Origin of the sequence: Acinetobacter bereziniae LMG 1003 = CIP 70.12 (assembly GCF_000368925.1) — a bacterium.
Classification (GTDB): Bacteria; Pseudomonadota; Gammaproteobacteria; order Pseudomonadales; family Moraxellaceae; genus Acinetobacter; species Acinetobacter bereziniae.
On record NZ_KB849755.1, the window covers coordinates 1 to 57,671 of the forward strand.

Here is a 57,671-nt window from a genome sequence, read left to right on the forward strand (position 1 = left end):
TGCAATTTCCTTAGCGGACGGTTTGATATGTTGGTGTCTATGTCGGATAAAGAACTTAAACGATTGTCGGTCTTGCAGGAAATCTGCGATCAACGCATAACTCAATCCCAGGCTGCTCAGCTACTTCATATTTCAGAACGTCAGATCAGACGCTTACTGCAGAAATACAAAGCTCAAGGTCCATCTGCATTAGCCCATGCCGGTCGTGGCCAAATCAGCAATTCTAAACTTCCTGAAGAACTCAGACTCAAGTGCCTCAATATTGTTTCTGACCAACTGCATGGTTTCGGACCCACTTTAGCGCATGAAAAGCTCACCACCGTACATGGATTCGATCTTTCAGTAGAAACCCTGCGTTCTTGGATGATTGCAGCTGACTTATGGATGCCTCGATCCAAGCGCCTGAAACGCCCGTATCAGCCTCGTTACAACCGGGATTGCTTTGGTGAACTGATCCAAATTGATGGCTCACACCATGACTGGTTTGAAGGACGCGCTGCTAAATGCTGTCTGCTGGTGTTTATCGATGATGCTACAGGAAAATTGCAGCATTTACGCTTCTGTGAGTCAGAATCAACCTTTGACTATATGATTTCAACACGCTTATATGTCGAACAGCACGGTAAGCCTTTAGCGTTTTACAGCGACAAACATTCAGTCTTTAGAGTGAATCAAAGCAGCAAGAAAGACACCAAGATTACCCAGTTTGGACGTGTACTCAGCACCCTGAATATCGATATCATCTTCGCTAATTCACCGCAGGCCAAAGGCCGTGTGGAACGGGCCAACAGAACCCTTCAGGACCGTCTGATCAAGGAGATGCGCCTGAAAGGCATCTGTTCGATTGAGCAAGCGAATGTCTGGCTACCCTGCTTCATTGAGCAGTTCAATCAGAAGTTCGCCAAGATGGCTTTTAATCCTAAGAATCTACATCGGTCTATCACTGAAACAGCCGAAGAATTAGATGATATTTTTACTTGGCGTGAACCCCGCAGAGTCACGAATAGCCTGACGATTACTTATGATAAATGCGTATATCTCCTGGAAAACACCGAAGAAAATCAAAGGTTGATCGGTAAGTATCTTGAGTTCCTTGAATACCCGGATGGTACTGTAGCCATCATGCATAATAGCCGAAAGATCAATTACAGCCTCTTCGATAAATTAAGTCAGCTGAATCAGCGAGAGATTGTTGAGAATAAACGGTTGGGTGCTGTTCTGAATCATATTCAACAACAGCATGAAGAACTGGAACAGCAAAACAAACGTAATCGTTCTCAAAAGATGCCAAGCAGACGTGCACAGAAAACAGCAATTCAAGAACGAAATCTAAATCCTGTGCTTGACTTGGAAATGTCCATATAGGACATTTCTATTTGGTTATTAGGTAGGACATTTCTACTTGGGAATAACATATGTATACTTAAGATTTGATATACATGCTTCTTATTTATTTACTAAAACGCTTTAAATGCGCTTGTTCATGAGCTTCAAATTTTTCAGGCAACACCAACTCCTGACACATCCAACAAAACTTATATTTGGACTCGATCTTCTTCATCAACTTAACAGCCGAATCTTCAGGACGATTAAGTAAAAATAAATAAATTTGATTTAATTCTTTTAATGTAAATTCCATACCACACCTAAAATTTGTTTAAACCATTGAAAATCAATACGTCGTATAATCTAACGTAAAATATGCCCCATTAAAAATGAATTTTCTCCCGGTTCATTTCAACGATATTCAACCATGCCTTGGTTGCAGGACTCATCGCTACTGTAATATTCCAAGCCATACTCAGTGTCCAATGTAATTTAGGTTCATTGAGTATGGCTGAGCAAAACTTTTGCGGATCTAACTGGTCACAGTAAATTTTAGGTAAAATTGCAATCCCCATATTGAATTCTACCATCTTGGTAATAAAGTCCCATTGACTGCTTTTACAAACAACTTTGGGTTCAAAACCTACGGAGTTCGCAGCCTGAATAATCATTTTGTTTAAAGTAAATGAATCAGCATAAAGTAAAAATTTTTCTTCTTTAAGTTCATTTAGATTCACAGTATTTTTTTGATTCCAATGTGAACTTTTCTTAGCCAATAGACACATTGGCGAATCTATCACAGGAATTGCAGCAAAACTTGGTCTTAAATTTCCCAATAAAATGCCTACATCAATGCTTTTTGCTGCAATAGCTTCTTCAATTGCATTAGCTCCAACCTCAAGAAATTTCAGTTGAATATCTGGGTAATTTTTATGAAACAAGGCAATCAATGGACTGAGTAAAACTGAACCTAATGGTGGCAAGCCTATGGTTAATTTACCTTTTTTTAAATCTTGAACCTGATCAATGTTATCAAAAATCAGTTTTTGTTCACTTAAAATATTTAAAGCATGTTGATAGATTAATTCTCCAATATAGGTGAGTACGACTTCCCTTTTTCTGCCAGCCTCTCCCTTTTTAAATAATGCCGTGCCGAGTTCTTCTTCTAAATGTTTGATTGATTTACTAATTGTTGGCTGAGTCATAAACAATCGATCAGCAGCAAGCGTAAAGCTTTCACAATGAACGATTTCCACAAAAATTTTAAGGTTTTTGATATCCATTAATTATTCCAAATACGCATAATTATGGTTTAATTATTCATAATATGCTGCAATATTTGCAACTAAAATAACACATCTCTTGAAAATATCTGCCTGTAAATGTCTACACATACTCAACACCATTCATTCTCATCAATTTACAAAGTTGTCTTACAAATTGGACTTTTAATCTTGATTTGGTGGATGGGTTCAATAATTCAAAAACAATTTAATTTGCCAATCTCTGCGGCTGTTATTGGTTTGTTTATGGTCTTATTTGGATTAATGACAGGTATATTTAAATTGAATTGGATCAAATCAGGTTCAGATTTTATATTAGGTGAATTGGTCCTATTTTTTATCCCATGTTTTATCGGTTTAATGCGATACAAAGACTTGTTTATGACTGAAGGATGGCAACTTATTGTCGTCGTTGTATTAGGCACAATTTGCGTGATGATCTTCACTGCATATAGTGTTCATCTTGGCTTTAAGTTAGAGAAAAAACTCAGTCAGCGAGCCACAGTTAAAACAACACAACTGGTTCATGGAGATAAATAATGTCCATTATTTCAATTTTTTGTGTTGTACTAACATTGGTTGCTTATATATTGGTTAAAAGGCTTTATCAAAAGTTTCCATATCTTGTTTTATCACCCGCAATACTTGTTCCTACTGTTTTAATTGCAATTTTACTGACTACTCATATTTCTTATGATGCCTATATGCTGGATAGTCAATGGATTATCTGGATGCTTGGACCTGCAACGGTGGCTTTTGCGATTCCAATTTTTGAATATCGCCAGATTATCAAGGCACATCTTATTTCGATTTCGATGGGTGTTGTCATAGGAATGCTTGCAGGAATGATCAGTGCTTTTTATCTAGCCAAGTTATTTAACTTCGATCAAACGACCACCTATAGTTTAATGGCGCGGTCAATTTCCACACCGTTTGCCATGGAACTGAGTACTCATATCGGAGGTTCAGTTGAACTGGTGATTTTATTTACCATGATCACTGGGGTTACAGGTATGCTGATTGGAGATTTGGTTTTAGGTTGCTTAAAGCTTAAATCAAGTTTCGCTCAAGGCGCTTCTTTAGGAAATGCAGCGCATGGATTTGGTGCCAGTAAAGCATATATGCGTCACAAAGATGAAGGTGTTATCGCAAGTTTAACTATGGTTTTAGCAGGTATTTTTATGGTATTGGTTGGACCTTTTATGGCTCACATCATTGTGCATTTACTTGGCTAACAGTTTAAGTGAATGGTTCTCTTTATTATAAAAGAGATTCATTCACTTTGATGCCGCTTGCAAAGTTTTAGGTAAGAATTGAATCAAGAATAATCCAAACAAGGCTGACAGCCCTGCAATAATAAAAATATATGCTCCTGTTAATTGTTCCCAATAATGCCCAGCCAGAATACTTCCTGAAGCAACACCAAGTCCCCACATTGTACTATATAAAGCTTGCCCTCTGCCTTGTTGCTGTGCAGCAAAGTTTTGTAGAATGACTCGCATTGCAATGATATGAAATAGCCCAAAGCTGAAGGCATGAAAGCTCTGCGAAATGAATTGAAGCAAGAAACTTTCGGAGAATAGACCCGCTAATATAAAACGAATACTGGTCATGACCAAACATAAAGCCACTAAACTTCGCCATGAAAAGCGACTAAGAAAAAAATTGGCGTAATTAAACATCATAATTTCAGCAATAACGCCAACAGCCCACAAAAAGCCAATTTGTGTGGTATTAAATCCAGCGAGTTTTAAGTAATTACTATAAAAGCTGTAAAATGGTGCTTGTGCAAAAAGCATAATAAATTCAATTGTAAAGAATGCGAGCACAACAGGTCTTTTAATTATCGGCAATAAAGGTTCTAGTATTTTTTGGGCACTTGGAGCAGAACTCGGCTCTTTAATTGAAAATGACCAAATAAAAGCACTAAATGCGATACATAACAGCATGATAGGTAAATATTTAACATTAATAACGTCAAGTATTGCCCCTATACTAAATACGCCTACAATAAATCCAATGGACCCCCACTTTCTTATTTTCCCATATTCTGCTGTATGTTTATTTCCAAGCCAAAATAAAGTGACACCTTCGAATTGTGCTAGAATTGCATTTTGAAAAAAGCTAAAGATCAGCATAAGCAACGCAATTGATTGCATATTATTGGGAATAATAAAAATCAGAAACCAAATTGTCGCTTCCATCCATGTTGCAATGCGGACTAGAAGCATTCGCTTCCCTGTTTTATCTGCAATAAATCCCCAGATAAAAGGCGCAAATATTCGTGTTAATATTGCAATGGAAGATAGTAAGCCTATCTCTTTATAGTTAAATCCTTGATCTTGAAGGTATAAACTCCAATACGGTAAAAAAGTTCCGACGATTGAATAATACCAAAAATAAAATCCACTCAGTCTATATTGGATAGGAAAAGCGCGCATAAGCTTAGATTGCTATGTATTTTCAATATCTTAGCATAATAAGGTTTTGGCAAATTAAGTTAATTCTATTCTTTTTGTAGATCGTTATTCTCAACCGCCTATTCTCCTAAGTCAGATGTTTAATGAACATTCTCTCAGCTTTAATCAGCTAGCTTAAAGTTCAATGTATGTATGAGAACAACTATAATAGAATAAAAAACTGGAAGAAAATCAAATGCCCATGCCATTGAGAATATCAGAATAAAATATGAATCAATGCGGTCATTAAAGTTTGTCTTAAAAACAAAATGACAAACAATTTTTACACCTTATTCACTTAATTTTTTTTAAATTACTATCTTGTTTAACATGAATATATAAAAAGCCTTACATCATCGGAGTCATAATAAAAATGATGCGCATCGAATCAAGTCCAGAAAAAGGTAGTGTATGCCAAACGTGCTTAAGAAATTTCTTTGTACACTTTAGACGTCCTTATAAAATTGGGGAGCCTGTTGCAGCAGATTATAATGGTGAATTTGGTTTTGATTGGGTTCGTGATGAATATATATATCCATTAACAATTATCGACACTGATGAAAATAAAAAAGATACCGTAATTAAAGATTATGATAATGTTGTGCGACGTATGCTTAACCATCAATTTGATGGTGGTAGGGGCGTATTTATTAATAAAGGTCTTTATCTACCCGCTTGGCTATCCATTTTTGCAACAAACTGTCCTGGAACATTAGGTAGCGATCAAATCAATAGTCAAGGCGCCAATCTTGATTTAGAGATTCATCAAAGTCCAGATGATGATAAAAGTCCTTTAACCGATGATGGCACTATCCTAATTTTTAAATCTTCAAATTCATGTCTAAAAATTTCAACGTTTGGAAAAGATCAACAAGCTCAAATGGTTGAAGAACCTCTGGCAAATTTTATCAACTCTGGTCGAATTGCAGAACAGTTAGCAACACAAAGACGTTTTTCTTATAAAAAGAAAAAAGCCATTAATATTATTTGTTCAGGAGACACATTGAGCCAAAATGAATATATTCTGGTACAAGCAAAAAAGTCTGGAAAAATACAAAATGTAGGTATGCTTTTAGTCGCTAAGAATAAAGAAATTTTTGTGATTAACTTAATTATGGTTGATGTCAAAGTAAATGGAAAAATTTTAGAAAAGCCGAAAAATTATGAATGGGAATTAAAAAATAGAATATTTAACCAATGTTTAATGATCGCAGATGTGGTTAGAAAAGAAGTATTTGATTTAGATCGCCTTGCTAAAACTGATTCAGAAGTTCAGGCATTTGTACAAAAATGGTGGTCAGATAAAATCAAAATCGAAGATGAAACTAAAATTGGAGATCCAGACCAGCTCTACGTTCCAGTGAATGAATTTCATAAAAAAGATACAGCAGAGGGAGAAGTCACTTATTTAGTTGAGGATAATAGTGAAAAATTTAAAGCGGAATTATTGAAGTTATATGAGAGAAAAAACTTTAAATTATTACCCATAAATTCATCGTATGAATCCCATAGATATGTCTTTTTTGCACCGATCGCAATGAGATATGAGCCTATTTATCAGATGGTTTATGATCCTGTCCTGAAAAAAGATGTTATGACAATGATTGAGCCTGGATCAGTCCTTGAAGGATCTGCAAGTTTTGAGGCTGATACTCGACTTTTTAAACGAGAACCTGAAATAGAGCCTCTTTACAGAACAAAAGATATAGAATGGGGAAAATCTGTCGTTATATTTGCCGATGCCCCACCTTACATCGAAGTGATAGCACATGAATTAAACCATACATTAGGCTTATTACATACATTTCATGATAATGAAATGAGATTTCATCAAGGTTTTACAGACAATGTTATGGATTATTCAAATACAGATGATAAACGTCTTTCAAAATTTAATACCTATCAAACCATTTTTAGAAAAATTCAAGCAGATCAAATTAAGACACATCTATTTACACCTTCTAAACTATTTAAAAAAACGTCTTAGTAGAGTTAAAAAATCCATTTAGTACAAACTATTGAATACTCAATAGAATTGATAAGTTTATTATTTTATGACTGGTAGTTTAGTCATTTTTTTGATTATCTACCAGTATCATCCAAATGTTGAACCTTTTAAGTGAAGTTTATAAGTTCATGTGATGACATTTAAACTCGTATCTAATTGATTTAGTCATGAAGATTAAAAAATTAGCCCCCTGCTTAGCCTGTCGTTTTTAGTCGTGTATCAGTACTTTATTTTATCAATTTATTTTTTTACTCACATAAGAAGCCCATTTTAATGATTCAATTCAAATGAAGTTTAGTTTTGTCAAAACTACGATAAAAGTGTTAAAAACAACAAAAAATAGTCAATAAAAACAATTAATTATTAAGAATTAAATACTACAATGTTTTTTATTTCAAGACATTACCATGTAGCAATCTTAAAGCCTTAAGTAAATGTTTAGATGGTCTTGTAGTGTTTCCTTTTCATTCCAAGACTCTCTGAGATCTTTAGGCTATGGTGAATACTCAAATCACATTTCAATAGGAAAGAATCAAATGACTTCTATCAATGTTGAGAGTATTAAAAATCATGCTGATGTTATCGCTGCGTGCGGAACTAAAGTTGGTGAGGTAGATCATCTGGTAGGTTCAGATCAAATTAAACTGACCAAACATGGAGATGGACACCATCATCTGATCCCAACCTCATGGGTGGGACAAATCCAAGATCAAAAAGTTATTCTGACCAAAGACTCTCAAGAAGTAAAAGATACTTGGATAGAGGTTTAGTAAAAAATCTATACCCGTTTTATTTTAATTTAAACTGAATCTAATGATTATAGAACAGCCCTCTTTTGAGGGCTGTTCTATTGAAGAAACCAAATCATTTTTAAAACTTATTTTCCGATAATAATTCAATATCTTTTGATTTGGAAAATATCAATTAAATCCTATGCTATTTCGATTTTCTGACATGCCCGTCGAACAGCGTGTGTCTTTCCGATTTAAAGGTTTTTTTATTGGTCATTAAGACACCAATAAAACTCATTGCGCCGCCGACCAACATTACTACTGTTATTGGTTCATTAAGAAGTAAAAATGCCAGTAGTACTGCAAATAAAGGCACTAAATTGTTAAAAATAATTGTTCTGGATGTACCTATTTTTGCAATGCCTTGTGCATACCATACGAATGCCAACACTGTACCTAAAGCGCCTAAATAAAGGACACTCAAATAAATACTGGCATGGAACGTAAAACTTTGCCATTGTCGAAGATACGGTATAAAGCTCATAGATAAGAAAAATAGCCCCCAAAGTGTTGAATAGGTTGTAATGATCAGTGGTGATAAACCCACAATTTTTTTACAAAGCAATGTATATGCAACCCAACTGAGTACAGCACAACTCATCATTAATTCACCCATTCCAAAAGAAGTATTTAACTGAGAAAAAAGATGACCTTTGGTCACAACCAGTAAAGTTCCAAAAAATGCGAGAACCACACCCAAATAGTTAAATTTCGAGAGCTTTTCTTTGAAAAGAATTCGTGCTGCAATTATGGTCAATATCGGGGAGAGACTAACAAATAAAGCGGTTCGCCCTGCTTCCATATGCGATAACGCACCAAAGAAAAAAATATTATAGCCAAATACCCCAGTGAGTCCCATACATGCAGTGAGTAAATGCTGTTTAAGGTTTATTGTTTTAAATGACCCTTCAACTTTTATCAAAATTATCATCAGTAAAATAGAGGCAACGATAAAACGCATCAACGCTGCGATTTGGGCAGACATTTCAAAGGCAATCACACGCCCTGCAATAAAAGTTCCACCCCATAGCATCGCTACACAGGTCAGTTTTAAATAAATTGTAAAATCCGCCCAGACGATTTTTTTTGTGTGCATGTGCAATGTTCAATTCAAAATATGTATTTTTTAAATATTAAAACTAATAATACATCATGACATAATGAGCATTTACTCATGAGGCTAAGCACAATAATTCAAAAATATTGATTTATGAAGTGCTGTGGAAATTCGAAATTTTATCTGATTATTTCTCTATAAAGGTAGAAATCAATTGATTTACTTCAGCGGGTTTTTCGGCATGCAACCAATGACCAACCTGTTGAATGATTTCAACTTGGCTGTGGCTAAATTGTGATTCAATTGCATCAAAATGCTCTGGTTTTGAAATATAGGGAGAATTTCCACCTTTGATAAATAATGCTGGGACTGTATTTACCGACTGATTTTGCCAGTCCAAAATATCAGCATAATGGTTAAATAATGCGTGCACATTGAATAGCCACTTTCCTTTATTAAAAGATTTCAATAAAAATTGAATGACCATTTCTTCTTTTAAATATTGGCGCATAAGCTCAGTGGCTTCTTTTCGAGACTCCAATTGCGCATTTTCAACAGCAAATAATGCTTTAAAAATTTGATCATGGTGATTTTCTTGATATGCATAAGGTGTCATATCTAGAACCACCATCTTCAACATACGATCCTGTGCAAGATCCGCCAGTTTCATTGCAATTTTACCGCCCATGGAGTGCCCAACAACAACAAAAGTTTCAATCTTGAGATGGTCGAGTGTTTCCAAAACATCAGATGCCATGAGCGTATAATTCATTTCTACAGAGTGTTCAGAATGCCCGTGGTTACGCACATCGAGTTGCAATATATTAAATTTTTCTTGAAAGGCGCGTGCAATAATCCCTAAATTACTTAAACTACCAAACAAGCCATGGATCAAAACAAGTGTTTGTTGATTTTCCGATGTAGATTGGGCTTGATCGTATTGATAATTGAGTAACATTAAGAATCTTCCAAAATTAAAATTGCTTTCACGCTATGATGACAAGAAGCTAAATCTAGGACAATAGTTTTATCATTCAGGTCACAATAATGCGAATTAAAGGCAAGCCATATTTTAAAATATTTTGTGCCTAGCATTAACCACCATATATTACTTATTTTCTACTTAGCTTCTGCTTTAATCGCAAATTCAGTCGTAAATATAGACAAATAAGACTGAACTTCATCTAAAGTTGAATAAATAATAAAAAATAAACTTCATTCTGCTGTTGAGTCGGACTTCGAATTACCTATATTATCAAACACGAATATCTTCGTTTGATTTAGGACTTGAGACCATGTTTCAACATGTAGATCCTTATGCAGGTGATCCAATTCTTTCTTTAATGGAAGCCTTTGGTAAGGATGAACGGACACATAAAGTAAATTTAAGTATTGGTCTTTATTATAATGAGGACACGATTGTTCCTCAGTTAAATGCTGTAAAAGCAGCGTTGAAGAATATTGAACCAAGCAATGATAAGGTAAAGCTTTATTTACCAATGGACGGTTCAAAGTCTTATAACGAAGCGACCCAAAAATTAGTGTTAGGCGAAAACAGTCAAGCACGTAAAGATGGTCGTGCTGTGACTATTCAGACACTGGGTGGTTCTGGTGCGCTCAAAGTGGGGGCTGATTTTCTCAAAAAATATTTCCCTGAATCTGATGTTTGGGTCAGCCAACCGACTTGGGAAAACCATATTGCAATTTTCAATGGCGCAGGAATCAATTCGCATTTCTATCGCTACTTTGATGCTGCAAGCAATGGTGTTGATATTGAGGGCATGTTGGAAGATTTAAAACAAATTCCAGCCAAAGGTATCGTTCTACTGCATCCATGTTGCCATAACCCAACTGGGGCAGATTTAACACCTGCTGAATGGGATCGTGTTATTGAAGTCTTAAAAGCACGTGATCTAATCCCCTTCCTTGATATTGCTTATCAAGGTTTTGGGCAAGGCTTAGAAGAAGATGCTTATGCCATTCGTGCTTTAGATCAATCTGGTTTAAATTTTATTGTCAGCAATTCATTCTCTAAAATTTTCTCACTGTACGGTGAGCGTGTTGGTGGTTTGACATTCATATGTGATGATCAAGCAACAGCACAAAAAGTTTTAGGTCAGTTAAAAGCAACTGTACGTCGTATTTACTCAAGCCCACCAACAACTGGTGCGTTAGTGGTCGATAATGTATTGAACGACGCAACGCTGACTGAACAATGGCATGCAGAACTTAAAGAAATGCGTGAGCGTATTATTCAAATGCGCGAACTGTTAAAAGCAAAATTATCTACTGCTCTGCCTGATCGCAACTTTGATTATCTGACTGCCCAACAAGGTATGTTTAGTTATACAGGTTTAACTGCTGAGCAAGTGGATATTTTGAAAGATCAATATGCCATTTACTTGGTTCGTAGCGGTCGTATGTGCGCTGCTGGTTTAAACTTGAAAAATATTGACTATGTGGCAAGCTCTGTTGCAGAAGTCATTAAGGCAACCTCTTGATTTAATAGAGAGTGGTTTGAATCTAAAAAAATCCCTGGTTGTTAAAAGCTAGGGATTTTTTAAGTTATCCAATATCATCCATAAACATGGATTGACATCTGGTTTGAATTTTATAAAATAGACATTCTCAACTCATCTTTTAAAGAGTAACGCCAATGAAGTAAGTCATTTTCTCATCATTATTTTTAACTTTTGATGTGCAAAATAGATTTTACTCAAGGCAAAACTTATCTTTTGGTTCTGATACCACACTAACGATAAATAGAATAACCCTGTTATTTATAGCTTTATTTCATACTATTTTGTGCATCCTCTATATGAGGGTTCTCCCATGCAACAGGCATGTATTATTTCTAATCTGAGTTTGGCATTCCCCACTCAAGATTTGTTTAATCAATTGAATTTGGTGCTTTATTCAGGGCAAAGTTCAGCTTTGATTGGACGAAATGGTCTAGGTAAATCATTACTTTTTCAGATTTTGCATTTGCAACAATATTCAAATCTCGCGTATAGCGGTCAAATAACGTGGCATATCCAGCATGACTATTTAGCACAATTGCAACGCTTAGAAGCACAAACCATTGCTCAAGGATTGGAGGTTGAACACTTACATCGTGCATTTCAACGGATTGAGGAAAATACTGCCAGTTTTGAAGATTATGACTTGGTTGAGAATGCTTGGGATCTGCCACAAAAATGGCAACAGATTTTACATAACACACAGTTACCGATGGATTTAAATTATCCAATTCAACAACTGAGTGAAGGACAAAAAACCAAATTAGCTTTGTGTCGTTTATTCTTAAAGCAAGATCATTATTTGCTGTTAGATGAACCGAGTAATCATTTGGATATTCAATCTAGACAATGGCTTATGGAGTCTATTTTGGCTCATCCTGCTGGTGTATGTCTGATCAGTCATGACCGTCAATTGCTTGATCAGGTTCAACATATTTATGCATTAACCGAATTGGGATTGCAGCACATCCGTGGAAATTATACAGACTACATTCTACAACATCAGCAACAGATCGATGCTTTAACTCAGTCGATTCAACAAGATAAACGTGAATTAAAACAGTTAAAGCAACAACAACACGAAAGCTTAATGAAAGCTCAGAAACGGCAACGTAAAGGTGCCCAACTACGTGACTCAAACTCTCAAGCTAAAATTCTACTCGACTTTAAAAAGGAGCAAGCTGGACAAAGTTTTGGAAAATTACGCACGCAACAACTTCGTCAAATGGATGATTCACAACATGATTTACAAGATAAACAAAGTAAACTAGAGAAAATTAAGCCTCAAAGGTTTGAATTTCAACTGCATAGCGCGCGTCAAGGTGAAATATTGAGAATCAATGATTTAAGATTGCCCTATGCATCGACACAAAAAATCAAATTTTCATTGCGTGCTGGTGAAAAAATTCAGCTTAAAGGTGCCAACGGTATTGGAAAATCAACCTTGTTAAAAATGATTGCTCATCATCAGACTCAGGAAATCTTTTTTAATGGTGCTTGTCTATATCTGGATCAAAACTTTAGTCTGTTAAATAATGATCTCACGGTGATTGAAAATTTAGCCATGTTTAACCCTCAAATTGCTGAAGTTGAGTGGCGAAAACTTTTGGGACAATTACGTATCCGTCGCGAGAAAGCCTTGTTCAAGTTGGGGCAATTAAGTGGTGGGGAAAAGCTTAAAGTCGCATTATTAGCCATCAGTCAAGCAGCCAATGGTGTTGATTTACTTTTGTTGGATGAACCTGAAAATCACTTAGACATTGAATCTAGAATGCTACTTGCACAAGCCATTGAGCAATTTAAAGGTGCCGTCATTTTAGTTTCGCATGATGCATTCTTTGTTGAAGAATGCGGAATAAATGAGGCATATCTACTTCAATAGGGTCTGTGGACAATTCGTCTATGTTTGCGACTAGGTGTGTTTTTTAGGCGATTCTAGGCGCGAAATACGAAATTTAGTCATTCTAAATGAGTAGTTCGTAACGACGAAGCGCCAAAAAACACGCTAGTCCCGAAGGGTTGTGGCTAAAATTATCTCAGGCTACGTTATGAAATTTAAAAATAGTCTCGCTATTCTCTTCATTTCATGCCTTGCCTGCTCAATTTTAACCTACAACGCAAGCCATTTATGAAATGTCCACAGACCCTAGTGCTGCAAATGAATATTTCAAAGCAACATTAAAGTGTTTATCGCTCTATAGCAGGATATGACAGATTCTCTAGCAATGAATTGAAATGTATTCGTTTCGACTTAGAGAGGTGGTCCCACTTGTTTGAACAACTAAAAGCTTATTTATAAGTGATACTCTGCTCTAGTTAAGCTACCTTATTTTGTTGTGGTAGCTGGTCATAGTAAAACTCATCTGGAGTCATTTTGTCCAGACTCGAATGAGGTCGTTTCAAATTATAAAATTCAAAATATGCGTTTAATTGCTTCTTCGCATCCAAAACATTGCTGTAGGCTTTGAGATACACCTCTTCATATTTAACGCTCCGCCATAATCGTTCAACCATCACATTATCAACCCATCGACCTTTACCATCCATACTGATTTGAATGCCATTTGATTTCAATACATCAATAAATGCATCACTGGTAAACTGACTGCCTTGGTCTGTATTAAAGACTTCAGGTCGGCCATATTTTTCAATAGCTTCATTTAATGTTTCTATGCAAAATGTAACCTCCATACTAATCGATACTCTATGCGCAAGTACCTTGCGGCTATGCCAATCAATCACAGCACATAAATAAACAAAGCCTTTTGCCATAGGGATATACGTTATATCCGTAGACCACACTTGATTACTGCGCTGAATAGCCAATCCTTTGAGCAGATATGGATATTTACGGTGAGCTTGATTGGCCTGACTTAGATTTGGTTTACGATATAACGCATTAATGCCCATTTTCTTCATTAAAGTACGTGTATGACGTCGTCCTATATGATGTCCTTGACGATTCAATAAATCACGCATCATACGGCTACCTGCAAAAGGGTATTGCATATGTAACTCATCCATACAGCGCATCAGCTTCAGATCTGATTCACTCACAGGTTTTGGGCGATAGTAATAACAACCACGGGAGACTTTCAGCAGCTTAGCTTGCTTAGATACTGAAATCTGAAGTGAGTCATCGATTAACTTTTGTGGTTGAAGCGACCCAGTTTCTTCAACACACCTTCTAAAAAATCAATTTCTAATGCCTGCTCACCGATTTTTGCATGTAGTTTTTTTAGATCGATGGGTGGTTCTGTTGGAGCTTTTGATTGATCGAAAGCTTGCGAGGAAGCTGAAATCAGTTGATTTTTCCAGTCAATAATTTGGTTTTGATGAACATCAAATTCAGCACTCAATTCAGCAAGTGTTTTTTCTGCTTTAATCGCAGCAAGTGCTACCTTAGCTTTAAAGTCATTTGAATGATTTCTTCTTGGTCTACGTGTCATAAAATACTCCATATATTGATGTTTATAACATCATTTGGGGAGCAAAATATCACTTATAAGTGTTGTTCAAATTTCCTGATCCACCTCTTAGTGAGAATTTGTCATCATGCCCATGTTGCACATTTATTGTTTTTGAGCTGCTTCAGCGAACCCGAGAATATAACCATTTGGATCTTTCAAATAAAATTCTTGCATTCCATACCACGCTGTTTTTAATTCAGTAAGTTCTAGATTTTTGCTTTTAAGTGCTAAATAAAATGCTTCTATACCTTCAATTTCCATATAAAATGATACAGATGCACCTATATTTAACCCTTTGGAAAATATAACATCATTTTTAAAAGTGTCTGTACGCTGAAACATAAATTCGATTTGATTTCTTTGTACCAAAGCATAAACATAAGCTTTGTTGTCCATAAAACGAGTATCTATTCCATCTTGAGATTCTGCAACTGCCATGATTAATTTAAAACCCAAGTGATCGACATAAAAAGCCACAGTTTTTTGAATATCAGACACTTCAAAGTTTGGAGAGATTTTATGAATATTCATATTGATTTCACCTGCAAATTAAGATGATCAATTATGATTGTGATGTCACCTTAAATAATTGTATAAATCGGTCATTTTTGTTTTTACTTAATTCTTTCGGTGTAGTCCCTGTGTATTTTTTTATTTGTTTAATAAAATGTGCTTGATCATAATATTCACAATTCGGATTGAGATGATCACTGGTTATTTTCCTATATGCTGTATGGCAGCGTACAATGTTCAAAAATTCTTTTAGTGTGATCCCAAATGTTGTCTGAAAATATCTGTTGATTTGTCGACTGCTCCAGAAAACATGGTTAGAAATTTCAGCTACAGTTTTCACTTCTTGATCATAGACCATGCGAAATAATTTCAATTTTCTATGGTCTATTTGATTTAAATCATTAAATAAGATTTCTAAATCTTTTGATATTTGAACAACAAAATGTTCAAATTCATCTGAATGATATTGATCAAGCTGCCAAAAGTTTAAAGCTAAGTTAACGGATGTGTCTAAAATCGACTTTAATTGATCTTTGAAAACATATTCGATTGCCGGGAGTTTAAATCTAACCGCAAAAATCTGAGTGTTTTTTGAAATTCTTATCTCTTTTGGTGTGGTCCATATTCCTGTAAGTTTAACAAGCGTTAATTTCCTGTGACTAAACTCAGCAATTAAGTCGAAATAACCATCAGGCAAAATAGTATGCTGAATGTCTATTTCTTCCGTATCATAATACCAAAAGCACTTTATAAAATGATTTAAAAAACCTTTTGCTTCAATTTCCCGATATTTCAATTCAATACTCCGCTAAAGTTTGATAATCATAGAGAATGAACAAACTAAGTTTTACACTTCAGAGGAAAGGCGACTGTATAAATTATGGTTTTCATTAGATCTCTTGCGTTAGTCAAAATTTGAGCAGCTGTGAGCTTTGTTATATAGTCAATCTGTTGAAAAATTCATACAGTAGAATATCATTTCTCTTGATCAATAAAATTAAAGCGATCAATATATTGTTTGATAATCTAAAGCTTGCATTGCCACGCTTTAGCTCTAAAGTTTAAATTGTTTTGAGTAGGCGATACTTTACTTTTCAGAGATGAAAAGTAACAAAAATCTTCCGTTGAGCGAGGGGTACATCCTAATACCCCCGCTCAACATGGCGACATCCATGTCGCCTCGTGATAGCAAGACTGTTTATGATTCAAAAGTAAAAAATAAATGAATCATCCAAATCACTTGTTTGAATAATCAGGCGGTTTGACTATATAAGGTATTGCATATAGCTAAATGACCCATAAACTTACTTTCGCAAGAGGTCTATTGTTAGGTACATTGAACTAAATAGCCGCTTACTTGTGATTGATCACACCAAAATACATAACATATTCCACCACTTCCAAAATAAACTTCACCGTTTTCCATATCTGGAAGATCAGTATCAAGTTGCATCAGAAAATCCATTTTCTCATTGCACACTGGGCAAGTTAAAACTTGGGGACTTTGAATCCATGTAGGTTCACCGCCTAATCTAAACAAGTTTTCTCTACCATTTGAACTGCCCCAACTTTGATATAGCCATCTAGATGGAGTTTCTGAAAAGCAAATTTGAGTATGTTTAATCGCTAAATCAGGATAACTCTCGACAACTGTTGTATCACCAATTTTAGTCGGCTCTCCAAACTGGTCATGTTGATAGAATATTTCACTATATTCATTTAATTCTCTAATATGCATGCCGAGTTTAAGCCGTTCTAAACTTTTAATATTTAAACCTTTTGGGATCTCCTCAAATGTGATGAGATGGATAAATGGATTATGACTATCCTCTTGAATCAATCCACCAAATGCAAAGTATTTATCGTCGGATGCCAAACGCCAAGTCGGATGTTGTTTTTTATTGATATGGATAGGACGATCATCATGAAAATAATGTTCAGGAAATTTGAAATGAAATGTTAGGTTTGGACAATAGCTTTCAATTTTTCCATGCCTAAATGTAAATCCAACAGATTCTAGATCATCAATTAAATAGTCCTCTATATCCTCTCTTGCAAAAATATTATTTTTAACTGCAAATTGATAAGCAAAATTGAGCGTGTCTAAGTTCCGTGTTTCCATCAAACACCGATAGAGTTTTTGCTGATCCAATAGTGCTGTGGAATGACTTTTTATTTTCTCAATAAAAGGTTTTATATCGTCTGCAGCTAGATTTCTCCAAGGATATTCAGCATAAAAAGCAGATTCATTCGGTTTTAACTCAAAAATGAGGTCTAAATATGGATGCAGTAATTCTGGAAACTGTAAACTGGCATATTCAATGACTGCATCCGCATTTTCATTGTGCTGCTGTTTTAATCGATCAAGTGATAAAACGATCAATTTAGAAAAATCTGCTTTTTCAATATAACTAAGCGAATCATTAAATATTGTTGCTCCTTTCTCAAAATTTGTCATAAATAAAAGACAAAAAGTAGAAGCTGCTTGGTGATCATCAAGCAGCTCAAAAAGCCTTTCATAAAGATTTGGGGTCTTCCAACCCTGTTGTTTAAAATCATCTATTAAATTTTCAGCTTTTTCTTTCATTATTTCTGTTCATCTAAATCCAATAAAAAATTACTGCGTCATAATGGCGTCTTTTCTTTACACATTGCAAGACTTTGAGCTTCGCGTAAATATACCCAAAAAATATCACCTGAATGCTGGATAATTTGCGGATATTTGCCCAAACCACGAGGAAAAGTGATGTCTAAAATTTCGTTTGTGGCGAGTGAAAAAATCTTTTGTTTACCTTTCCATTCGTCATTTTGGAAAACAGGTGTAAGCATTAAATACTTTTGTGAACTACTCAATAAGCCATTTACACCACGCTTTTTCTGATCAATTGAATGCAGATCTCCACTATCAATCAAAGTTTCAACAACCTTTCCCATTAAGTCAGTTTTGATAAAAGCATAATAATCCATTCCCCACTTGTTTATGGATACCAATTGCCCACCCGCGCTAAATATATATAATTCATTATCTTGTAACATGACTGTATCAATTTTAGGTGGGTACTGCTTATCTTTGTGAGATGAGAATGTCTGTGCCTCTAATGTAATCCAACTTTTCCAGTAAGCTTGATGATTTATAACATCTAAATCCAGTAGTGCTAAATATCTTGTATCGTGCCCCATGCCATCACTGTTAAAGCAAATGGGGAAAACAGAACAATCACTTATTGAGTTTTTCCAATACAAGTTAAATCGTTGAGGGAGCGTTTCAGTTTTATCTATCTTAATTGGCGCGAATCTGTTTTTTTCATGTGAATATAATAACAGCTCATTTTTGTCTTTAATGATGCCGAGTTGATGATTTACACAAAACAAAACGGGTGAGTTTTCAAGTTGATAATATTTCTCACTGTAGCCTAGATCTATTGTTTTATATTTATCTTTAGACACATAGACGATTTGATATTTGTGATCTTCACTATACGACAAGAATGCAGATGTATATTCATCTATACAAATTGCAGAAAGTATAGGACCGACAAAGATATCTTTTTGAATAAGCTCTAGTTTCATAAGTTCAATTCAGTTCGCTAAAATACAACTTGGATAACAACTTATATTAAATACTAAACTGCCTTACAGATGATGCGCATCAAGTACAGGATGATCTAAATGTTTGATTGTTTCTAAACATTTATTTTCACAGTCCAGTACAAACATCATCTGATGTTATCATTTGTCCTTTTCATTGATGAGCTCAAAAGATAATTGATCAATATTTTTGTTTTTTGCATGAAACGCTGAAAGGTTGGATAAAACAATCACAGCAGTCTGATCTTTCACATTGATAACCATAGATGATGAATATCCACCTGTTCCGCCATTATGCCAAATTACATCCTTGCCATTAGGTGTTTTTAATAAGTGCCAAGCTAAACCAATTTTTAAATCTTTATTGATCTCAAAAGTCGGTGTACGTGTTAAAGCTAACGCCGTATTCTTGGCGTCAAAATGTGCACGAGCAAACTTTGCTAAATCTTCTGTGGTTGAGAGCATTCCACCTGCACCAAACAAAACGTCAAAGTCCCAATTCGGTATTATTTGACCCTCGGCATTCTGTCCTTTGACCAACTGATCAGCGAGATTATTTGAATTTACGAATGAATTTTTCATTTGATATTGATCAAAAATTTTCTGCTGTAAAAGTGTTTGAAAACTAACTCCTTGTGATTGTCCAAGAGTATAACCGAGTAATCCTGCACCTAAGTTAGAATAAGCATATTTTTTTTGCGCTATATTTTCGATTGATAATGAATCTTGAAGATATTGTTCAATCTGACTTTTACCATAATCTTTATAAGGATTGCTTTGATTAGATAAATCTAGATTATCAGGTAAGCGTGGTAAGCCAGAAGTATGGTTGGCTAAGTCTTTAAAGTTCAGTTGAATATTATTTCTAAATTTTAAAGCTGGATAAAACGAATTGATTTGATCCGTTAATTTAATTTGACCTTCATCAACCAGTGTAGCTAAAACAGTTGAGGTAAAGACTTTTGTAATTGATCCTATTTCAAATACTTTATTTTTATTTTCAATCTCTTGAAGCTTGTTATTGGTTTTAATTACACCATAATATTTGACTTTATCCTTATCAAGGATTGCAATTGAAAGCTGAGTATTATTCGGAAAATTTTGCGCATTGGTAAAGATGATGTTTGAAATCTCTTTAGGATACGTGTTCAGTGCGTTAACAGTATCGCTTTTTGTTTCTTTTTGTTGTTCATTCGGTTTAAAAAGAAGTCCACTGATGTGATTCTGATGATCGATCGAAATTTTCACAGTGAACTCCATTTTTTCAGACTTGGTTTTATAAAGTGCATAGTCACCTTGCTGCTCATTCAAAAACACTGTACTTTCAATTTTTCCTGCCTTGTTTTTTAATCCTGAAAAAAATTGTTTTGTTTTTTCAAGCGGCAGCGCTTGTTGCATTTCAGCAGAGAAATCATTAAAAATTTTCTCATACTGATCGGCATTAAAGTTGCTTATAAGCTTGTTCATGACCATTTTATAGTTTTCATTTTGTGCAAATACTGAGGTTGAAGCCATAATTAATAATAAGATTAAAATCAGTCTTTTCATAATGGGTAATAATAATTGTGAATGAGGAAAGATAATTTTTTACAGCGCGGATGCAATTAAACTATAGCAAAGATAATTTTTCAATCAAGTATGATAAATGAATTTATAAAATATTTTTTTATTCTATCTTAATATCTTTAATAAATAGTATTTTTATTTATATATTATTCACTTATTCTATAACATGATATTAATTTAAAATTATAGATTAAATCTATGTTATTTATTAAAGCGAGATATAAATGATGCACAATGAATAAAAATATGTTGTAGTATTTCAGACATAAAATGATAGGTATTTATCGGATATATCAGCTTTTTAATGGGAATTTCTAAACCAATCATATTTTGGCTATTTTGTTCATCATATCTAAATAACTGATTTTTGGTCATCAGTGAAATATTATTTCCATCCATGTTTAGTTCTTGAATTTCATAATATTTCCATTCAGGAACAGTATCAACTATGATAAATTTTGACAGACAATTTTAGGGTGTGTTGACAAATTCTCACTATTTTGAAATGCGCCTGTCGCATCAAGCGCTTGAACAAGTAGTCGTATGCCAGAACCTCCACTAAATATGCCAATTATTTTATTATTTTTATCGAAATTTAATGTTTTTAAGTGGGTTAGAACACCTCGATCTAACTCATTCGATGTTACAAAAATTTGAGTCTGGTGACATAGAAAAGTAATTTTTTGATTTAAATTCCAAATCGCTTGTAATAAAAGTTGATCAAGTTTGGTTTGCGGTTTTAAATGAATTGTTTTAAATCCTTTTCATACAATTAAACATGAAAAAGAGAATGATCAGCTATAGATAAAATGAACCTATTGATCATTTTTCTATGAAAGAGATCTATTATTTTACACATAAATAAAGATCGAATAAATCAAAATTTATTCGATCTTTACCATAACTTAATGATTTAAAGGTATAAATTAACCACAACTTGCTTGGGTAATTTTTTTAGTCACTGGGTCAACAGTAACCGTCACGCGTTCTACACGATAATCCATTGTTACACCTTGATTTGGTGCAACTTTACGAACTATCGTGGCTTGTGTAAGTTGTTTAATTTTAGCTTCAGACATATCATTTTGACCAATCAATTGCGTCGCACGTTCAGCAATACAAGTACTTTGCATATTTTGTGCTGATTGGTCTTGCGCAGCATTGGTTTGAATTGAAGAACATGCAGAAATTGCTAAACTTGCAATACCCAAACCGATAATAGCAACATTTTTCATAAAGTGACCCACTCTGAATTTTTTGAATTAAAGCGATAACATAACAAAAAATGATAAGCTTAGAATATTTTTATATAAAACTCATACATTTATCATGCAAATAAAAACCAGTAATACATGATGCATTACTGGTTGTTTAAATTCTAAACCAGTATTGGGCATTTAGAAGTTAATTACAGTGCGAATTGATTTTCCTTCATGCATTAAATCAAATGCTTCATTGATATTTTCCAAGCCCATTGTATGTGTGACAAATGGTGCAAGTTGAATATCACCTTTCATTGCATCTTCAACCATACCTGGCAATTGGCTACGCCCTTTGACACCACCAAACGCAGTACCTTTCCATGTACGCCCAGTCACCAATTGGAACGGGCGAGTAGAAATTTCTTGACCTGCACCCGCAACACCAATAATTACAGATTGTCCCCAACCACGATGTGCACACTCAAGTGCAGAACGCATAACATTGACATTGCCAATACATTCAAAAGAGTGGTCTACTCCCCATCCGGTCATTTCAACAATCACCTCTTGGATAGGTCTGTCATAATCTTTAGGATTAACAAAGTCTGTTGCACCAAACTCTTCAGCCAGTTTGAATTTTTCAGGGTTGGTATCCACCACGATAATACGCCCTGCTTTTGCTTGACGAGCGCCTTGAACAACAGCAAGACCAATACCACCTAAACCAAACACAGCAACGGAATCACCTGGCTGCACTTTTGCAGTGTTGTGTACTGCGCCAATGCCTGTTGTTACACCACAGCCCAATAAACAAACCTGTTCAGGATTTGCCTCTGGGTTGATTTTAGCTAAGGACACTTCTGCAACTACCGTATATTCACTGAAAGTTGAGCATCCCATATAATGATAAATCGGCTCGCCATTATATGAAAAACGTGTCGTTCCATCAGGCATCACACCTTTACCTTGAGTCGCACGAACCGATGTACATAAGTTAGTTTTACCAGATTTACAGAATAAGCATTCACCACATTCTGCAGTATATAATGGAATCACGTGATCGCCCGGTTTTACCGAAGTCACACCTTCACCAACTTCAATCACAATCCCTGCGCCTTCATGCCCTAAAACAGCTGGAAAAATACCTTCTGGATCATCACCAGATAAAGTAAAAGCATCTGTATGACATACGCCAGTATGCGTGATTTTCACCAAGACTTCGCCTTTTTGTGGTGGAGCGACATCTATTTCCACTATTTTTAAAGGTTGCCCTGGACCAAATGCAACCGCAGCACGTGATTTCATCGCTAAATTTCCTTTTGGTTTGGTTTTTTAACAGTTGGACTACAGTAACCTTTTTTACTTTACAGATTCAACCATTAACTTGATGATATGATTTAGTAAAATCTAAATACTCATTGTAAAAATGAATAATTCAAAGACCTTCTTCGTCTTCATTATGCTGGCTTTTTCAATTACTGGATGTCGTCTTCCTATGAATCAATCACAACAAGAACAACAGAGTCAGGTATATCAAGATCATTGGATCACAGAACCACAAGCAAAAAACATGCTAACGCAAGGTTTGACTGCATATCTTGCGATGAATGATGCCTTTCAAAGCATTGCTTCGCGCATACATTTAATTCGAAAAGCAAAATATACACTTGATTTACAATACTATATTTGGGCTGATGATTTTATTGGTAATCTCATGCTCCATGAATTACTCAAGGCAGCTGATCGTGGTGTAAAAGTCCGATTATTGATTGATGATCAAAATGGAACCAAAATAGATCGACAATTAAGCGCACTACTGACTCATCCCAATATCTCAATCAAACTCTACAATCCCTATAAGTTCAGACATTTCCGCGTGATGGACTATATATTTAGAGCACAACGAATTAATCATCGTATGCACAATAAATTGATTATTGCTGATGGTGCTATTGCCGTGACTGGCGGACGAAATATCAGCAGTGAATATTTTGATGCCAGTGAATCTTTTCAATTTACAGATATGGATGTGTTGTTTTTTGGTCAATCCGTTAATCGTGCCAACGAAGTCTTTACTGAATTTTGGAATTTTGAGCTGAGCTATCCAATTGAGCAATTTATTTCAAAAGGCTCCGCACAGGATTTAATTGATTTAAGAAAAAGTTTTGAAAAACTTGAACAAGCTGAGCACTCTACAGATGAAAAAGTAAATTTAGAGCAGAAAGAACTTGCCAATGAGCTGAATCAAAACAAAATCAATTGGGCTTATGCTGATTTCTTAGCAGATTCACCAAAGAAAAGTCTGGGAAAAGCACAAGGCAATCAATTGATTTCTCATCAAATTCATCAACATTTGGGTGATCCAAAACAAGAAATGGATTTGATTGCTGCATATTTTGTTCCGACGCAAAATGGAACAGATTTTATCAGCCAATTTCCAAAACAAAATGTCAATGTCAGAATTTTAACCAATTCTTTTGTCGCAAATGATGTGGCTTTGGTGCACGCTTTTTATCAAAAATATCGTGTTGACCTATTAAAAAATGGCGCCAAACTCTATGAGTTTAAACCTTATATAGAGCGGAAACGCCGTACATGGTATGAGGTGGTTACAGGCAATATTATTCCTAAAAAGGGTAAGAATAAGTCCAGTCTACATGCGAAATTTATCAATATTGACGACAAAGTCTTTATTGGTTCTTTTAACTTAGACCCTCGATCATTCAACATCAACACTGAGGTTGGTCTTGTACTCAAATCAGATCCTTTACAAGAACAAATTTCTGATTTATTAGATCGAACCTTGCTGACTGTTGCCTATGAGCTCCAATTAAATTCTCAAGGGGAACTGATTTGGCTGGACTACCAAGCCGATGGTAAAGTAATCGAACATCATGTGGACCCTGAAACGACAAGATTCCAAAGATTTATGATGTACAGTGTATCCTACCTTCCTCTTGAGTGGATGATGTAAGTTTAATGTAATGACACATTCAGTACCAATCAAGATATCTATCATCGTGGATTTTACAAATAGCATTCAAATAAACAAAGCCCTTTAATCTCTTTGACTAGTTCAATATCTGTATATCCAGCCTGTTTTATACATTGAAAATGCTCATGCTTAGACATATACAGCTCATTGTTCTGCATTGCCTCATCGGCAAAAATGTGATCACAAACGAGATAAATTGCATCATGCTTTAATAGTTTTTTAATTTGTTGATGAAACTGACTTGCATATTCTTTATGGCGTAATTCATGTAAAGCTTGATGGATAATCACCGCATCGAATTTACCCAATGAATTGTTCCAATCATCTTGCTTAAAATCCTGAATCACAAATTCAGCTCTAGCTAACTCATCTGATGATAACTTACTTTTAGAAAGCTCATGCATAGGTTCTGAAAAGTCTAAAGCGGTATAGAAAATATCTGGACACTGACTCAGCAAATGCTTTGCAAAGAAACCCGGACCTGAACCAATTTCCAGCACACAAAAGCTTGACTCATCTTGATCTTTAAATTGCTTTTCTTTGTATAAGTTCTGAATAAGATTGACATAATAATCAAAAAACTCATATCGCCATGGTCGTTTCTGATTCACTTCTTCAGCCCATTGCAACGCATCTTGTGGATTTCTTAAATCAATTGGACTAGGTACATCCTGAGTATTCATTGTCCTTTTTCCTTAAAAACAATCAGCAATTGCGTGTTATTTAGGCATATTTTTAAACAATAGGGAAAATGATTCGATAAAAGTTTGTAATTGTTCTTATCCAAAAAATATTTTTGATGATTTCTATAACATATCGTTTTACTGCAAAACTACTTTTTTGATTACTATAAATTCAACGTATTCATTACATCGTATATTGTATCAAGAATTCTCTATTGAACTGTTTTGTAGCTGTTGAATAGCTGTCTGTAAAATATCAAAAACCTTTTTATCAATACATTGTGCCACATTAAACCGCATGAATTGTTCACTTTGTTCTGCTTGGCTAAAGGAATTTCCGGGTGCCAAAATTAGACCATGCTTTAAACACAGTTTACTCAATTCAGCAGCTTGCACACCTTGAGGTAAAGTACACCATAAAAAAATTCCTGCTGTTGGAATAACCCATGGCTTTATTCCCAATGTCTTTAACTTTTGAATTGTTTCATTGCTCAATTTTAGTAATTGTTTCTTTAACCAATCTAGGTGTCGAGGATAACTACTATCCATCAGTGCTTGATAAATGATTTCAGCATTTAAATGGCTGGGACTGAAATTTGTCGCGATTCTTAGATCAATCAAATCATCTATAAGTTTAGGATCAGCGATGATATAGCCACAGCGAACGGCTGCTGAAAGTGTTTTAGTAAAACTTCCTATTTGAATGACATGCTGAAAACCTGCTAAAGATGCATAACGGGGTGCTGGAATATATTCAAAATCAGCAAAAATTTCGTCTTCAATAATCATTAAGTCTGTTTGTTCAACCAGTTTTGAAATTTGATAAACAGTTTGTAATGAAATTGTCGCACCTGTTGGGTTGTGGATTCCAGAATTTGTCAGATAAATTTTTGGTTTTAAGCTTAGTGCTTGCTCAAATTTTGCTAGATCTGGTCCATTTTCGGTAAAAGGAATTGAAATAGCTTGAAGGTGATGCGCCTTGATGAGTGCACGAAAATTAAAATAACAAGGATCATCAATTAAAATCACATCCCCTGCGACCAGTAAGTGTCGAAAAATTAGATCAATTGACTGTGTAGCTGAGTCAGTAATAAGAATTTGATTAAGTTGAAATTTTATTTGATATTGCTCTTTCTTTCGCGCAATCAGTTTTCGCAATTCAATATGACCATGGGGTGTTGCATAATCAATGAGCATTACGGCTTCTGATTTTGCAGCTGTTTTTAAAGCTTTACGTATGGTTTGCTCTGGCATCCAACTGGTTGGCAACCAGCCACATCCCGGTTTAAGCACCTCATTTTTTGCTTCAAGTGATTGCCTTGAAATCCATAGAGGGTCAATTTCACGCTGATAATGTATGTCAGTCTCAATAACAGGCATTGGCTCTGATTTACCTCGTACGTAATAACCAGAACCGACTCGTGATTCTAAAACACCTTCTGCAATCAGTCTTGCATACGCTTCCACGATGGTGGAAACCGAACAGTGTAATTGTTTGGCAAGTTGCCTTACAGAAGGCAAACGGGAACCTGCAATTAAACTTTTATTTGAAATTTGGTTGTTAATGAGTTGAATCGTTTGTTCTATTTTAGTTTTTTTCACAAAAATTATCCCCTAACCCATCAAAACTCAAAGCTAAATATCCCTCATTGTACTGGTTTTACTTCCATAACAGTTATTTAAAATTGTATTGGACTGTATATGTGTTTATTCAATAAATCGGCATTTAATCAGTATAAATTTATTGAGTGATTTATCATGGATAAAACAAATCTCGGTTGGATTAATGGTTTTATTGGCGTTGCAATATTTGCAGGTTCACTACCTGCAACACGAGTCGCAGTGATGGGATTTAGCCCAGAATTTCTAACCACAGCCCGTGCAGCGATTGCAGGAATAATTGGCTTGCTCTGTCTGTTACTTTTACGTCAAACCAAACCCAATTTTGCTCAATTTAAATCTTTAATGATTGTTGCTTGCGGGGTAGTGATTGGATTTCCATTATTTACAGCACTGGCATTACAAACCGTATCTTCAGCACATGCTATCGTTTTTGTTGGATTACTCCCCCTATCGACCGCAATATTTGCGGTATTACGAGGCAACGAAAAACCTGCATTACAATTCTGGCTATTTGCGCTGTTAGGAAGTGCCATTGTGATTGGCTTTATGTTTTATGAGAATCGCAATCTAAGCTTCAGTTTAGGTGATCTATATATGCTTGCATCCATTATTGTATGTGGATTGGGCTATGCTGAAGGTGGAAAACTCTCTAGAGAACTGGGTGGATGGCAAGTCATATGCTGGGCTTTGGTGGTATCTTTACCTTTAATGCTCATTGGAAGCTTTTATTATTTACCACAAAGTTTTGAGAATATTCATTGGTCAGAAACACTTGGATTAATCTATGTTTCACTATTCAGTATGCTAATTGGCTTTATATTTTGGTACAAAGGCTTGGCACTTGGTGGAATTGCATCTGTGGGTCAGATTCAACTGGTACAACCATTTATTGGACTAATACTCTCAGCCTTTTTATTGGGTGAACATGTAAGCTTGGCAATGGTTTTGGTTTGTTTTGCTGTAGTATTGTGTGTAGCGATGGCAAAAAAATTCGCATAACTATTGTACTTTTTTTATCAGTGTTTAAGTCGATTGATTTTCCTCAATCGACTTAAAACTTATGTTTATCATGGGTAATTGATAAGCGTTTTGATCAATTCCATTTAAGAATTATATTGTTTATAAGCCTTGAAGAATAATCCATCTTCTAAATATTGATTTTAAAATTAACTTCGCAATACTTTCTTAAAGTAAGCCTATTTCTTTAAATAAGTTTTTATATGCTTCGGCTTTTTTGTCCAACGCTAAAGGATAAGCTCTTGATGAAGACAGCATTCGGTATAAATTTAATTCTCTTTCTAAGTATCGTGCTTTTGAAGCTTGTCCGATCTGAGGTTTTTCAGTTCCTTCAGGCATTGATAACATCAAAGTATCTGTTGCTTTATCGCCTGTGGTCATAATACTTTTACATTCAGGAATATTTTCCAAAAGTTGAGATAAATCTGTTGGTGTTTCGATCTGTAGGAACTTATCCGAAGCATTGCCTTTTAAACGAATAACTTGATAAGCCGTATCAAAAATTGCAATGCCTTTTTCCATTAAAAAACTGCGGATCACAGCTTCTTTAAAGTTCTTGTTGGGCAAATCTAAAAAGTGATCTTTATTCTCAAAGAAAATCAAACCAAAAATCCGCCACATATCATTTTGATAGTTCGGATAGTAAAAATCCATTTTCCAACGTTCTTTTGGCGGTGGAAAGCTACCAAGCATCAATAGCTTTGCGTTTGAAGGTAGAAAAGGTTTAAGTGGATGGGTTTCTATTGTTAATTCAGACATTTATAAATAAGAAATAATTTAAGGATTCTGCTCTGATCTTAACATTATTACTTGCTCAGCCCCTAATTATATACGTCATCACATTGCTTTAAAAACATCTCAAATTTAAACAATTCAGGATCCTGCTTACTCCCCAAAATTTGAATTTTTTTGAATCCTTCTGCCTGTTTAAAAACTCGACTTGAACCTATGCCATTGTTGCATGCTTCCCATTTAAGCCTAGATTGGATTTCATCAGAGTAAAACTTAGGGATAAACTGTATTGAATCATCATCAATTTCAATATAAGTAATCAAATTTCGCCCTTCTATTCGAATCTTCTTTAATTCAACATATTTATTGATCCTATAAGGTAGACCTTGATTGGCTTGTTTTAAAAATACTTGACGCAGATAGTCATCAAAAGCCTGATTATCTACAATTTTATAATCTTGGTTGATAATACCCGCATTTAACAATAAAGCTTCAAGAGCCTCTATTGACTCAAATTCCGTTTTTGAACCATCGGCGCCAGCACAAACATTTACACTTAACAGTAGTGCAATTAGGAGTAAAAACAATCTCATATGTATATATCTTTGTTAAATAAAGCACCTTTATCAATTGTTATACTTATCCAATAAAACCACCCGTAGGTGGTTTAAATACAAAATATACAATAAAGCTCAATAACCATTCGCTTTTAACTTAACTTTGAAAGGCTCTGATTGAGCTTCTACTGCTTCTTTAAGTTCAGGCGTAATTTCAGCACCCATTTCTTCTAACATTAACAATGCAAATTCAGAAGCACTTTCAGCAAAATCTTGATTATTGATCAATGTCTTAGATAATTTTATATTCTTTGGGAAATCTGGAAAAAATTCATTAAAATCCTTTTTATCTTCAATGCCTAGATAAATAAATCTTCTCCAGTCATTGGTTTTAAGATCACGAACAAAGATAACATCTGCTTGGGTCTGCATATTTTTTTTAAACATTTCATCTTGCAATCGCATTGGAACCACACAAACTTCCCCAACGCTAGAGATATAGTTTAACTTTGGTTTTAGCAATGAAAAATCAATATTTTTATAAGAATCATCTTTAGCTAAATCCTGTTGAATTTTTACATCTTCTCTATATTTAGCATCACTGATCCACTCACCAGATGAAAAGGTTTGTCCTTGATGATTAGGCTTTAGTTTACGATCATATTCAATCTGATCATAATAATGAATGATGTCATCAAGTGTGCCATTTTTTAAGATTTCAATTTCTTTATCACCTTGCTGCTTAAAAATTTCATAGCTTTTTTCGCATTGTAAATTTTCTGCAAAAGTAAGACTTGATGCTAAAGTTGTTATAGCAATCATCATTAATTTTTTCATGAAATATTCCCTCTGTCTTTTGGGGAATACGATACGCATAATTAACTCAAAAATAAACTTTTGCTTAGAGATTTCTTCATCAATGTTGCTTTTGGGTAAAATTCAACCTCATATAAATCAAATCAATTTAACCCGCCACACTTTCATAAGATGAAATTTCTAATAAAATATGTAAAAAACTTGAATTTGTAACATATTCAAGTTATGGTAATAAAAATCATTGCACAAATTGGTAAATTATTTAATAGTTAAGTTTTTAAAGAATTGTCGAAAGACTATTTAACTGAATATTTATCAATAATTTCTTATTCACATTAAAAATCAATCTATTATGAACAGTAAACTCGTTACCACATTATTGATGATCTTCGTTCTTTCCGCTTGTAGCAAAGAGCCTGATCAAAATATGTCTAAGCAAACAGATCGCCCTACGGTGACTGCACAATTTGAACAATCAGATGAAATGATTAGTAAATATCTTGATCAGTTGGATGATCCAAATACCACATTAGATGATAAAAAAAGAATCGTATGTGTAGATTATCCTAAGGAATACAAAACAAATTACATGCCGAGTTTACTCAAATTGAATCCAGAAAATTACACACAAGCCAAATTGCTATCCGATTTGGACATCGCTTTGAGTTATTACAAGGAAAAAGAAAATATTCAATGCCCTTAATATTTTTGATTTTTTAATCAATCATTGATTTAAATTTGCTAAAAATACGCTGTGAAATCTCTTTTGCCCAAAGTTGATAGATGTCTTGACTTGGATGAAATCCATCACTCGCCTTTTGCAAATTTAAGGCTTTAAAATGGGCTAAATCAAAATGAATCAACTGGTAATTTTTATTATTTTCAATAAATTGGGCTAATTTTTCATTCATCTTGCTTGAGTATTTTCCAAACAACCACGCCAATGGATTTGGCAAAGCTGGAAATAAATTCATTGGCGGTACACCAGTGACCAAAATCAATTGTGGTGTAAATTTGGACTCAATGGTGGCATAAAACTGTTTTTGCTGTTGTATCCATTTTTTCGGGGAACGTAGTTTTGTCACATCATTGACGCCAACAGATGTAATCACAACATCAAATTGTTGGTTTGCTAACTGCTTGGTTCTCTGCAAAACTTGTAAAGTGGTATCCCCTGTTTTTGCTTCAAGTCGATAAGTCACTTCGAAATCTGTACAAACTTCCTTTAAAATTGAACCCAATAATGCTTGTTGCTGATTTTCAACACCAACACCTGCTGCGGCAGAATCTCCTAAAATCAAAATCGATAAAGCTTGACCAGTACCCAAAACGCCACTTCGCAGCCCTTGAGCTTCAGGTAATCTTGGTGTGTTTTTCTTGACTCGATAACCCTGAATAAGTAAAGCAGGCACCAGTACAAATGTTGAAAATTTCAAAAACATAACAATACCCATAAAATTCAATAGATTGAATATCCATCATCGCCAAAGGCAATTTATGCTGTCTTAGTTCTTGCATAGGTTTAAAAGTAAATTAAAGTAGTCCAGTTCAGATGAATACTAGGGCGAATTCAAACATGAGGTGCGACAGTTTGAAAAGTCTTATGATAATCAACAAGCTGAGCAAATTTCTCTAATGGTGTAAGCCAATCTAACGCTTTTCTAGGACGAGTATTCAGTGACATGGCAACTTGATTTAAATAATGCTGATCTGCCTGATTTAAATCAATCCCTTTAGGTAAATATTGCCTAATTAAACCATTCATATTTTCGCATGTGCCTTTTTGCCAGGGTGAATGTGGGTCACAGAAATATACATCTATGCCTAAATCTTCTTCAAGTATTTTATGTTCTGCCATCTCGCGTCCACGGTCATAGGTCAACGTTTTACGCAGTTCTGCAGGTAAATATTTCAGAGCTTCAGTTAAAGCCTTGCGCACTGATTCTGCCTTTGCATCAGGTAATGTTGCCAAGATACAGAGCCGTGTATTTCGTTCAATAAGTGTTGCTATCGAACTTTTATTGTCTTTACCTTTAATTAAATCAGCTTCCCAATGACCCGGTATTTTTCTTTCTTGAACTTCGGCTGGGCGCTCATGAATAGTTTTAATATCCTGTAATATAGAATCTTTTTTAGGTTCACCGTTAGCTTTTCGCTTTTTATTTTCATGACGCAGACAGGATAATAAGTCTTTTTTCAACTCACCCTTTGGTAATGCGCGTATCGTTGAATAAATCGTTGTATGGCTTACATTCATTGTTTGATCCAAATCAGGAAATGTCTTTAAACGCTTTGCTATTTGCTGAGGAGACCATAAACAACGGATCGCTTCAACAATAAATTTCCAGAGGATTGAATCGATTTTGAGTTTTCTGTGACCACGTCTACGTCTAGCGAAGGTGTTATCAGAAGCATATCGAGCTTGATAAACGTCATTGATGCTATTTCTTTTAAGCTCACGATAGATCGTACTAGGATGTCTTTTAATGAGTTCAGCAAATTTTCTGGCTGAAAAGCCTTCTTTTCTTGACTCAAGCATTAATGCAGTACGATCTTCAAAGTTAAGATGATGGTATGACAATTTTATATACTCCATAAACCCTTTAAATTAATTAGGTGGTTTATGTCGCACTTCAAGTTTTACTCTGCCTAGTTTTCTTTTAACGATAAACTCAAAAGACCCTAATGGGTCTTTTGAGTAATAAATGCTAATCACAGTTTAAAAGTAAAATGAATCAACCTAATTTATTCACCAATTTTAATGGTAATACTTTCATTGCGAGTCCTATAGGTAACCATGGCCATTGTGGGACATACGCTTTAACAGGTTGTTTCTCAATGGCTTTAACCAATAAATGTGAGCCTGTTTCAACATCGACTTCAAAAGGAAGCTTCTTGGCGCCTTCATTGATTTCAGTGCGGATGTAGCCAGGGAAAATTGTTGACACTTTGATTTGGGTATCAATTAATTCAGCACGAATGCCTTCTGCCAAGGCAGCCACTCCTGCTTTGCTAGCACCATAAGCAGTCAAGTGTTTAGGCATGCCGCGGAGAGCGCTCATTGAAGAAATCACCACCAAATGCCCGAATTTCTGTTCACGAAAAATCTCGACTGCTGCCTCACACTGTGCCAAAGCTGAAATAAAATTGGTTTCAACAGTCGCTCGGTTAATTTCAAACTTGCCATTTCCAATACGTCGTCCTTCACCAACACCAGCATTGACAATGATTCGGTCTAAGCTTCCAAAGTCTTGTTTAAACTCACGAAAGACTTGGAATACCTGTTCATAATTGGTCACGTCCAAGACTTTAGTGATGACTTTGACGCCATATTTAGATTCCAATTCCTGCTTTAAACTGTCAAGTCTTTCTAAACGCCGTGCGCAGATTGCTAAATTATAGCCTTTTTGTGCAAATTCCCGTGCCATTCCTGCACCGATTCCTGAACTTGCGCCAGTAATTAAAATCGTTTTTGCCATGATAAATTCCTTGAATAATTTTTATATTTCTCAGTGTGGTCTTAAATCCATGTCAATAACTGTGGATCTTCAACCTTAATAAAATGATGTTCATTTAAACTGAGCAATTGCGGTTCGTTCCCCACCAAACGTAATGTCGTCAGGCTGGTATTGGCAATTGCCCAATTGAGTGCGAATGTTTTGTTTGGATTCAATTCCAAAAGTTTGCCCGCAACAACTGATATTACTCCACCAGAGGTAAAAACAATTGCATAACGAGGTTTGGTTTTGGCTAAATCATCACATAGATTTTGCAATGCACCTTCGACTCGATTCTTAAAATCTGGCCAGGATTCATCATATTCATGATGATATTCACCACCCGTCCAACGATTGATTGCCCCTTCAAAAATCTTGGCTAAATAAGCACGAGGACTTTTTTCTTTAGCCACATCTTGTTTAAGCAAATGAGGTTCATTAAAACGTGGGTCATATTGAGCAAAAACCTGTTGATGATTAAACTCATTCCAATTGTGATCAGTGACAACGGCAACATCTGGAAAACTTTCAGCTAAAGAAAAATGCGCTGTTTGTTGATGCCTTTGCATCGAGCCTGCAATCACATAAGGCGCTTCTTTCAAAATTTTATCGAAATATTGACCCAATACCTTTGCCTGTAATTCACCATTTGGAGAGAGCTTATCGTAACTTTCAGCGCCAAATGATGCTTGCCCATGTCGTACCAAATAGATTGTGGTCATTTCCCTAAAATTTCCTTAAACTTTTCAATGTATTTCTGTGCAACTTCATTGGCTTCAATTTTCTGCATACCAATCAACTTTAAAGCACGAATATGTAAAGCATGGATCACAATCCAAAAATCTTTAAATGCTGGATTATCCGTTTGCTTATGGTAATAACGATAGTAAATTTGCTGCGCAATGACTGCTAAACGGAAAATACCAAAGACTTCATAGAAAGCCCAATTTTCGGGTTTTAGACCTGTTTTTTCTAAATAATATTCAACCACTTCCTTTCGGCTAAACATACCTTTAAGGTGCGTGGGTTGTCTGCGAGTAGACTTAAAGATTTGATTGTCTGTATCTTCAACCCAATATGCCAATGCAGAACCTAAGTCCATTAGAGGATCGCCAATGGTAGCCATTTCCCAATCCAGTACACCAATCACCTGTGTCGGATGCTGAGGGTCAAGAATGACATTATCAAAACGCCAATCATTATGAATCACACAACTGGTCGAATCAGCAGGGATATTTTCATTTAACCACTTACGAACAAATTTAAAGCTTGGTACATTGATGGTATGTGCTTTTTCATAACGTCCATCCCATCCTTCAACCTGACGACGACAGTAACCATCACCTTTACCCAGCTTTTCCAACTCAGTACCTTTAAAAGGAACTTGATGTAATTCAATCAGCTTATCAAGAACATTGATACATAGCTCTCGAACCTGTTGTTCATTAAAATCAAGTTCAGGCGGAAGTTTGGCACGAGGAATGATTCCTTCAATGCGTTTCATCACATAGAAATCGCATCCAATTACTGATTCATCTTGGCAAAGTGCAACCATTTCAGGCAAGACTGGGTAATAAGCTGCGAGCCATTTCTGTACATGATACTCACGTGCCATATCATGTGCAGATTTCGCTTTTGTTCCTTTAGGTGGACGACGCAAAATTAAATCTGCATTGCTATATTTTAAGCGATAGGTCCAATTCGAAGCACCACCAGAATACTGCGTAACTTCGACTGGACCGATAATTTCAGAGCCATTCTCGATCAACCAATTGCCAACTGCACGAATGTCAAGTTCTTCACCTTCACGTACTTTTCCACCAACATCAATAACTGACATGCTTTTTCCCTGAATTTTTTCTGTTTTAAATCAAAAAAACTTTGAACCGTAAGCTAAGTTTGATTTTATGTACTGACCGTTTTATGTATAACATCTTTAAGATAAAACAGTCAGCATTCAATCATTAAACTGTTACTTTTTCTTTGAAGCATATCCCCGTTTTTTTAATTCTAATTTTGCAATCATTCCTTTATGAACTTCATCAGGTCCATCTGCTAAACGTAAGCTTCGTGCTTGTGCAAAAAAGCCAGTTAAAGGGGTATCGCGAGAAACGCCCATTCCCCCATGAATTTGGATCGCCATATCCACCACTTTTTCAAGGACTGAGGGAGCAACCACTTTAATTGCAGAAATTTCAGTAAGTGCTGCCATATTACCTTGAGTATCCATTTTGTAGGCTGCGTACAACGTTAATAGTCGAGCTTGATCAATCGCTACTCGCGCTTCTGCAACACGTTCTAAATTTCCACCCAGTTTCAAAATTTCTTTACCAAAAGCACTGCGGCTCATACCTCGATCAATCATCAATTCAAGGGATTTTTCTGCAGCGCCAATACAACGCATACAATGATGAATACGACCAGGACCTAAACGACCTTGTGCGATTTCAAAACCTTGTCCCGCTCCACCAATAAAATGACTGACAGGCACACGGACATTGTTGAAACTAATTTCACCGTGACCATGTGGTGCATCATAGTCACCAAATACAGGTAACATACGTTCTATTGTTACACCTTGTGTATCTACTGGAACCAGAACCATTGAGTGTTGATGATGACGGTCTTTATTTACATCAGGTGTATGCGCCATAAAGATAATAATTTTGGCATTGGGATCGCCTAAACCTGAAGACCACCATTTACGACCATCTAAGACAATTTCGTCACCATCCACCACAGCTGTTGCCTGCATATTGGTTGCATCAGAGGAAGCAACAGCAGGTTCTGTCATACAAAATACTGAACGAATTTTGCCTTCTAATAGAGGTTGAAGCCATTGTTGTTTTTGCTGCTCTGAACCATAGCGCCAAAGCACTTCCATGTTGCCGCTATCTGGAGCATTACAATTAAATACTGTTGGTGCTAGTAAACTACGTCCAGACAGTTCAGCAATATGGGCATATTCCTGCACTGACAAGCCTGCCCCTAGTTCTGGATCTGGCAGAAACATGTTCCAAAGCCCTGCTTTTTTTGCTTTATTTTTAAGAACTTCTAATTGTGCTGGCCATTGCCACGTTGTCCAGTCACCGCCTTGGTTAAGGTGATGAACTTCATTCCAAAATTCTGTTTCTACAGGTTCAATTTCATTTTCAATAAACGCTTTGGTCCGTTCGACATATTCTTTTGCACGTGCTGAAAGCTCAAACATTTTTATCTTCCTGTAAAATCTTTTGATCAATATTTGGATAACGACCTTTACTTTACATTAGCTGAAAATTTATTATGAACCAAATGATTTAATTCAATATCAGACTATGAATATGATTCATAATAATACGCATCTAGACCTATCAATTTTCAATCATGTTGATATTAATTTATATCCACTTTTTATCGCCATCTATGAGCAGAAAAGTATTTCTAAAGCGGCAAAAGTCTTGTTTATTACACAATCCGCTGCAAGTCATGCCTTACAAAGATTACGACAACATTTGCAAGATGATTTATTTGTACGCGTGGGCAGTAAAATGTTACCTACACCTTTTGCTGAACAGATCTATCCCACTGTGCAGAATGCATTATTTTCTTTTCAAGATATTTCTAAACAAAAACAAATGTTTGATCCAAATTCAATACAAACACTGAGGGTTGCTGTACATGATGAAATTGAACCGATAATTTTCCCCCGCTTAATTCAACATTTTCAGAAATTGAACTTGAACATCCAATTTTTAAGCACGAAATTAGATCGTAAAAATGTTGTTGTAGATTTGGCTACACAGCAAGTGGATTTTGTGATTGATTTAGAACAAAACTATGGTGAAAAAATTAATTATCAAAACTTAGTACAAGATCAGTTTGTGATGTGTAGCCAACATAAGCAAATGAATCGTAAGCTTTATTTTTCATCACCGCATATTGGAGTGTCTTCACGCCGTACAGGTGTGCTCTTGGAAGATATATATTTGAATAAAGAACAGTATAATCGACAAATTTTTTTACGCTGTCAGCATTACTCAACTGCGCTGCAAGTTTTAGCACAATATCCTGAAGCGATTTTAACAATTCCAAAACAGATTTTGTCGCATCTGAATATTGAAGATTGTATTCATATTTTTGATATTCCAGTTGATTTACCTGTTTTAAATATGGGCATCTATTGGCATCAAGCTTTAAGTGAAAATTCTAGACATACTTTTTTAAGAGATGAAATTTTTAAAATTTTTGCTTAGGCTATTTTAGTAATGAAAATTTTATATAAACATCATTAAGACTTAACTCATACCTCATTAAGTCATGATCTCGCTCATTTTAGTTATTCCATTATTTTTGGTCCTTAACATAAATTTAAAATTTAAATCATTCATGGATGTTGAGTTGTTTGCTTATTACATTGTTCAGCTTCAGCACCAAGCTTTAAAATATTCACAATATGTGCAATACAGTAGATGGTATTCAGTTGAACATGTTTATTTTCAAAGCTTTTTGAATGCTCATAGCCATTGATAATAAAAGTTTCTTTAGGACTTCTACCCTCTGCGCGCACATCTTGTCCAGATTGATAGCTCACCGTACCATCTCCTGCACAAGTCGGTTTTAAATCCAAATAAAATGTCGCTTTATTGGTTTTTGAAATTTTAAATTTTTCATCCAATAAAATCTCTCTTACACCATCTTTTTTATATGCATTGTCTTGTAAATTATGCGCCTTGGTTCCGTCTATTTTTACTGATTCGTTTTCATCAATTTGACTCGTCTCTGCTGCGTTAATATCTGTACGGTCTTTGATATTAGGGAATTCAATGATCTGTTTCTTGCCATATAAACTCATTAATTCAATCAGTTCTTCTTCACTCGTAATGTTCAGGACTTCTTTACAACGCCAAACCACCTGTCCAAATGCTTTATAACTTCCATCAGCAGCATAGTTCGCATAAGTATTGCTATGGTAAACATCTTTAATATGATCGTGTAACCGTTGTACAATAACTAAAGTATCTTTATATACATCAAAAATACTATCATACCCCTCCTTATCAACTATTTTCGCAATCAAACCCGCCGGATCAATAAAATCAGGGTTAATCATTGCCCACCAACAATCTTTACGTTGGTAAATATCAGTATAGGGGTCATTACTTTTTGGCAATGTTGCCGTGATTTCTCCTGTTGGTGTTTGAGCTTTAATGACCAACCATGCGCTTGGATTTTTCGGAAAATCTATACTATTTGAATAGTTTGAAAAAGGTAATAACTCCAAACCACCTGGCGCACTTGCTAATGTTGCAGTCAAGCGTTCAGAGGTATCGCCAAACATAAATTTAGTTGCCCAAGCTAATGCACTATTGAGTAACCCTGTAGAAGCTTTCCATCCATCCCAACCCACAGTAAGGCGTTGATAGACTGCTGGTGCACCACTACCCGGCATTGCACCATGAACCACTCCTGCAATCTTATCTTTGACTTTATCATTTTGGATTAATGCACGAGTCACCAATCCACCCATAGAGTGGCTAACAATAATGAATTTCTTAAATTTTGCTGTCGGAAATTCTTTTTTCACTTGTGCCATGACTTCATTATTAAGCCGATCAGCAACTTGATCCGCTGACTTCATATTGGTCTGTAACCAATTATAGCCACAAGCAAACACTGGAAAGGCATAATCTGCCAACTCCTCATGTTGTGCCAAGTTTAATAAATCAATCGTATTTTGAGCAGACCAGTGATTGAGGTTTTTTTCAGTGTCTTGATTTGCATGTTGAACTATTTTTTCCCATTCCGCTGTACCATTAAACTTATCCTTTTCTTGATCTTTTAATTTTTTAAATGGACGATTTAACTGATTTTCCATATAAATCAACAAATCAGCATAACCAATAGTGATCACTGATCCCCAGCCACGTGCTAAAGCAAGCTCTTGGGTAAGATACGGCAGATCCTTCTTATTGATTTTAACATTGCCATCATAGCCCACTTCTGTGGTTTTAGGATTTAATGCAATTTGTCGCGCGCGAGCATCGCGTTTACTGTACTGAATAATTGTACTCAGTGAAATTCGGGGATACCAAACTTTATTTTTCTTTTTATCTTTAATATTTGAACCCATAATGCCTGGAATAAAAATAATGGGAACCACATATTTGGCAGGTGCAAGAATTTCACACTCAGTTTTGACGCTACTCGGTGTGGTTTGTGACACATAGGATATCATTCCTGATTCGTATAGCGTTTCATATGGTTCATGGCTGTGTATATTGTTAGACATTGTTATTCTCAAAATTTACGGATGGTTTTTAAAATTGATTCATAAAGTTTAATTGCATCGACCTGGTGTAAACTGCTACTTTGAGTCAGCGGGGAATCATATCCAGTGTCTACTTCAAAGCTAATTAAAGGGTCTTGATTGTTATTGGCAGTACCTGTATGTTCCCATAATGCACTTATGCCATCTCTACCTTTCATTTTTTCCACTGATATCCACTCTTGACCGGTTAAGTGACTAGTCTGTTTTTCTCCTTTACGAATATTGCCTTTGTCTATTTGAAGCTGACTTTGACCTACCTCTTTTAATTTCTTTTCGATGCGTGGAATCATTGGTAAAACATATTCATCATTGGTCTCTGCTTCAAAACGTAACACAACTGTTGGATAGTTTTTAAAATCAAATGCATGAGTCTGAATGCTATAACGATAGCGCTGAGTTTCATCTTTGATAAAACCTTGATAGATACATTGCCCTACTTCTTTGGGAACTTCATGTTCAGGACGATAACGTAAATTTCGAACCAGATTTTGAAGAGCTTCATTACTTTTCTCAGTTCTTTTAGGAGAATCACTATGTCCACCTTCAATCAAAAATACAACATTCTTGTCCCATACAAAACCAAACACTGTAAAAGGATGCCCTTCGTTCTTAGACTTTTTCCCTTTAATGATTTTAGTTAATCGACCATCTACGATTTGTTCTTTCGGATCATCTGTTATAAACCAACCGTATTCAGAGTATTCCTTTCTGACTCGTTGAATAGCGTCATCAAAATCTTGTTTGGTGGCTTTGTTTTGCGAGCTAATCGTAAATGAATCGTATTTATCATAACGTTCAAGTGGATTGGCTTCGGCTGGAATATCAACGACATAGCGCCCAATACAATAAGGTTTTGTTTTTTCTAAATTGATCATGTTATTTCCACTATTGTTTATTTCAGATTTTGCAGTAATGCAGCCTACACTCATCAAGCAAGTGCTTAATAATAAAAAAAATAATATTTTGTTCATTGGTAGTCTCTTTTAACTTTACGTGCTTGAGTGCTAGATTATTTTTTAAATATTGACATCCTTAAAATTTTCGGATGGTTTTTAAAATTGATTCATAGAGTTTTAATGCATCGATCTGCTGTAAACTGCTACTTTGAGTCAGCGGGGAATCATATCCAGTGTCTACTTCAAAGCTAATTAAAGGGTCTTGATTGTTATTGGCAGCACCTGTATGTTCCCACAATGCACTTATGCCATCTTTACCTTTCATTTTTTCCACTGATATCCACTCTTGACCAGTTAAGTAACTAGTCTGTTTTTCTCCTTTACGAATATTGCCTTTGTCTATTTGACGCCGACTTTGCCCTACCTCTTTTAATTTCTTTTCGATGCGTGGAATCATTGGTAAAACATATTCATCATTGGTTTCTGCTTCAAAACGTAACACAACTGTAGGATAGTTTTTAAATCTAAAACCAAGTTTTTGGATGCTATAACGATAGCGTTGAGTTTCATCTTTGATAAAACCTTGATAGATACATTGCCCTTCTTCTTTGGGAACTTCATGTTCAGGGCGATAACGTAAATTTCGAACCAGATTTTGAAGAGCTTCATTACTTTCGGCTGTCCACTGTGGTGTATCACTGTGCATACCTTCTATTAAAAATAATGTCTTTTTATCCCATACAAAACCAAACACTGTAAAAGGATGCCCTTCATTCTTAGACTTTTTCCCTTTAATGATTTTAGTTAATCGACCATCTACGATTTGTTCTTTTGGATCATCTGTTATAAACCAACCGTATTCAGAGTATTCCTTTCTGACTCGTTGAATAGCGTCATCAAAATCTTGTTTGGTGGCTTTGCTTTGCGAGCTAATCGTAAATGAATCGTATTTATCATAACGTTCAAGTGGATTGGCTTCGGTTGGAATATCAACGATATAACGTCCGATACAATAAGGTTTTGTTTGATCTAAATTAAGTATATTGACATTACTATCATTAGCGACAGAATTGGCACATATACTGTGTGCTTGGATAATCAAAAAAGCCATTAAAATACACTGTTTAATCATCGACATATCCAAGTAATGTGACCTTGGCTTTGGTCATGGCAAGCGAGGTCACTAGATCAGTTTTACCTTCTGCATCTGTGATACCTTCAATGATTTTTCCATTTTCAGTTTTAATTTTATACTTCATATTCGGCATTGCTTTACCTGCCTTATTTCGTAACACAAAAAATTCATCATAGTCCACTTGTAGTTTAGGCATCGCTGTTAAATCAGTATTTAAAGTATCTCCTGGCATGGTTTTGATTTGACCAGCTTTTAACGACAAAGTGCCAGGACAAACAATATCAATATTCCCGCCCTCCATTTTGAAGAAACTGCCGCCAGATGCGATCAATATCCCTTTACCACTTTCGATTTTGACAAAATCATTTACCGAATACAGATGCATGAGTTCTTCTGAAGCAATTTTTAAGCGATCTGCTTGCGATTCAATTTCTACAGGACCTTGCCCAGCTTTAATTTTGATTCCAGCAGTTTTAGCAAAGAGTGAAATCTTATCTAAAACATTTGCTAAAAATCCTCGACCAGAAAATATTTGAACATTACGTTCAGTGCTTAAATCTATATTTTCTTTAGCTTGCGCAATAATTCCTTGATCTGCATCTAAAATCAGCGACTCTTTGGCATCAATCGCGATATAAGGTGTTGAATTTGATTCGTTCCATTGAGGTAAATTTGTCTTAATTGTTTCTTGCAAGCTCAGTTCTGGTTCAGTTGTTTGATGTTTATACGTTGCCGTTTGAATCACTTTATTTATTGCTAAAAATTTTTCGATATTCTGTTGTAAATGATGATGATCGAGTTGCTTTCCTAAAGCATTCTCAGCTTCTTCTGTGGTAATCAAGATACCTTTGGGTGCACGCATTGCGCTCCACTGATCAGTCCTTAACTCAAAACCCTCTCCACGACCTTCACTTTCTGCGGTTTCTTTAGGGTGACTTAAATTGCCCAAATTCAGTTGACTCGCGCCATGACTCGATTGTAATTGTGTGCTTATTTGTGTAGTCGTATCATCAAACCTGAGTTGCCCAAAGCCCTCCCCAGCGACCTCTTTTGAACGAATACCACTGAGCTTTTTGGTGTCAGGTAGTTTGCCTTTAATATCGAACTGGGTTGGATTTCGATGTCCTTCATGAATCCGTCCAGTAATAAATGGTCGATCAAGGTTTCCCTCAAAGAAATCTACCGCGACAATCTCTCCGACACGCGGGAGAAATCTTGCGCCATAACCTTCACCCGCCCAAGGGGTAAGCACATCGACCCAAGCGGAGTCAGTGTCATTATCATTAGCTCCTGCACCGCCATCATGGGCATGGTCTTCTGTTCGGGTAAACAAGAAACGAATTTTTATTCGTCCCCATTCATCGACATAGATTTCTTCACCATCCCCCACCACAATGGCACGTAGAACATATGTAGTTGGACGATGTGTTAATGGATGATATTCAGGTACAACACTTACATGCCGTCGTACCAAAGTTAATTCGTTGCCTTGACGCTCTTGTTGACGGTCTTTGTTCGTTTGCCAGTGACTCAGGGTGAGGAGTTTTTCAATTTGATCTTGAATGTCTTTGGGAAAATTGTTCTGATTATAAAAATGCTTACTTAATATCAACATCTCATTGTTTTCGCTATGATTCCTATCCAGCTCTGGATGACCTGTTAACTTAAACCAATAGCCGACCTGTATATCACGTACACTACTCTGTGCCTTAAAATATTTGGCTTGCAAAGCTTGGTATTGATTTAGTTGGGTACTCAACTTCTCTAGTTGATGATTGCCTGATGTTGTGGCTTGATCTTGACCTTTAAGATCACGAATCCAAGCAGGAGAAATACTCCACGCTTGTTCTAAACTTAAACTTTCATTGTCTCTATTTGCACTGTGTTTATGTGCACTCAGAATAGAACCACTGCCATCTTCCTGCGCTAAACTGTCTGCTTGCCAACGTTGTACATGGATTGCTGTTGACTGTAAATTGCGTTCAGCAATCAAACTGGTAATACTGTCATAAGCTTCAGTCGCATTTGATCGATGATAGCGAATGTTGCGACGTTCAAGTGCCTTAAACTGATCATTGTGATCAATTAATCTAAGTTTTTGTGGTTCAATACTTTGATTGTTGTTTAAAGCAATAAAATCAGATTCATCAATCAGCCAATTGATTGATTCCTCGCGTAGAATCCGAGTCAAATATGTGTAATCAGATTCGTTCAATTGCATAGAAAACGGGCGTACATCATAGCTCTTGCTGAGACCACTCAGGTCCAGTTTTAAACTGGATGCAAACAAAGCGCTTTTGGCTCTCCATTCATTGAAAATTATTTCAAAAATTTCAGGAACACTTTTATCTAAAAACACCCGACTATTATGACGCTTATGCCATAAGCTTGTTGCATCTTGCAGGGTCAAACGATAAAGCGTAAAAGCCCCATCTGATTGTCCCTGACTCGCCCCAGTAATCATCCCTGTAGTTCTAAACAGCTTACCTGAATCTGTGACTTGATCTACAGAGACTTGGCAACCGATAAACGCTTTAAGTTCAATAAATGGATTGAGAGACAGGCAAATCAGTTCTGCTGACAATCCTTCATTGATGGCGTGATAACCATCAATACGTTGTAACATCACTTGTGCACTGAGTTCCAAGTTTGAAAATTGAACACTAATTGCGCGTTTTTGTGTCCCATATCCCATTTTATCAAGAATAGTAAAAATATTATTCAACATTATTATGACCTTATTTTTAATGTAGAAAAACTTAACACAAAATTTAAATATACTCAAATAATAATGATAGTTATTATTGATTATCGTTGTTGGCGCACAAACACACCCTTTTAAACTATTGATTTAAATAATAAAAAACTACAAAAAACAAAATTTTGTGTTTTAAACATATGTACTTAATTATCATAATTAAGTACATAATGGTCGCTGCTTTGCAGCCACTTTAAAGAAGATAAAAATCATCAATCAAAAATTATTTTTTTTACGGTACAGTTTTATCTGTACACGTTTTATTGTTGAGAATGTGCACCTTTAATTAATTTGAATTCGCCAGATTAAAAACTAAGTATTTTTAGTCGTTTATCCAGTTTAATACGATTAATATTATATCTAAAATGCTTAGGCTATTTAGATCAATATGATTGGCATTGCTTATTTACCCTTGTTTATATTTTTGTTTTTGACTAAAATAGCGCCGAAAATTTAAACATTCTTAATAAAAACAACGTATAGGAAACTTATGAATCCTCTTGAAACTCAGACTTCAATGTCTCAACCCCACCCTGCTTCGTTTACCCCCAATAAAGATAACCCATTTTCACCTAAAGGGCGTTTTGGTCGCCTGTCTTATCTTGCTTGGTTATTTATTATCAGTATGCTCTACACATGTGTACTGTTTATTATTGCTGGTATCGCTGTTGTCGCGCTCATGCAAACAGGAAGTCAGAATCCAGCTGCTTTATTGCAATCTGGCTTAGGCTATTTTGTTATTTTCCTCGCTGTTATTGTGGTTATTGCTTTTACCGTAGTCAATATTTGTATCGCGATCCGACGTATCCATGACTTAAATAAAAGCGGCTGGCTATGGTTGTTATTTTTAATTCCTCTTGTGAATATTTTCTTTGGTATATATGTGATGTGCGCCAAAGGTACTGAGGGCAATAATAACTATGGTCCGCAACGACAAACCGAACAAACAGAAAAGTTACTCGGTAGCTTATATGCTGTTTTCTTAGCTATTTTTATTGTGGCTTATGGTTCGATTGCAGTATGGATGATTTCAATGCAAGGCAGCATGCCACAAAGCATGGATAGTATGGAAATGACTGAGCATGATACGTCTAACTTAGAACAAGAACTTGCGCAAGCAGCTCAAGAGCTCGAACAAACAAGTGATGAGATCGAACAATCAGCACATGATTCTGAACAAAGCACTGAAGCAGCAAATCAAACTGAAAATGAAGATACTCATTCCAACACACAAGAAGTCAATCAAAGATAATGCTTCCTGAGTATTTAAAAGAGGTCTAATCAAGACCTCTTTTTTATTGAGCAATCATAATCATTATTTCAATTTTTCAGATTGGTTAATTAAAGAAAATTTAGCTTGATTTTCACGGCGTCTTACTCAACGAAAAAATTTGTCATCTTTTATCTAAACAAAAAAACACTGTTTTATTTGTAGTGCAAGAGTGATACATCACCTACGCAAATCTACTTAAACTTTAGATATAAAGTGTGGCAATGGAAAGTTCATATCATTCAACAATAGCTTTACTGGATAGATTTTATTGATCAAGAGAAATTATAATTTACGCTATGAGTTTTTCAATGGCTTAACGATATGAAAAAGATCTATTGATTTAAATAAAAAATGAGGAATAAATTCCTCATTTTCATTTGTTCTAAAAATTAAAATTTAATATGCCCATTGAATCAACATTCTAAAAAAACCTGCAATGATGGCTAACGTTAAAAAACCACCAAGCCATAACAAAATAAACCACTGTGTTTGAGAAAGTTTCAAAATTCACGACCTCGCTACTGACAATGTATCTGGTTTCAATCAACCCAACGATCAATTTAAATCGCTGAGTCTTCTATCTTCTAAAAGATTTACTGCATGAATCAGTGATAACCCTCATCCCCAATACGCACTTTATCTCTAAATACCCAATATGAAAGCCCGGTATAGATCAAAATAATGGGGATTAAGATTAAAGCGCCAATTAAGGCAAACAATTGACTGCTTTGTGGCGCTGCTGCATCCCAAATCGTGATAGACGGCGGAATAACATAGGGCCATAGACTAATGATAAATCCAGTATAAGCAAGGAATACCAAAGCTAAGGTGTAGATAAAAGGACTGAGTTCATTATGATGTTTACATGCACGTAAAATCAGAACAGTAAAGATCACCACCAAAATTGGTACAGGGCTAAAATACATCAATTGAGGCTGACTAAACCAACGTGCGGCAATTTCAGGGTGTGCCATTGGTGTATAAATACTGACAGCGCCAAAAATGAGTAATAATGCAATCACTAACTTCGGCATGAGTTGATACATACGATGTTGCAAATCAAGCTCAGTTTTAAAAATCAACCATCCGCACCCCAAAGCAGCATACAGTACAACCACTCCTAACCCTGTAAAAATCGTGAACGGCGTCAACCAATCTAATCCACCACCTGCGTACATATGATTTTCAACTTTAATTCCTTGAATATAAGCACCTAAAATCATACCTTGGAAAAAACTGGCAAGAATTGAGCCACCAATAAAAGCCTTGTCCCATAAATGTTTGGTTCTATTGGCTTTGAAACGAAATTCGAAAGCCACGCCACGGAAAATTAAAGCCACCACCATCAAGATAATTGGCATATAAAGTGCGGATAATACTGTGGCATAGACCATCGGGAATGCAGCATATAAACCCGCCCCACCCAAAACCATCCATGTTTCATTGCCATCCCAAACAGGGGCAACCGTATTCATCATCACATCACGTTCTTGTTGATCCTTGAAAAATGGGAACAGAATTCCAATACCCAAATCAAAACCATCCAGAACCACATAAATAAATACACCAATGGCAATAATGACAATCCAAATCAGAGATAAATCAATCATTATTTAGGCTCCTGTTCGTTTGAATCAACACTTTCATCTACACTGGTCAGTGGTCGTTTTGATGCAAGAATTACAGCTTCTTCACTATGTGCTTGACCTTCAGGTGTTGAATAAATAAATTGCGGACCTTTATGCATCAGTTTCAACATATAGTAGATGCCAATTCCAAAAACAACACAGTAAACCACTACAAAAATAATCAGTGTTAGACCGACTTGTTCAGCAGATACAGGTGATAAAGCATCTTTCGTGCGCATCACGCCATACACAACCCACGGCTGACGACCAACTTCAGTGGTGAACCAACCTGCAAGCAAGGCAATAAAACCCGATGGTCCCATCACAAAAGCAAAACGATGTAGCCATTTGTTTTCGTATAGCTTACCGCCCTTGCGTAAGAACAAAGCAAATGCTGCAAGTAAAATCATCAGCATTCCTAGCCCAACCATGATTCGGAAGCTCCAAAACACGATGGTCGAATTAGGACGATCTTCAGGTGCGAATTCTTTTAAGCCTTTGACTTCACCATCCATCGTATGGGTCATGATCAGACTACCCAAATTTGGAATACCGACTGCATATTTAGTTTCTTCAGCCTGCATATCAGGAATCCCGAATAAATATAAAGGCATACCTTCACCTTTATTGGTTTCCCAATGTCCTTCAATCGCCGCAAGTTTAGCAGGTTGATGCTTCAGGGTATTTAGACCATGGTTATCACCGATTAAAACTTGCAATGGCGCAAGGATTAAAATCATCCACATTGCCATAGAAAAAGAGGTTTTGACCAAAGCATCACGGCGACCTTTGAGTAAATGCCATGCAGCGGTCGCAGCAACCAACAATGCTGAAACTAGGAATGCGGCAGCTGCCATATGTGCTAAGCGATATGGAAATGAAGGATTAAAGACAATGGCGAACCAATCTTGTGGAACGATAATGCCATTTTCAATCGTGAAACCTTGTGGCGTTTGCATCCAACTGTTTGAGGATAAAATCCAAAACATTGAAATACAGGTACCCACCGCAACCATTGCAGTTGCAAAAAAATGCGCCCGTGGACCTACACGTCCCCAACCAAACAACATGATTCCAAGAAAGCCAGCTTCAAGGAAAAATGCACTGAGTACCTCATAAGCCAATAAAGGACCTGTGACAGAACCTGCAACACGGGAAAACTCACTCCAGTTGGTTCCAAACTGATAGCTCATGACAACGCCTGATACGACGCCCATCCCAAAAGCTACAGCGAAAATTTTCACCCAAAATTTAAATAAATCTTGGTATACAGGATTTTTTGTCTTGAGCCAACGCCATTCTAAAACAGCCAAGAAACTTGCTAATCCGATTGAAATTGCAGGGAAAATAATATGAAAAGACACTGTAAAGGCAAACTGTATACGTGCCAATTCTAAAGCTGTTAATCCTAAATTCATGACATCACCTTATGCATAGATAAAGGTTGAGTATTGAATGCTTCTCGCAATATTTTTTGTTTTGCCAGATCAGCATACGCCTGAAATTTAGCCATAGTCTGTTGCTTTATGTTTTCATTCTGAACGATTAACCCTAAAAATTGCATGCAAGGGATCGTTTCCTGCCATTTGAGGAAAATTGAATACATCATGGTGATTCTCTACATCATAAATTCGAAATAGCATCCGATTGTTTTACATGCTTAAAATTAAACATTTCAAAGCAATGGATGGATGAATATGTTTATGTATAGCGTATCGGTGGGGCTCGCCCTTGAGGAATAAGAAATAAACGCTGTAATTCAAAATAGACATGTTGGAAGGCTTCAACATAAGCCAATAAGCGTATTTGTATACGCACCAATATTTCTTTTACGCCAATTTCAGGTGGCATCACCAAATTACCATAGACCACGCAATACTGGCATTGATGGTTCATATCATGATGATCATGACCTGAAGATGTTGCCTGTTGTGTCTGATCTAAGTGTAAATAGTGATGAATAAAGCTGGATTCTTGCTCATGATGACTATGTGCATGTGTTGGACGTAACAAAGATTGAGTGATGTCTTCACAGACCGGAGCAATTTGATATTGTTCAGGCAAGAGCGGCTGTAAAAAAACCGCAAGCTGTAAAAATACTGTTGCAAATGCTAGCAACAAACCACTGCGTCTTAACACAATTGATTGCTCATATTGACAGAGATACGAAAAAGGAAAATGTCACTTGATGCAGTCATTCTTAATCTGTGGTCAATAATGACTGAATAAAAACCAAGCACATTACTCAACTTTTCTTATATTACTATAGTACATTTATTTTGTTATTCAAAGCTTCTTTAGCACTATTTTAGCAATACTTTGCACTTTTTTTCATTTAGATTTTCTATATAAATCATCACTCGAATAGATACATTGATTAATTTATAAACTACATTAGATAAATGATAGTCAGTCTTTCTATAAAGCGGATTTTAGCAACGGCTAAAACGACGGCGATACTCCAGTGGTGTCAATCCTGTCTTCTTTCTAAATAATCGTCTAAAGGAACTTGGATCAAGATAACCGACACTTTGCATAATCATGTCAATGGATTGTTCTGTTTCCTCTAAACGCTTTTGCGCGGCTTCAATACGAATCGCCTGAATATAACTATTCGGTGGTACACCTAAAGCTGTTTTAAAACGGCGAATCAAAGTCCTCAAAGTCACATTAAACTGCTGTGCTAAAAAAGCGATGCTGATCGGCTCTGCAAAATTAACTTCTATCCATTGTTGTATACGCTGCACCAATTCATCATGATGAAGATTAGAAATTTGTAGAATTGAATAAGACAGTTGACTACTACGACGATAATCAATCACAAAAGACTTCGCTGTTTGAATCGCAATTTCAAAACCATAAAAATGTTCAATCAAATGCAAGCCCATATCAAACCATGCCAATCCTCCACCAGCACAATAAATATGTTCAGAGCGAGTAATTAATTGCTCTGTCTTTAAACTAACATTTGGATAACGGCGATCAAATAAATCTTTAAAGCCCCAATGTGTTGTAGCTAGACGTTGATCTAAAATCCCAGCCTCTGCTAAAAAGAAATTACCCGTACACATACCGACAATCATCCACTGTTGTTGGTTTGCATATCGAATAAAGTCTATTACTCCTTGCTGTTGGCTAACAATCTGTTCAATAGAAGCCCCTATCGTCGGAACAACGATGACATCCGTAGCTTGAACCGCATGAAAGGCGATGTCAGTCTGAATCTGTATACCGTTTATACATTGAATAGCATCTCCGTTTAAACTGGCAATTTGGACTTGAAAGAGTCTCTGAACATCTTGGTTCTGAATACGATTCCAACTGGCTCCAGTCATTGAAAATAAATCAACAATACAGGTCAAAGCTGAAGCCAAAGCACCATCAAACCCAACCACGGTGATTTTAATCATGAATAAAAATGCTGTAAGAATAATAATGTCATTTATAGCACTGATGATGTCATTTTTGACAAGTCTTATATTGATATTTTTTGATTAAGCTCGTTTCAAAATAAAAGTATTTAAAAAGGAATTTTTATGTCTACATTGATTCATGCTAAAGATCTCAACTTTTTGCTCTATCAAGTTTTCGAAGCTGAACAGTTAACTGAATTAAACCGCTACAAAGAACATGATAAAACCACATTTGACAGCATATTAAATACCGCACAAGGTATCGCAACAGACTATTTTGTCCCGCATAATGCCAAAGCCGATCAAAATGAGCCTATTTTTGATGGCGCGAATGTCAAAACAATTCCTGAAGTTAAAATTGCATGGCAACAATATGCTGCTTCAGGTTTATTGTCTGCGCAGCATGATTATGAGCATGGTGGGATGCAACTTCCCACTTTAATACATATGGCATGTCATGCATTTTTTATGTCCGCCAATCCTTCTACAGCAGCATATCCATTTCTCACTGCTGCAGCAGCGAACCTGATTCAAGCGTTTGCTGCACCTCAACACAAACAAACCTTTTTACCCGCAATGTTTGATGGTCGATTTGCTGGAACAATGGCACTCACGGAACCAAATGTCGGTTCTTCATTGGGTGATTTGACCACCAAAGCGATTCCGCAAGCAGATGGTAACTATCTGATCAAAGGTCAGAAAATGTTTATTTCTGGTGGTGATCAAGATATTACTGAAAATATTGTTCATTTGGTTTTAGCAAGAATTCACGGTGCGCCGCAAGGCGTTAAAGGAATTTCACTGTTTATTGTGCCAAAGTTTAAAACGTATTTAGATGGTTCTGTAGCAGAATCGAATGATGTCCATTTGAGTGGTTTATTACATAAAATGGGCTATAGAGGGACAACTTCGACTGTGCTTAGCTTTGGTGAAAATGATCAATGCCAAGGTTATCTGATTGGACAAGCTGGTGATGGCTTAAAATACATGTTCAAAATGATGAATGAAGCACGCGTTGGTGTAGGTCTGGGTGCAGCAATGATTGGTTATCGTGGCTATTTAGAATCTTTAAACTACGCAAAAAATCGACCACAAGGTCGATTGGCTGATGAAAAGGACCCATCCAGCAAACCTGTCAATATTATTGAGCACAGTGATGTAAAACGAATGTTATTGGCACAAAAGTCTTATGTAGAAGGTGGATTGGCCTTATGCTTATTTGCTGCACGTTTGATTGATGAACATCAGGCAGCGGACAATACAGACAGCGCGATTCTTTTAGACTTGATTACACCAGTCGTGAAGTCATTCCCCTCCGCCTATGGTCCCAAAGCCAATGATTTAGCAATACAAGTGCTTGGCGGTGCTGGATATACAAAAGACTATCCTGTCGAACAATGCTACCGTGATAATCGCCTCAATCCGATTCATGAAGGTACCTATGGCATTCAGTCCTTGGACTTATTGGGGCGTAAACTATGGCAACATGATCAACAAGGCTTAAAAATACTGTTGCAACGTATTCATCAAACGCTTGATGAAGTCAGTGATGATGCTGCCCGCGAAATTGCTACGATATTCTGTAAGCATTTAGCCACGATTGAAAAAACCACCAATATACTCGGCGCTGCACTTAGACAAGGCAAAATCAAACAAGCCCTTGCCAACTCAGCACTCTATCTCGATATGTTTGGAAAGTTACTGGTTGCTTGGTTATGGCTTGAGATGGTCAATAAAGCAGTAAAAGCGTTTAAAGAATCAACGCATCAAGAGGATATAGATTTTTTAGCTGGAAAAATTCAAGCAGCACGTTATTTTATAATGTGGGAACTTCCTGAAATTGAACATCAAGCCAAACTTCTAATCAGCTTCGATGAGACATGTTCAATGATGCAAAATGACTGGTTTTAAATTCAAAACGGTTTAATGAAAGCACCTTAACTGCATAGCTAAGGTGCTTTTTTAATAGGTATTTAAGTTATTTAAACACTTTAAAACGCACAGCATCATCCATATATGTTTTTTCTGATGCGTCAGCTTCAATTGAACCAAACACCAACTGCGCACGAAGTTTCCAATTTTTAGGAATATCCCATTCAGCATGAACTTGTTCATCTACAATAGGATTATAATGTTGTAAAGAAGCACCTAAGCCATCGCTATTTAAAGCTGCCCATGTTGCAAACTGTGCAATCGCGGTAGAATGTTCTGCCCATACTGGAAAGTTATCGGCATAAGAAGGAAATTGCGCTTGCAAATCTTTCACGACATCTTGGTCTTCAAAGAATAATACTGTTCCAAACCCTGCAATAAAACTATCCATTTTTGCTTCGGTTTTTAATGCACTTGCTTCATCTTTAGCATAAGTTTTGAGTTGGGCTTTGACAAAATTCCAAAATTTTTCATGTTCAGCATTAAACAAAATCACCGCTCGAGAAGATTGCGAGTTAAAAGACGATGGGCTTTGTTTGATTGCTTGTTGAATGAGATCAGAAAGATATTCTGGAGAATGATTGACATGACGTCCAATCGCATAAATAGTACGGCGTTTATGAATTAAATCTAAAAAAACATTCGACATGAATTAAAATCCTTGGATATATCCTCGGGAAAATCCGATAGCACTAAAAATATTGTGAAGATATTTTAAAAAATCATTAATTTCAATGAATTGATAAAATCTGAAGTATTACAACATAAATAAGTGACTTATGAATATCTGATTTCGATATAAACTTTGAATCAAAACAAATCATCAACATTAAGTACTCTTCGATCACAGACCAATGTTTTCTTAATGGATTCATTTGATTTTTATCAGAACAACATGTTTGCTATTTATACAATTTTTCATCTTTATTACACATAAGTATCTTATTTTTAAATAGTGTCCTTATAATCTTCTGTAATCAAAAGTTGTAAGTTTTTATACCGCTTTAAAAAATCAATGAGTTATAAATGAAAGTCTTAAATTTAATGGGTCTACTCAGTTCAATCTTTATTCTTTTTTTTATTATCTATTCATTATAGCCACTTAATATAATCAGCCCCTAAAATGACACCGTTATAAGTTCAACAAGAACAGTAATGACTGTCCTTGTGAACGATGATGTACTTTCGAGATTTAATTAAAAATGTGCATTTAATACCTTTGCTGATACTGTATTTTTCCAAAGCTCACGTAATGTCGGCAAATAAAATTTTTCACCAAGATCAATCAACTCAGCATCAATCAAGGCATGTGTTTCATGCATAAATAAATAATCTAGCTCAACCGTAGACAATTGCTGCTGTTGTTTGGCAAATTCTTTACGCTTGGCTTGTGCTTGTTTAAGCAGTTGATCAGCAAAATCCTTGGTTTTATATTGACTGATTGCCTGTAATCTTAGTTCGATCACGCCCCAACCTGTCAATAGTTTTTTAAAGGTTTCAAAGTCTTCACTGGTCGACTCCCATGTCATTTTTTCTAGATCTTCATCTTCTGGGAGTACAGGAAGTAAAATTTCCATCACACTAGGAAAAATCTTTTTGAAATTTAGAATAAATTTAACAGGATGTTCACCAGGATAATCTTTAAACTGAACATGTTTCTGGACATCTGTTAAATAAATAGACAACATTAAAAAATCCTTAGTTAAGACACTGTTTCAAATGATTTATTCATAAAATATAAAAATACAAATAAGTAAAGAACAGCAAAAAATGCAATCTCACAATTATAACAGTATATTCGATTCTAATTTAAGTGTTAAAAACTCTTTTAGGCATTTTGGATGATTAAAAAACCATTGAGTAAGATGATTTTTTAATCCATCCGATTGAACTTTTTTGCATTTCGTGTCTGTTAGCTCAACAAGCTAAAACCATGACCAACAGACTATTCAAGCCATATTTAGATATTTTTTATGCGAAGTCTATGCTTGAAATTCGACTCAACACAGTAAGGATTTTTTCAAATTAAAACTCAGTACAGGATTAAGATAAATCTCGGAGTAATTGCTCTAAATTCTTTTCACCTATCTTGGTCTGAGCGCCCGCCTTTAAACCTCCACGAATTAATTTTTCAGCATTGGGAAGTGCAAATAGATCTGCCCATGCCTCGTGTTCACGTAGTAATCCTTCGCTCAGATTCACGGTCGAAACTGCTTTTTTCGTCGCAGCAATCACACCTTCTGGTAAAGCAGCAATATTCTTGGCAAGACGATTCACAAAAGCATCCAGTTCATTTGCAGGCAATGCACGATTCACCCAACCATATCGTTCTGCCAACTCAGCATCTACGAGTTCTGCACCGAGGATCACTTCTAGCACACGTCCACGCGTCATACATCGTGACAAATACTGTGTTGCGCCACCTCCAGGAATAATCCCCATTAATGCTTCACATTGGGCGAGTCCTGCACGTCCAATAGCAGCAAATGACATATCCATTGCAGCCACGAATTCAGCACCACCTCCACGGGCAAGACCTTCGAGCTTAGCGATGGTTACTTGAGGTTGTCTTCGAATCATTTCTCCCAAAGCTTGAAAAGGATTTAAACCATCAGGAGTATCTTTTGCAATCTCATCAAAAGCATTTGGCTCATCAATCAATGTCATGTCTACATGGGCAATGAAAAAATCAGGATCAGCACTTTGGAATACAATGGCACGACTCAATGGATCATCACGTACCTGTATTAAAAATTGCTGAATCTCACTCATCAAAGCAACATCTAACACATTGACTGGAGGATGGTTGATGCTCACCGTTGCAACGCCCTGTGCATACTCAATTTGGAGTGTAGAATAATTTGATGTATTCATAATAGACCTTGTTTTTTAGCATGAATAAGCATGGTATCCAATGTATACTAGGTGTCAATTACGCACCTTAAACATCCTAAGTATGCTGGAGTATACCGATGAGCACTGAACCAAGTCCGATCTATCGTGCCGATTGTCCTAGCCGTACCATTCTTGATCAAATCGCAGATAAATGGTCTATGTTGATTTTAATGGTTTTAGACGAACCGCATCGATTTAATGCGATTAAGCGACGTTTGGATGGTATTACCCAACGTGTTTTGACACAAACACTTCGTAAGCTTGAGCGAAATGGCATGGTGACACGTACAGTCATAGATGGAAAAATTCTTGGCGTGGAGTATGCTTTGACACCGCTTGGTCAATCGCTGAAAGCGCCTTTTAGTGCCTTATATGATTGGACTGTAGAAAACATGGAAATGATTCAAGCGTATCAGTCTGATTATGACAGTAATGATAAATCAGTCATTAAATGAGAATCACTAAATGAGAATGAACAATGTGATTAGATCTATGATGAAAAAATGCTGAATTAACCAATTGAGTATTCAGTCCATTCATCATCAGTACAAATTAAACCAAGCAGTTTTTGATTTGATCGTTTTAATATATCAAACTAATGCTTAAATCATAAAATATCATGGATGCTAAATCGCTAAATGAATCGCTGTGATCAAATTACTAACATTAAATATCATAATCTTACAAACACTCCCTATAATTTATTGTAAATCTTTTTAAAAAATCACCATCGGCATTGTTGAGTTGATAAATAAAATTGCCACGTGTCGTTTTTTTAAAAACTTCTGACTCAAGTAAGTCATCTTTTTTACACATATTTTGCTTAATCAAACGCTGATATTTTTGATCATCAAATTTTTTTGTTAAATCTTCTGTAGACTTAATATCTTTCATATCAGATTCAATCCACAATCCATCGCTAATCAGCATAATTCGAGAAACAACAAAGTCACGTTCTGATTGATCCGTGGCAATATTCTTAAAATTGTGATTAATTGCTTTAACCAACATGTTGTAAACATTGAGATCAAGGATATTAAATTGCTCATCAACTGCCCCACTTTGTAAAAAAGGTTGGTCTAATGGGCTTTGAGCATTTAATTCAGCACTTATTGATAGGCTGAGTAAGAAAAATAAATAACGCATTGTTTGTTCTCATTATTTAAGGCGTTGTTTAAACCATTATTCTATTCATATAGAGTTCATCTATAGAATATTTATAACACATGCTAAAGACATGATGAATCTATTTATATCAAACCGCCATCATGAATTTTGGCTCAGTCTTAGCCCACTATTCCAACTAATTTACTGCGTTTTTTTTATTAAAGAACATCTGTATAGTATCCCTGACCATTGAAGAGAGTGGTCAACACGACAATAAAGAAAGTGGATACTGACCTGCAGGAAGCAGGTCTATTTTTTCCATTTACAAGAAAATTAACATTAATTTCATCTGAAAATTCCTTGATATTTACATAAAAATATATGATTAAGCGTGTTTTATGTAACAATCAAAGCTCCCTCCTTAAAAAGAGAATCAAAGATGGAGTCTGTTCGACTTTTATATGTTAGTAAAATTGCTAGAGTAGATTCAGGTTTAAAGCAAAATTTAATCAATATCTTAGACGAAGCAATTGATTTTAATTATCGTAATGGAGTTACTGGTGTGCTCTATTATGGACATGGATATTTCGTCCAATGTTTAGAGGGAAATAAAAACATCATT

52 protein-coding genes (1 of these 52 running past the window's edge) are annotated in these 57,671 nt (G+C 35.7%); 15 read left to right on the forward strand and 37 right to left on the reverse strand.

What is annotated here, in order from left to right; genetic code table 11:
• The first annotated feature begins 39 nt into the window (after positions 1-39).
• Positions 40-1,365 carry an ISNCY family transposase gene (locus tag F938_RS01740; protein ID WP_081313053.1) on the forward strand — a complete coding sequence of 442 codons (1,326 nt, stop codon included), beginning with the start codon at positions 40-42 and terminating at the stop codon, positions 1,363-1,365.
• An 85-nt stretch (positions 1,366-1,450) separates the two neighbouring features.
• On the opposite strand, the gene F938_RS01745 is transcribed toward F938_RS01740, so the two are convergent.
• Together F938_RS01745 and F938_RS01750 are read right to left on the reverse strand one after the other, a co-directional pair.
• Positions 1,451-1,639 (reverse strand): hypothetical protein, encoded by a 189-nt coding sequence (locus F938_RS01745; protein WP_004830790.1) that lies wholly within the window; start codon positions 1,637-1,639, stop codon positions 1,451-1,453.
• A gap of 70 nt (positions 1,640-1,709) precedes the next feature.
• Complete coding sequence (locus tag F938_RS01750) at positions 1,710-2,609, reverse strand: LysR family transcriptional regulator (protein ID WP_005028833.1); 900 nt, start codon at positions 2,607-2,609, stop codon at positions 1,710-1,712.
• A gap of 99 nt (positions 2,610-2,708) precedes the next feature.
• On the opposite strand from F938_RS01750, the gene F938_RS01755 reads away from it, so the two are divergent.
• A complete protein-coding gene (locus F938_RS01755) occupies positions 2,709-3,149 on the forward strand; it encodes a CidA/LrgA family protein (RefSeq protein WP_005028835.1) in 441 nt (146 codons plus the stop codon).
• Positions 3,149-3,844 carry an LrgB family protein gene (locus F938_RS01760; protein ID WP_005028837.1) on the forward strand — a complete coding sequence of 232 codons (696 nt, stop codon included), beginning with the start codon at positions 3,149-3,151 and terminating at the stop codon, positions 3,842-3,844. The genes F938_RS01755 and F938_RS01760 overlap by 1 nt, the downstream gene beginning before the upstream one ends.
• Before the next feature lie 42 nt (positions 3,845-3,886).
• Here F938_RS01760 and F938_RS01765 read toward each other — a convergent pair whose 3' ends face one another.
• Positions 3,887-5,050, reverse strand: a complete 1,164-nt coding sequence (locus F938_RS01765) for an MFS transporter (RefSeq protein ID WP_005028840.1) — start codon at positions 5,048-5,050, stop codon at positions 3,887-3,889.
• A gap of 391 nt (positions 5,051-5,441) precedes the next feature.
• On the opposite strand from F938_RS01765, the gene F938_RS01770 reads away from it, so the two are divergent.
• A complete protein-coding gene (locus F938_RS01770; RefSeq protein ID WP_005028843.1) occupies positions 5,442-7,055 on the forward strand; it encodes a zinc metalloprotease in 1,614 nt (537 codons plus the stop codon).
• Positions 7,056-7,612: 557 nt separating this feature from the next.
• Positions 7,613-7,846, forward strand: coding sequence for a DUF2171 domain-containing protein (locus F938_RS01775; protein WP_005028845.1), 234 nt, complete (start codon positions 7,613-7,615; stop codon positions 7,844-7,846).
• A gap of 166 nt (positions 7,847-8,012) precedes the next feature.
• Here F938_RS01775 and F938_RS01780 read toward each other — a convergent pair whose 3' ends face one another.
• Entirely contained in the window at positions 8,013-8,963 is a 951-nt protein-coding gene (locus F938_RS01780) for a DMT family transporter (RefSeq protein ID WP_005028849.1), read from the reverse strand.
• A gap of 148 nt (positions 8,964-9,111) precedes the next feature.
• Positions 9,112-9,882 (reverse strand): alpha/beta fold hydrolase, encoded by a 771-nt coding sequence (locus F938_RS01785; RefSeq protein WP_004830798.1) that lies wholly within the window; start codon positions 9,880-9,882, stop codon positions 9,112-9,114.
• Positions 9,883-10,219: 337 nt separating this feature from the next.
• Here F938_RS01785 and F938_RS01790 point away from each other — a divergent pair, with 337 nt between their 5' ends.
• A complete protein-coding gene (locus F938_RS01790; RefSeq protein WP_005028851.1) occupies positions 10,220-11,425 on the forward strand; it encodes an amino acid aminotransferase in 1,206 nt (401 codons plus the stop codon).
• Positions 11,426-11,756: 331 nt separating this feature from the next.
• Positions 11,757-13,325: an ATP-binding cassette domain-containing protein gene (locus F938_RS01795; protein WP_005028853.1), complete on the forward strand. Its 1,569-nt coding sequence runs from the start codon at positions 11,757-11,759 to the stop codon at positions 13,323-13,325.
• Between the two features lie 434 nt (positions 13,326-13,759).
• On the opposite strand, the gene F938_RS23615 is transcribed toward F938_RS01795, so the two are convergent.
• From F938_RS23615 to F938_RS01845, 8 genes are all read right to left on the reverse strand, one after another.
• Positions 13,760-14,892 (reverse strand): IS3 family transposase gene (locus F938_RS23615; protein WP_223672967.1). Its coding sequence is split into 2 segments (ribosomal slippage): positions 13,760-14,640 and positions 14,640-14,892, totalling 1,134 coding nucleotides; the frame shifts between segments, so codons are not numbered across the junction.
• Positions 14,893-15,015: 123 nt separating this feature from the next.
• Complete coding sequence (locus F938_RS01810; protein ID WP_005028854.1) at positions 15,016-15,444, reverse strand: VOC family protein; 429 nt, start codon at positions 15,442-15,444, stop codon at positions 15,016-15,018.
• Positions 15,445-15,475: 31 nt separating this feature from the next.
• Positions 15,476-16,222, reverse strand: coding sequence for a helix-turn-helix domain-containing protein (locus tag F938_RS01815; protein WP_005028855.1), 747 nt, complete (start codon positions 16,220-16,222; stop codon positions 15,476-15,478).
• A 531-nt stretch (positions 16,223-16,753) separates the two neighbouring features.
• Positions 16,754-18,013, reverse strand: a complete 1,260-nt coding sequence (locus tag F938_RS01820) for a hypothetical protein (RefSeq protein WP_005028856.1) — start codon at positions 18,011-18,013, stop codon at positions 16,754-16,756.
• A 38-nt stretch (positions 18,014-18,051) separates the two neighbouring features.
• Positions 18,052-18,996: a hypothetical protein gene (locus F938_RS01825; protein WP_005028857.1), complete on the reverse strand. Its 945-nt coding sequence runs from the start codon at positions 18,994-18,996 to the stop codon at positions 18,052-18,054.
• A 159-nt stretch (positions 18,997-19,155) separates the two neighbouring features.
• Positions 19,156-20,481: a serine hydrolase domain-containing protein gene (locus tag F938_RS01830; protein WP_227567245.1), complete on the reverse strand. Its 1,326-nt coding sequence runs from the start codon at positions 20,479-20,481 to the stop codon at positions 19,156-19,158.
• 1,025 nt (positions 20,482-21,506) lie between these two features.
• Positions 21,507-21,815, reverse strand: a complete 309-nt coding sequence (locus F938_RS01840) for an I78 family peptidase inhibitor (RefSeq protein WP_005028861.1) — start codon at positions 21,813-21,815, stop codon at positions 21,507-21,509.
• Between the two features lie 162 nt (positions 21,816-21,977).
• Positions 21,978-23,087: an S-(hydroxymethyl)glutathione dehydrogenase/class III alcohol dehydrogenase gene (locus F938_RS01845; RefSeq protein ID WP_005028868.1), complete on the reverse strand. Its 1,110-nt coding sequence runs from the start codon at positions 23,085-23,087 to the stop codon at positions 21,978-21,980.
• Between the two features lie 190 nt (positions 23,088-23,277).
• On the opposite strand from F938_RS01845, the gene F938_RS01850 reads away from it, so the two are divergent.
• Complete coding sequence (locus tag F938_RS01850) at positions 23,278-24,756, forward strand: phospholipase D family protein (protein WP_005028871.1); 1,479 nt, start codon at positions 23,278-23,280, stop codon at positions 24,754-24,756.
• A 53-nt stretch (positions 24,757-24,809) separates the two neighbouring features.
• Here F938_RS01850 and F938_RS01855 read toward each other — a convergent pair whose 3' ends face one another.
• Together F938_RS01855 and F938_RS01860 are read right to left on the reverse strand one after the other, a co-directional pair.
• Positions 24,810-25,460 carry a class I SAM-dependent methyltransferase gene (locus F938_RS01855; protein ID WP_005028874.1) on the reverse strand — a complete coding sequence of 217 codons (651 nt, stop codon included), beginning with the start codon at positions 25,458-25,460 and terminating at the stop codon, positions 24,810-24,812.
• Between the two features lie 201 nt (positions 25,461-25,661).
• The gene (locus F938_RS01860; RefSeq protein WP_005028881.1) at positions 25,662-27,062 is read right to left on the reverse strand and encodes an aminotransferase-like domain-containing protein; all 1,401 of its coding nucleotides are present in this window, start codon (positions 27,060-27,062) and stop codon (positions 25,662-25,664) included.
• A gap of 156 nt (positions 27,063-27,218) precedes the next feature.
• Between F938_RS01860 and F938_RS01865 the strand changes: the two genes are divergently transcribed.
• Positions 27,219-28,082, forward strand: coding sequence for a DMT family transporter (locus F938_RS01865; protein ID WP_004830818.1), 864 nt, complete (start codon positions 27,219-27,221; stop codon positions 28,080-28,082).
• A 186-nt stretch (positions 28,083-28,268) separates the two neighbouring features.
• On the opposite strand, the gene F938_RS01870 is transcribed toward F938_RS01865, so the two are convergent.
• The 3 genes from F938_RS01870 to F938_RS01880 all read right to left on the reverse strand — a co-directional run bounded on the left by F938_RS01870 (position 28,269) and on the right by F938_RS01880 (position 30,226).
• Positions 28,269-28,859 carry a uracil-DNA glycosylase family protein gene (locus F938_RS01870; protein ID WP_005028884.1) on the reverse strand — a complete coding sequence of 197 codons (591 nt, stop codon included), beginning with the start codon at positions 28,857-28,859 and terminating at the stop codon, positions 28,269-28,271.
• Positions 28,860-28,921: 62 nt separating this feature from the next.
• Complete coding sequence (locus tag F938_RS01875; protein WP_005028887.1) at positions 28,922-29,425, reverse strand: hypothetical protein; 504 nt, start codon at positions 29,423-29,425, stop codon at positions 28,922-28,924.
• Positions 29,426-29,524: 99 nt separating this feature from the next.
• On the reverse strand, positions 29,525-30,226 hold the full coding sequence (locus tag F938_RS01880; protein ID WP_005028889.1) for a hypothetical protein: 702 nt from the start codon (positions 30,224-30,226) through the stop codon (positions 29,525-29,527).
• Positions 30,227-30,557: 331 nt separating this feature from the next.
• Here F938_RS01880 and F938_RS01885 point away from each other — a divergent pair, with 331 nt between their 5' ends.
• Complete coding sequence (locus tag F938_RS01885; RefSeq protein WP_005028892.1) at positions 30,558-30,908, forward strand: hypothetical protein; 351 nt, start codon at positions 30,558-30,560, stop codon at positions 30,906-30,908.
• Positions 30,909-30,921: 13 nt separating this feature from the next.
• On the opposite strand, the gene F938_RS01890 is transcribed toward F938_RS01885, so the two are convergent.
• From F938_RS01890 to F938_RS01915, 6 genes are all read right to left on the reverse strand, one after another.
• Entirely contained in the window at positions 30,922-31,647 is a 726-nt protein-coding gene (locus F938_RS01890) for an SGNH/GDSL hydrolase family protein (RefSeq protein WP_026040424.1), read from the reverse strand.
• A gap of 128 nt (positions 31,648-31,775) precedes the next feature.
• Positions 31,776-32,801: an IS30-like element ISAba125 family transposase gene (locus tag F938_RS01895; RefSeq protein WP_010326927.1), complete on the reverse strand. Its 1,026-nt coding sequence runs from the start codon at positions 32,799-32,801 to the stop codon at positions 31,776-31,778.
• 139 nt (positions 32,802-32,940) lie between these two features.
• On the reverse strand, positions 32,941-33,684 hold the full coding sequence (locus tag F938_RS01900) for an SDR family oxidoreductase (protein WP_004830827.1): 744 nt from the start codon (positions 33,682-33,684) through the stop codon (positions 32,941-32,943).
• A 41-nt stretch (positions 33,685-33,725) separates the two neighbouring features.
• Complete coding sequence (locus F938_RS01905) at positions 33,726-34,424, reverse strand: histidine phosphatase family protein (RefSeq protein ID WP_005028896.1); 699 nt, start codon at positions 34,422-34,424, stop codon at positions 33,726-33,728.
• Entirely contained in the window at positions 34,421-35,542 is a 1,122-nt protein-coding gene (locus F938_RS01910) for a phosphotransferase family protein (RefSeq protein WP_005028897.1), read from the reverse strand. The genes F938_RS01905 and F938_RS01910 overlap by 4 nt, the downstream gene beginning before the upstream one ends.
• 132 nt (positions 35,543-35,674) lie before the next feature.
• On the reverse strand, positions 35,675-36,913 hold the full coding sequence (locus tag F938_RS01915; protein ID WP_005028899.1) for an acyl-CoA dehydrogenase family protein: 1,239 nt from the start codon (positions 36,911-36,913) through the stop codon (positions 35,675-35,677).
• Positions 36,914-37,019: 106 nt separating this feature from the next.
• On the opposite strand from F938_RS01915, the gene F938_RS01920 reads away from it, so the two are divergent.
• On the forward strand, positions 37,020-37,937 hold the full coding sequence (locus F938_RS01920; protein ID WP_005028902.1) for a LysR family transcriptional regulator: 918 nt from the start codon (positions 37,020-37,022) through the stop codon (positions 37,935-37,937).
• Positions 37,938-38,068: 131 nt separating this feature from the next.
• Here F938_RS01920 and F938_RS01925 read toward each other — a convergent pair whose 3' ends face one another.
• The 4 genes from F938_RS01925 to F938_RS01940 all read right to left on the reverse strand — a co-directional run bounded on the left by F938_RS01925 (position 38,069) and on the right by F938_RS01940 (position 44,771).
• Entirely contained in the window at positions 38,069-39,973 is a 1,905-nt protein-coding gene (locus F938_RS01925) for a lipase family alpha/beta hydrolase (protein WP_005028907.1), read from the reverse strand.
• A gap of 8 nt (positions 39,974-39,981) precedes the next feature.
• Complete coding sequence (locus tag F938_RS01930; protein WP_005028909.1) at positions 39,982-40,983, reverse strand: T6SS immunity protein Tli4 family protein; 1,002 nt, start codon at positions 40,981-40,983, stop codon at positions 39,982-39,984.
• Between the two features lie 61 nt (positions 40,984-41,044).
• Positions 41,045-42,040: a T6SS immunity protein Tli4 family protein gene (locus tag F938_RS01935; RefSeq protein WP_005028911.1), complete on the reverse strand. Its 996-nt coding sequence runs from the start codon at positions 42,038-42,040 to the stop codon at positions 41,045-41,047.
• Positions 42,033-44,771: a type VI secretion system Vgr family protein gene (locus F938_RS01940; RefSeq protein WP_005028913.1), complete on the reverse strand. Its 2,739-nt coding sequence runs from the start codon at positions 44,769-44,771 to the stop codon at positions 42,033-42,035. The genes F938_RS01935 and F938_RS01940 overlap by 8 nt, the downstream gene beginning before the upstream one ends.
• A gap of 520 nt (positions 44,772-45,291) precedes the next feature.
• Here F938_RS01940 and F938_RS01945 point away from each other — a divergent pair.
• Positions 45,292-46,053 carry a DUF805 domain-containing protein gene (locus F938_RS01945; protein WP_005028916.1) on the forward strand — a complete coding sequence of 254 codons (762 nt, stop codon included), beginning with the start codon at positions 45,292-45,294 and terminating at the stop codon, positions 46,051-46,053.
• Positions 46,054-46,470: 417 nt separating this feature from the next.
• On the opposite strand, the gene F938_RS24595 is transcribed toward F938_RS01945, so the two are convergent.
• The 5 genes from F938_RS24595 to F938_RS01970 all read right to left on the reverse strand — a co-directional run bounded on the left by F938_RS24595 (position 46,471) and on the right by F938_RS01970 (position 51,112).
• Positions 46,471-46,578, reverse strand: coding sequence for a DUF2474 domain-containing protein (locus F938_RS24595; protein ID WP_085944238.1), 108 nt, complete (start codon positions 46,576-46,578; stop codon positions 46,471-46,473).
• Between the two features lie 101 nt (positions 46,579-46,679).
• Positions 46,680-47,684, reverse strand: coding sequence for a cytochrome d ubiquinol oxidase subunit II (gene cydB, locus F938_RS01950; protein WP_005028917.1), 1,005 nt, complete (start codon positions 47,682-47,684; stop codon positions 46,680-46,682).
• Positions 47,684-49,120, reverse strand: coding sequence for a cytochrome ubiquinol oxidase subunit I (locus tag F938_RS01955; RefSeq protein WP_004830850.1), 1,437 nt, complete (start codon positions 49,118-49,120; stop codon positions 47,684-47,686). The genes cydB and F938_RS01955 overlap by 1 nt, the downstream gene beginning before the upstream one ends.
• A gap of 283 nt (positions 49,121-49,403) precedes the next feature.
• Positions 49,404-49,841 carry a DUF2946 domain-containing protein gene (locus F938_RS01965; protein ID WP_004830853.1) on the reverse strand — a complete coding sequence of 146 codons (438 nt, stop codon included), beginning with the start codon at positions 49,839-49,841 and terminating at the stop codon, positions 49,404-49,406.
• 293 nt (positions 49,842-50,134) lie between these two features.
• Entirely contained in the window at positions 50,135-51,112 is a 978-nt protein-coding gene (locus F938_RS01970; RefSeq protein WP_005028918.1) for a GlxA family transcriptional regulator, read from the reverse strand.
• A 126-nt stretch (positions 51,113-51,238) separates the two neighbouring features.
• Here F938_RS01970 and F938_RS01975 point away from each other — a divergent pair, with 126 nt between their 5' ends.
• Entirely contained in the window at positions 51,239-53,026 is a 1,788-nt protein-coding gene (locus F938_RS01975) for an acyl-CoA dehydrogenase (RefSeq protein ID WP_005028919.1), read from the forward strand.
• A gap of 67 nt (positions 53,027-53,093) precedes the next feature.
• On the opposite strand, the gene F938_RS01980 is transcribed toward F938_RS01975, so the two are convergent.
• The 3 genes from F938_RS01980 to F938_RS01990 form a co-directional block, all read right to left on the reverse strand.
• Complete coding sequence (locus F938_RS01980) at positions 53,094-53,696, reverse strand: nitroreductase family protein (RefSeq protein WP_005028921.1); 603 nt, start codon at positions 53,694-53,696, stop codon at positions 53,094-53,096.
• A 547-nt stretch (positions 53,697-54,243) separates the two neighbouring features.
• On the reverse strand, positions 54,244-54,735 hold the full coding sequence (locus tag F938_RS01985) for a hypothetical protein (protein WP_005028923.1): 492 nt from the start codon (positions 54,733-54,735) through the stop codon (positions 54,244-54,246).
• A 355-nt stretch (positions 54,736-55,090) separates the two neighbouring features.
• Positions 55,091-55,921 (reverse strand): enoyl-CoA hydratase/isomerase family protein, encoded by an 831-nt coding sequence (locus tag F938_RS01990; protein WP_005028926.1) that lies wholly within the window; start codon positions 55,919-55,921, stop codon positions 55,091-55,093.
• A gap of 98 nt (positions 55,922-56,019) precedes the next feature.
• On the opposite strand from F938_RS01990, the gene F938_RS01995 reads away from it, so the two are divergent.
• Positions 56,020-56,397 (forward strand): winged helix-turn-helix transcriptional regulator, encoded by a 378-nt coding sequence (locus F938_RS01995; protein WP_005028929.1) that lies wholly within the window; start codon positions 56,020-56,022, stop codon positions 56,395-56,397.
• A 226-nt stretch (positions 56,398-56,623) separates the two neighbouring features.
• Here F938_RS01995 and F938_RS02000 read toward each other — a convergent pair whose 3' ends face one another.
• Positions 56,624-57,088 carry a hypothetical protein gene (locus tag F938_RS02000; RefSeq protein WP_005028931.1) on the reverse strand — a complete coding sequence of 155 codons (465 nt, stop codon included), beginning with the start codon at positions 57,086-57,088 and terminating at the stop codon, positions 56,624-56,626.
• Positions 57,089-57,488: 400 nt separating this feature from the next.
• Between F938_RS02000 and F938_RS02005 the strand changes: the two genes are divergently transcribed.
• Positions 57,489-57,671, forward strand: partial view of a BLUF domain-containing protein gene (locus F938_RS02005; protein ID WP_004830862.1) — the 5' end (the start) only. Its footprint extends 261 nt past the window's final position; the window shows 183 of its 444 coding nt (coding positions 1-183); the start codon lies at positions 57,489-57,491; its stop codon lies beyond the right edge, outside the window.

Bases quoted from the DNA above. Each gene is read 5' to 3' on its own strand.
- F938_RS01740 (WP_081313053.1), top strand. From the start codon at position 40: ATGTCGGATAAAGAACTTAAACGATTGTCGGTCTTGCAGGAAATCTGC.
- F938_RS01745 (WP_004830790.1), bottom strand. From the start codon at position 1,639: ATGGAATTTACATTAAAAGAATTAAATCAAATTTATTTATTTTTACTT.
- F938_RS01750 (WP_005028833.1), bottom strand. From the start codon at position 2,609: ATGGATATCAAAAACCTTAAAATTTTTGTGGAAATCGTTCATTGTGAA.
- F938_RS01755 (WP_005028835.1), top strand. From the start codon at position 2,709: ATGTCTACACATACTCAACACCATTCATTCTCATCAATTTACAAAGTT.
- F938_RS01760 (WP_005028837.1), top strand. From the start codon at position 3,149: ATGTCCATTATTTCAATTTTTTGTGTTGTACTAACATTGGTTGCTTAT.
- F938_RS01765 (WP_005028840.1), bottom strand. From the start codon at position 5,050: ATGCGCGCTTTTCCTATCCAATATAGACTGAGTGGATTTTATTTTTGG.
- F938_RS01770 (WP_005028843.1), top strand. From the start codon at position 5,442: ATGATGCGCATCGAATCAAGTCCAGAAAAAGGTAGTGTATGCCAAACG.
- F938_RS01775 (WP_005028845.1), top strand. From the start codon at position 7,613: ATGACTTCTATCAATGTTGAGAGTATTAAAAATCATGCTGATGTTATC.
- F938_RS01780 (WP_005028849.1), bottom strand. From the start codon at position 8,963: ATGCACACAAAAAAAATCGTCTGGGCGGATTTTACAATTTATTTAAAA.
- F938_RS01785 (WP_004830798.1), bottom strand. From the start codon at position 9,882: ATGTTACTCAATTATCAATACGATCAAGCCCAATCTACATCGGAAAAT.
- F938_RS01790 (WP_005028851.1), top strand. From the start codon at position 10,220: ATGTTTCAACATGTAGATCCTTATGCAGGTGATCCAATTCTTTCTTTA.
- F938_RS01795 (WP_005028853.1), top strand. From the start codon at position 11,757: ATGCAACAGGCATGTATTATTTCTAATCTGAGTTTGGCATTCCCCACT.
- F938_RS01810 (WP_005028854.1), bottom strand. From the start codon at position 15,444: ATGAATATTCATAAAATCTCTCCAAACTTTGAAGTGTCTGATATTCAA.
- F938_RS01820 (WP_005028856.1), bottom strand. From the start codon at position 18,013: ATGAAAGAAAAAGCTGAAAATTTAATAGATGATTTTAAACAACAGGGT.
- F938_RS01825 (WP_005028857.1), bottom strand. From the start codon at position 18,996: ATGAAACTAGAGCTTATTCAAAAAGATATCTTTGTCGGTCCTATACTT.
- F938_RS01830 (WP_227567245.1), bottom strand. From the start codon at position 20,481: ATGAACAAGCTTATAAGCAACTTTAATGCCGATCAGTATGAGAAAATT.
- F938_RS01840 (WP_005028861.1), bottom strand. From the start codon at position 21,815: ATGAAAAATGTTGCTATTATCGGTTTGGGTATTGCAAGTTTAGCAATT.
- F938_RS01845 (WP_005028868.1), bottom strand. From the start codon at position 23,087: ATGAAATCACGTGCTGCGGTTGCATTTGGTCCAGGGCAACCTTTAAAA.
- F938_RS01850 (WP_005028871.1), top strand. From the start codon at position 23,278: ATGAATCAATCACAACAAGAACAACAGAGTCAGGTATATCAAGATCAT.
- F938_RS01855 (WP_005028874.1), bottom strand. From the start codon at position 25,460: ATGAATACTCAGGATGTACCTAGTCCAATTGATTTAAGAAATCCACAA.
- F938_RS01865 (WP_004830818.1), top strand. From the start codon at position 27,219: ATGGATAAAACAAATCTCGGTTGGATTAATGGTTTTATTGGCGTTGCA.
- F938_RS01870 (WP_005028884.1), bottom strand. From the start codon at position 28,859: ATGTCTGAATTAACAATAGAAACCCATCCACTTAAACCTTTTCTACCT.
- F938_RS01875 (WP_005028887.1), bottom strand. From the start codon at position 29,425: ATGAGATTGTTTTTACTCCTAATTGCACTACTGTTAAGTGTAAATGTT.
- F938_RS01880 (WP_005028889.1), bottom strand. From the start codon at position 30,226: ATGAAAAAATTAATGATGATTGCTATAACAACTTTAGCATCAAGTCTT.
- F938_RS01885 (WP_005028892.1), top strand. From the start codon at position 30,558: ATGAACAGTAAACTCGTTACCACATTATTGATGATCTTCGTTCTTTCC.
- F938_RS01890 (WP_026040424.1), bottom strand. From the start codon at position 31,647: ATGTTTTTGAAATTTTCAACATTTGTACTGGTGCCTGCTTTACTTATT.
- F938_RS01895 (WP_010326927.1), bottom strand. From the start codon at position 32,801: ATGGAGTATATAAAATTGTCATACCATCATCTTAACTTTGAAGATCGT.
- F938_RS01900 (WP_004830827.1), bottom strand. From the start codon at position 33,684: ATGGCAAAAACGATTTTAATTACTGGCGCAAGTTCAGGAATCGGTGCA.
- F938_RS01905 (WP_005028896.1), bottom strand. From the start codon at position 34,424: ATGACCACAATCTATTTGGTACGACATGGGCAAGCATCATTTGGCGCT.
- F938_RS01910 (WP_005028897.1), bottom strand. From the start codon at position 35,542: ATGTCAGTTATTGATGTTGGTGGAAAAGTACGTGAAGGTGAAGAACTT.
- F938_RS01915 (WP_005028899.1), bottom strand. From the start codon at position 36,913: ATGTTTGAGCTTTCAGCACGTGCAAAAGAATATGTCGAACGGACCAAA.
- F938_RS01920 (WP_005028902.1), top strand. From the start codon at position 37,020: ATGAATATGATTCATAATAATACGCATCTAGACCTATCAATTTTCAAT.
- F938_RS01925 (WP_005028907.1), bottom strand. From the start codon at position 39,973: ATGTCTAACAATATACACAGCCATGAACCATATGAAACGCTATACGAA.
- F938_RS01930 (WP_005028909.1), bottom strand. From the start codon at position 40,983: ATGAACAAAATATTATTTTTTTTATTATTAAGCACTTGCTTGATGAGT.
- F938_RS01935 (WP_005028911.1), bottom strand. From the start codon at position 42,040: ATGATTAAACAGTGTATTTTAATGGCTTTTTTGATTATCCAAGCACAC.
- F938_RS01940 (WP_005028913.1), bottom strand. From the start codon at position 44,771: ATGTTGAATAATATTTTTACTATTCTTGATAAAATGGGATATGGGACA.
- F938_RS01945 (WP_005028916.1), top strand. From the start codon at position 45,292: ATGAATCCTCTTGAAACTCAGACTTCAATGTCTCAACCCCACCCTGCT.
- cydB (WP_005028917.1), bottom strand. From the start codon at position 47,684: ATGATTGATTTATCTCTGATTTGGATTGTCATTATTGCCATTGGTGTA.
- F938_RS01955 (WP_004830850.1), bottom strand. From the start codon at position 49,120: ATGAATTTAGGATTAACAGCTTTAGAATTGGCACGTATACAGTTTGCC.
- F938_RS01970 (WP_005028918.1), bottom strand. From the start codon at position 51,112: ATGATTAAAATCACCGTGGTTGGGTTTGATGGTGCTTTGGCTTCAGCT.
- F938_RS01975 (WP_005028919.1), top strand. From the start codon at position 51,239: ATGTCTACATTGATTCATGCTAAAGATCTCAACTTTTTGCTCTATCAA.
- F938_RS01980 (WP_005028921.1), bottom strand. From the start codon at position 53,696: ATGTCGAATGTTTTTTTAGATTTAATTCATAAACGCCGTACTATTTAT.
- F938_RS01985 (WP_005028923.1), bottom strand. From the start codon at position 54,735: ATGTTGTCTATTTATTTAACAGATGTCCAGAAACATGTTCAGTTTAAA.
- F938_RS01990 (WP_005028926.1), bottom strand. From the start codon at position 55,921: ATGAATACATCAAATTATTCTACACTCCAAATTGAGTATGCACAGGGC.
- F938_RS01995 (WP_005028929.1), top strand. From the start codon at position 56,020: ATGAGCACTGAACCAAGTCCGATCTATCGTGCCGATTGTCCTAGCCGT.
- F938_RS02000 (WP_005028931.1), bottom strand. From the start codon at position 57,088: ATGCGTTATTTATTTTTCTTACTCAGCCTATCAATAAGTGCTGAATTA.